At 68.8% G+C, this 55,193-nt stretch carries 54 protein-coding genes and 2 pseudogenes (1 of these 56 running past the window's edge); 23 read left to right on the forward strand and 33 right to left on the reverse strand.

Features of this window, described 5'->3' with window-relative positions; all coding sequences use genetic code 11:
• Positions 1-2: 2 nt before the first annotated feature.
• The 14 genes from MQH10_RS01020 to MQH10_RS01085 form a co-directional block, all read right to left on the reverse strand.
• Positions 3-797 carry a type IV toxin-antitoxin system AbiEi family antitoxin domain-containing protein gene (locus tag MQH10_RS01020; protein ID WP_242562211.1) on the reverse strand — a complete coding sequence of 265 codons (795 nt, stop codon included), beginning with the start codon at positions 795-797 and terminating at the stop codon, positions 3-5.
• Between the two features lie 32 nt (positions 798-829).
• The gene (locus tag MQH10_RS01025) at positions 830-1,867 is read right to left on the reverse strand and encodes a ParB/RepB/Spo0J family partition protein (protein ID WP_242562212.1); all 1,038 of its coding nucleotides are present in this window, start codon (positions 1,865-1,867) and stop codon (positions 830-832) included.
• Positions 1,868-1,955: 88 nt separating this feature from the next.
• Positions 1,956-3,158, reverse strand: a complete 1,203-nt coding sequence (locus tag MQH10_RS01030; protein WP_242562213.1) for an AAA family ATPase — start codon at positions 3,156-3,158, stop codon at positions 1,956-1,958.
• 626 nt (positions 3,159-3,784) lie between these two features.
• Positions 3,785-4,870, reverse strand: coding sequence for a replication initiation protein (locus MQH10_RS01035; RefSeq protein ID WP_242562214.1), 1,086 nt, complete (start codon positions 4,868-4,870; stop codon positions 3,785-3,787).
• A 461-nt stretch (positions 4,871-5,331) separates the two neighbouring features.
• On the reverse strand, positions 5,332-5,697 hold the full coding sequence (locus MQH10_RS01040) for a single-stranded DNA-binding protein (RefSeq protein ID WP_242562215.1): 366 nt from the start codon (positions 5,695-5,697) through the stop codon (positions 5,332-5,334).
• Between the two features lie 826 nt (positions 5,698-6,523).
• Positions 6,524-6,772 (reverse strand): hypothetical protein, encoded by a 249-nt coding sequence (locus MQH10_RS01045; RefSeq protein WP_242562216.1) that lies wholly within the window; start codon positions 6,770-6,772, stop codon positions 6,524-6,526.
• Between the two features lie 310 nt (positions 6,773-7,082).
• Positions 7,083-8,015, reverse strand: coding sequence for a DUF2493 domain-containing protein (locus MQH10_RS01050; RefSeq protein WP_242562217.1), 933 nt, complete (start codon positions 8,013-8,015; stop codon positions 7,083-7,085).
• A 132-nt stretch (positions 8,016-8,147) separates the two neighbouring features.
• Entirely contained in the window at positions 8,148-9,023 is an 876-nt protein-coding gene (locus MQH10_RS01055; RefSeq protein ID WP_242562218.1) for a deazapurine DNA modification protein DpdA family protein, read from the reverse strand.
• Positions 9,013-9,558, reverse strand: coding sequence for a hypothetical protein (locus MQH10_RS01060; protein WP_242562219.1), 546 nt, complete (start codon positions 9,556-9,558; stop codon positions 9,013-9,015). The genes MQH10_RS01055 and MQH10_RS01060 overlap by 11 nt, the downstream gene beginning before the upstream one ends.
• Positions 9,559-9,581: 23 nt before the next feature.
• Positions 9,582-10,088 carry a GcrA family cell cycle regulator gene (locus tag MQH10_RS01065; RefSeq protein ID WP_272886627.1) on the reverse strand — a complete coding sequence of 169 codons (507 nt, stop codon included), beginning with the start codon at positions 10,086-10,088 and terminating at the stop codon, positions 9,582-9,584.
• A 73-nt stretch (positions 10,089-10,161) separates the two neighbouring features.
• Positions 10,162-10,887, reverse strand: coding sequence for a RadC family protein (gene radC, locus MQH10_RS01070; protein ID WP_242562220.1), 726 nt, complete (start codon positions 10,885-10,887; stop codon positions 10,162-10,164).
• Positions 10,880-11,251, reverse strand: a complete 372-nt coding sequence (locus tag MQH10_RS01075; protein ID WP_242562221.1) for a DUF7007 domain-containing protein — start codon at positions 11,249-11,251, stop codon at positions 10,880-10,882. The genes radC and MQH10_RS01075 overlap by 8 nt, the downstream gene beginning before the upstream one ends.
• A gap of 70 nt (positions 11,252-11,321) precedes the next feature.
• On the reverse strand, positions 11,322-12,284 hold the full coding sequence (locus MQH10_RS01080; protein ID WP_242562222.1) for a phosphoadenosine phosphosulfate reductase domain-containing protein: 963 nt from the start codon (positions 12,282-12,284) through the stop codon (positions 11,322-11,324).
• Positions 12,281-13,195: a hypothetical protein gene (locus MQH10_RS01085; protein WP_242562223.1), complete on the reverse strand. Its 915-nt coding sequence runs from the start codon at positions 13,193-13,195 to the stop codon at positions 12,281-12,283. Before MQH10_RS01085 ends, MQH10_RS01080 begins: the two co-directional genes overlap by 4 nt.
• A gap of 511 nt (positions 13,196-13,706) precedes the next feature.
• On the opposite strand from MQH10_RS01085, the gene MQH10_RS01090 reads away from it, so the two are divergent.
• The gene (locus MQH10_RS01090; RefSeq protein WP_242562224.1) at positions 13,707-14,072 is read left to right on the forward strand and encodes a single-stranded DNA-binding protein; all 366 of its coding nucleotides are present in this window, start codon (positions 13,707-13,709) and stop codon (positions 14,070-14,072) included.
• Positions 14,073-14,135: 63 nt separating this feature from the next.
• Here MQH10_RS01090 and MQH10_RS01095 read toward each other — a convergent pair whose 3' ends face one another.
• Positions 14,136-18,386 (reverse strand): bifunctional class I SAM-dependent methyltransferase/DEAD/DEAH box helicase, encoded by a 4,251-nt coding sequence (locus MQH10_RS01095; protein ID WP_242562225.1) that lies wholly within the window; start codon positions 18,384-18,386, stop codon positions 14,136-14,138.
• A 182-nt stretch (positions 18,387-18,568) separates the two neighbouring features.
• On the opposite strand from MQH10_RS01095, the gene MQH10_RS01100 reads away from it, so the two are divergent.
• From MQH10_RS01100 to MQH10_RS01115, 4 genes are all read left to right on the forward strand, one after another.
• Positions 18,569-18,877, forward strand: coding sequence for a type II toxin-antitoxin system TacA family antitoxin (locus MQH10_RS01100; protein ID WP_242562226.1), 309 nt, complete (start codon positions 18,569-18,571; stop codon positions 18,875-18,877).
• Positions 18,874-19,419, forward strand: a complete 546-nt coding sequence (locus MQH10_RS01105) for a GNAT family N-acetyltransferase (RefSeq protein ID WP_242562227.1) — start codon at positions 18,874-18,876, stop codon at positions 19,417-19,419. Before MQH10_RS01100 ends, MQH10_RS01105 begins: the two co-directional genes overlap by 4 nt.
• A gap of 11 nt (positions 19,420-19,430) precedes the next feature.
• Positions 19,431-19,745 (forward strand): DUF7673 family protein, encoded by a 315-nt coding sequence (locus tag MQH10_RS01110; protein ID WP_242562228.1) that lies wholly within the window; start codon positions 19,431-19,433, stop codon positions 19,743-19,745.
• A 134-nt stretch (positions 19,746-19,879) separates the two neighbouring features.
• A complete protein-coding gene (locus MQH10_RS01115; RefSeq protein ID WP_242562229.1) occupies positions 19,880-20,101 on the forward strand; it encodes a hypothetical protein in 222 nt (73 codons plus the stop codon).
• Positions 20,102-20,231: 130 nt separating this feature from the next.
• On the opposite strand, the gene MQH10_RS01120 is transcribed toward MQH10_RS01115, so the two are convergent.
• Together MQH10_RS01120 and MQH10_RS01125 are read right to left on the reverse strand one after the other, a co-directional pair.
• Entirely contained in the window at positions 20,232-22,241 is a 2,010-nt protein-coding gene (locus MQH10_RS01120) for a ParB/RepB/Spo0J family partition protein (RefSeq protein WP_242562230.1), read from the reverse strand.
• A gap of 30 nt (positions 22,242-22,271) precedes the next feature.
• Positions 22,272-23,234 (reverse strand): DUF7146 domain-containing protein, encoded by a 963-nt coding sequence (locus MQH10_RS01125; RefSeq protein ID WP_242562231.1) that lies wholly within the window; start codon positions 23,232-23,234, stop codon positions 22,272-22,274.
• 371 nt (positions 23,235-23,605) lie between these two features.
• On the opposite strand from MQH10_RS01125, the gene MQH10_RS01130 reads away from it, so the two are divergent.
• On the forward strand, positions 23,606-23,968 hold the full coding sequence (locus MQH10_RS01130) for a hypothetical protein (RefSeq protein WP_242562232.1): 363 nt from the start codon (positions 23,606-23,608) through the stop codon (positions 23,966-23,968).
• Here the strand turns inward: MQH10_RS01130 and arsH are convergent.
• The gene (gene arsH / locus MQH10_RS01135; protein WP_242562233.1) at positions 23,946-24,722 is read right to left on the reverse strand and encodes an arsenical resistance protein ArsH; all 777 of its coding nucleotides are present in this window, start codon (positions 24,720-24,722) and stop codon (positions 23,946-23,948) included. The two genes, MQH10_RS01130 and arsH, sit on opposite strands and share 23 nt — an antisense overlap.
• A gap of 60 nt (positions 24,723-24,782) precedes the next feature.
• Between arsH and MQH10_RS01140 the strand changes: the two genes are divergently transcribed.
• From MQH10_RS01140 to arsC, 5 genes are read left to right on the forward strand one after another with little or no spacing between them, the layout of a single operon-like run.
• Positions 24,783-25,142, forward strand: a complete 360-nt coding sequence (locus MQH10_RS01140) for an ArsR/SmtB family transcription factor (protein WP_242562234.1) — start codon at positions 24,783-24,785, stop codon at positions 25,140-25,142.
• 15 nt (positions 25,143-25,157) lie between these two features.
• Positions 25,158-25,691, forward strand: a complete 534-nt coding sequence (locus MQH10_RS01145; protein WP_242562235.1) for an arsenate reductase ArsC — start codon at positions 25,158-25,160, stop codon at positions 25,689-25,691.
• Positions 25,688-26,128, forward strand: a complete 441-nt coding sequence (gene arsN2 / locus MQH10_RS01150; RefSeq protein ID WP_242562236.1) for an arsenic resistance N-acetyltransferase ArsN2 — start codon at positions 25,688-25,690, stop codon at positions 26,126-26,128. Before MQH10_RS01145 ends, arsN2 begins: the two co-directional genes overlap by 4 nt.
• Positions 26,086-26,811: an MIP/aquaporin family protein gene (locus MQH10_RS01155; protein ID WP_242562237.1), complete on the forward strand. Its 726-nt coding sequence runs from the start codon at positions 26,086-26,088 to the stop codon at positions 26,809-26,811. The genes arsN2 and MQH10_RS01155 overlap by 43 nt, the downstream gene beginning before the upstream one ends.
• Complete coding sequence (gene arsC / locus MQH10_RS01160; RefSeq protein ID WP_242562238.1) at positions 26,808-27,215, forward strand: arsenate reductase (glutaredoxin); 408 nt, start codon at positions 26,808-26,810, stop codon at positions 27,213-27,215. The genes MQH10_RS01155 and arsC overlap by 4 nt, the downstream gene beginning before the upstream one ends.
• A 60-nt stretch (positions 27,216-27,275) precedes the next feature.
• On the opposite strand, the gene MQH10_RS01165 is transcribed toward arsC, so the two are convergent.
• Together MQH10_RS01165 and MQH10_RS01170 are read right to left on the reverse strand one after the other, a co-directional pair.
• Entirely contained in the window at positions 27,276-28,670 is a 1,395-nt protein-coding gene (locus MQH10_RS01165) for a DnaA N-terminal domain-containing protein (protein ID WP_242562239.1), read from the reverse strand.
• 460 nt (positions 28,671-29,130) lie between these two features.
• Positions 29,131-29,376, reverse strand: coding sequence for a DUF2274 domain-containing protein (locus MQH10_RS01170; RefSeq protein WP_242562240.1), 246 nt, complete (start codon positions 29,374-29,376; stop codon positions 29,131-29,133).
• Between MQH10_RS01170 and MQH10_RS01175 the strand changes: the two genes are divergently transcribed.
• Positions 29,375-29,737 carry a hypothetical protein gene (locus MQH10_RS01175; RefSeq protein WP_242562241.1) on the forward strand — a complete coding sequence of 121 codons (363 nt, stop codon included), beginning with the start codon at positions 29,375-29,377 and terminating at the stop codon, positions 29,735-29,737. The two genes, MQH10_RS01170 and MQH10_RS01175, sit on opposite strands and share 2 nt — an antisense overlap.
• Here MQH10_RS01175 and MQH10_RS01180 read toward each other — a convergent pair.
• The 10 genes from MQH10_RS01180 to MQH10_RS01225 form a co-directional block, all read right to left on the reverse strand.
• Positions 29,728-30,963 carry a TraB/TrbI/VirB10 family type IV secretion system protein gene (locus tag MQH10_RS01180; protein WP_242562242.1) on the reverse strand — a complete coding sequence of 412 codons (1,236 nt, stop codon included), beginning with the start codon at positions 30,961-30,963 and terminating at the stop codon, positions 29,728-29,730. The genes MQH10_RS01175 and MQH10_RS01180 overlap by 10 nt on opposite strands.
• Positions 30,960-31,955 carry a P-type conjugative transfer protein TrbG gene (gene trbG, locus MQH10_RS01185; RefSeq protein WP_242562243.1) on the reverse strand — a complete coding sequence of 332 codons (996 nt, stop codon included), beginning with the start codon at positions 31,953-31,955 and terminating at the stop codon, positions 30,960-30,962. The genes MQH10_RS01180 and trbG overlap by 4 nt, the downstream gene beginning before the upstream one ends.
• Positions 31,952-32,635 carry a conjugal transfer protein TrbF gene (gene trbF, locus MQH10_RS01190; protein ID WP_242562244.1) on the reverse strand — a complete coding sequence of 228 codons (684 nt, stop codon included), beginning with the start codon at positions 32,633-32,635 and terminating at the stop codon, positions 31,952-31,954. Before trbF ends, trbG begins: the two co-directional genes overlap by 4 nt.
• Positions 32,636-32,655: 20 nt before the next feature.
• Positions 32,656-33,969 carry a P-type conjugative transfer protein TrbL gene (gene trbL, locus MQH10_RS01195; RefSeq protein ID WP_242562245.1) on the reverse strand — a complete coding sequence of 438 codons (1,314 nt, stop codon included), beginning with the start codon at positions 33,967-33,969 and terminating at the stop codon, positions 32,656-32,658.
• A 240-nt stretch (positions 33,970-34,209) separates the two neighbouring features.
• On the reverse strand, positions 34,210-34,929 hold the full coding sequence (locus tag MQH10_RS01200) for a TrbJ/VirB5 family protein (RefSeq protein WP_242562246.1): 720 nt from the start codon (positions 34,927-34,929) through the stop codon (positions 34,210-34,212).
• The gene (locus tag MQH10_RS01205; RefSeq protein WP_242562247.1) at positions 34,922-35,260 is read right to left on the reverse strand and encodes a hypothetical protein; all 339 of its coding nucleotides are present in this window, start codon (positions 35,258-35,260) and stop codon (positions 34,922-34,924) included. The genes MQH10_RS01200 and MQH10_RS01205 overlap by 8 nt, the downstream gene beginning before the upstream one ends.
• A complete protein-coding gene (gene trbE, locus MQH10_RS01210; RefSeq protein WP_242562248.1) occupies positions 35,260-37,734 on the reverse strand; it encodes a conjugal transfer protein TrbE in 2,475 nt (824 codons plus the stop codon). The genes MQH10_RS01205 and trbE overlap by 1 nt, the downstream gene beginning before the upstream one ends.
• 52 nt (positions 37,735-37,786) lie before the next feature.
• On the reverse strand, positions 37,787-38,053 hold the full coding sequence (locus MQH10_RS01215) for a VirB3 family type IV secretion system protein (protein ID WP_242562249.1): 267 nt from the start codon (positions 38,051-38,053) through the stop codon (positions 37,787-37,789).
• Position 38,054: 1 nt separating this feature from the next.
• Positions 38,055-38,366, reverse strand: coding sequence for a TrbC/VirB2 family type IV secretion system protein (locus MQH10_RS01220; protein WP_242562250.1), 312 nt, complete (start codon positions 38,364-38,366; stop codon positions 38,055-38,057).
• A 504-nt stretch (positions 38,367-38,870) separates the two neighbouring features.
• On the reverse strand, positions 38,871-39,317 hold the full coding sequence (locus MQH10_RS01225) for a MerR family transcriptional regulator (protein WP_242562251.1): 447 nt from the start codon (positions 39,315-39,317) through the stop codon (positions 38,871-38,873).
• 264 nt (positions 39,318-39,581) lie between these two features.
• On the opposite strand from MQH10_RS01225, the gene MQH10_RS01230 reads away from it, so the two are divergent.
• The 6 genes and pseudogenes from MQH10_RS01230 to MQH10_RS01255 form a co-directional block, all read left to right on the forward strand.
• Complete coding sequence (locus MQH10_RS01230) at positions 39,582-40,100, forward strand: cation efflux transmembrane domain-containing protein (RefSeq protein WP_242562252.1); 519 nt, start codon at positions 39,582-39,584, stop codon at positions 40,098-40,100.
• A 554-nt stretch (positions 40,101-40,654) separates the two neighbouring features.
• Complete coding sequence (locus MQH10_RS01235; protein ID WP_242562253.1) at positions 40,655-41,911, forward strand: TolC family protein; 1,257 nt, start codon at positions 40,655-40,657, stop codon at positions 41,909-41,911.
• Positions 41,911-43,077, forward strand: a complete 1,167-nt coding sequence (locus tag MQH10_RS01240; protein ID WP_242562254.1) for an efflux RND transporter periplasmic adaptor subunit — start codon at positions 41,911-41,913, stop codon at positions 43,075-43,077. Before MQH10_RS01235 ends, MQH10_RS01240 begins: the two co-directional genes overlap by 1 nt.
• A 31-nt stretch (positions 43,078-43,108) precedes the next feature.
• Positions 43,109-46,354, forward strand: coding sequence for an efflux RND transporter permease subunit (locus MQH10_RS01245; protein WP_242562255.1), 3,246 nt, complete (start codon positions 43,109-43,111; stop codon positions 46,352-46,354).
• A 307-nt stretch (positions 46,355-46,661) separates the two neighbouring features.
• The gene (locus MQH10_RS01250) at positions 46,662-47,129 is read left to right on the forward strand and encodes a hypothetical protein (RefSeq protein ID WP_242562256.1); all 468 of its coding nucleotides are present in this window, start codon (positions 46,662-46,664) and stop codon (positions 47,127-47,129) included.
• A 126-nt stretch (positions 47,130-47,255) separates the two neighbouring features.
• Positions 47,256-47,507, forward strand: a pseudogene (locus MQH10_RS01255) (DUF190 domain-containing protein); the annotation flags it as partial.
• A gap of 37 nt (positions 47,508-47,544) precedes the next feature.
• Here the strand turns inward: MQH10_RS01255 and MQH10_RS01260 are convergent.
• Positions 47,545-48,759 carry a hypothetical protein gene (locus tag MQH10_RS01260; RefSeq protein ID WP_242562257.1) on the reverse strand — a complete coding sequence of 405 codons (1,215 nt, stop codon included), beginning with the start codon at positions 48,757-48,759 and terminating at the stop codon, positions 47,545-47,547.
• A 22-nt stretch (positions 48,760-48,781) separates the two neighbouring features.
• On the opposite strand from MQH10_RS01260, the gene MQH10_RS01265 reads away from it, so the two are divergent.
• The 5 genes and pseudogenes from MQH10_RS01265 to MQH10_RS01285 all read left to right on the forward strand — a co-directional run bounded on the left by MQH10_RS01265 (position 48,782) and on the right by MQH10_RS01285 (position 53,810).
• On the forward strand, positions 48,782-49,375 hold the full coding sequence (locus MQH10_RS01265) for a shikimate kinase (RefSeq protein ID WP_419720745.1): 594 nt from the start codon (positions 48,782-48,784) through the stop codon (positions 49,373-49,375).
• Entirely contained in the window at positions 49,372-50,481 is a 1,110-nt protein-coding gene (aroB, locus tag MQH10_RS01270; protein ID WP_242562259.1) for a 3-dehydroquinate synthase, read from the forward strand. Before MQH10_RS01265 ends, aroB begins: the two co-directional genes overlap by 4 nt.
• Positions 50,481-51,766: pseudogene (locus MQH10_RS01275) on the forward strand (HlyC/CorC family transporter). The gene aroB and the pseudogene MQH10_RS01275 overlap by 1 nt, the downstream one beginning before the upstream one ends.
• Before the next feature lie 104 nt (positions 51,767-51,870).
• On the forward strand, positions 51,871-53,430 hold the full coding sequence (locus MQH10_RS01280) for a sensor histidine kinase (protein ID WP_242562260.1): 1,560 nt from the start codon (positions 51,871-51,873) through the stop codon (positions 53,428-53,430).
• Positions 53,427-53,810 (forward strand): response regulator, encoded by a 384-nt coding sequence (locus MQH10_RS01285; protein WP_272886629.1) that lies wholly within the window; start codon positions 53,427-53,429, stop codon positions 53,808-53,810. The genes MQH10_RS01280 and MQH10_RS01285 overlap by 4 nt, the downstream gene beginning before the upstream one ends.
• Here MQH10_RS01285 and MQH10_RS01290 read toward each other — a convergent pair.
• Complete coding sequence (locus MQH10_RS01290; protein ID WP_242562261.1) at positions 53,807-53,998, reverse strand: Thivi_2564 family membrane protein; 192 nt, start codon at positions 53,996-53,998, stop codon at positions 53,807-53,809. The genes MQH10_RS01285 and MQH10_RS01290 overlap by 4 nt on opposite strands.
• A 127-nt stretch (positions 53,999-54,125) precedes the next feature.
• A protein-coding gene (locus tag MQH10_RS01295) for a molybdopterin cofactor-binding domain-containing protein (protein WP_242562262.1) crosses the window boundary here: on the reverse strand, positions 54,126-55,193 show its end. The gene runs 2,142 nt beyond the window's last position; only the last 1,068 of its 3,210 coding nucleotides appear in the window; the start codon falls outside the window, past its right edge; its stop codon occupies positions 54,126-54,128.

Below are 55,193 nucleotides of genomic sequence, written 5' to 3' on the forward strand. Positions count from 1 at the left end.
CGTCACGCCAAGCCTTCAAAGGCCGGGTCGAGCACGGTTCCGGGCAGGATCACCCGCCACCTAGGCGCCAGCCGGCCGGCGCCAGAGACGGCGCCCAAGGCGTAGCGGTTCTGTTTGGGCGCCAGGGCTTGCAGTCGGTCCAAGGCGTCAGCGGAGACACCGAGCTGGTCGCGGCGGCGCTCCAGCCACCAGCCCGCCGCGCCGGCCGCCGTGGCGTTGCGCAAGGCCGCGAGGCGGTTGATGAGTCGATCGAAGTCGAGCCGGCCAATCAGGTCGAGCGAGCTGATCAGTTCGTCGGTATCGCCGGCGAGATCCGGCCGGTCGAACAGGTCCGCGACGGTGCATTCGAGGGTGGTCACCGGCACCGACTGGCCAAGGCGATCGACCCTGGTCAGGTCGGCCTCGCCATAGGGCGCCGGCGCCTTGATGAACCGGCAGGTGAACCCTTCGGCGGCCAGCACCGCGGGCTGCCCCGGCGCCACGACCTGTAGGTCGAAGCTCTCCGAATAGGCATAGCCCTGGAGCTCGAGCGCGGAGTGATAGGCGATGACGCCGCCCGGCCGCAGCCGGGAGGCCGCGAGGAAGCGGTCGACCGACCAGGTCTCGGCGTTGGCGTGCTTGGGGACGGAGGCGAACACGCCGCGGGCGATGCGGCGGATGTTGCCGGCCTTCAGGTGTTGGGCCAGCATGCTGCTCACCACCTTGTCGCTCGGCGCCCGGCCAACCGCGCGCGCGTAGTCGGCGCGGTCGAAGACCGGGGCGTCGCTGAAGAACGGGGCTGATCGCTGCCGAGGCATGGAAGCTTCTAGTTCTCCAAATGTGAAGAAAGCTATATATAACCTGTAACCTTCTTGCGATAACCGGAACTAGGCTGGTTCCGCGCCGGCGGTGTTGAGCCAGACCCGGGCGAGCAAATCCGTGAGTGCGCGTTCGGCGTCCGCCCGGCTCCCCCCCGCCTGCAGGAGGAGGGTGACGTTGACCTCCTTCTTGCCCTTGGGCTCGACGCGAAACAGCGGCTGACCGGTCGGCGACGAGACGACCTCGGCCGACGTCTGGCCTGACTTCTTGGGGGATCCTGACCTCTTGGGGGGGTCGGCCGCCGCCGCCAGGCGACGGATGACGTCCTGGGGCTTGAGGGGGGTCCCTCCCCTCTTCCTTTGGCGATGGCGATGGCTTCCGCCAACACCCGCCGCTCGCGGTCGTCGGGCTTGAGCAGCGGCTTCAGCTGCGTGACGTGCTTGATCTTCAGCTCGTGCGGGTCGTCGAACGCCGCCACCAGGTCCTCGGGCAACCGGGCGAGGTCGAGGTAGCGGCTGAGCCACGCCTCTGACTTGTTGATGCGTCCGGCCATGTCCTTCTGGCGACCGCTGTAGTGACGATCGAGGGCCCTCAGATAGTCCTTCGCCCGCTCCATATCGCTGAGGTCTTCGCGGGCCCGGTTCTCCAGATCGGAGATGCGGAACGCTTCCTCGTCGGTGAGCTCGCGCACCTCCACGAGGAAGCGGAACTCCGTGTAGTTGTGGGCGCGAAGCCAGGTCACGGTCCAGTGCCGGCGGGCGCCGCAGATGACTTCGAAATCGATGTCAGGAACACCGCGGACGCGGCGGACGATCGCCGGGACTTCCTGGCGGCCCTGGGCCTTGAAGCTCTCGATCAGGTCGGCGCAGCGCGTCTCGTCCAGCTTGGCGTAGTCGCGATTGTGCTCGCTCCACAGCCGGCAGCGGGCCGGGTCTACCTGCTCGACGGCCCGGCCCACAACCGCGCCGGAAGCCAGCTCTGCCATCCGGTTTTCGCGGCCGGCTAGAACGCCGATGGCCATGCGGGTCGGCGCCTCCGGCTGGGGCGCGGTCTCGTCGAGCGCGTCCATCAATCCGGCGGTGAAGGAGCGGTTTTTGGAGCTCATCGGCCCCCCCTTTCTGTCGGAATTGCACCGGTGCAATTTGCGTCTTGGCGGCTCATGCGTGGCCCTCCTTGCGGAGCCGCTCGACGTGGCTCGGCCAAGTCTGCCGGACGTCGAGGAGGATCTCTTCGTTGACCCCGTTGAGGTAGGTCAGGCAGCGGTCGCGCACCGCCTTGCTGGTCATCGGGCCGTTGACCTCATAGACGGTCATCAGGCGCGCCGTGACGTTGTCGATCTCGGCGGAATCCTTCATGGGCGTGCGGATCATCGCCAAGCCGAAGACCTGCCGCATGAGCGCCAGAAGCTCCTTCTGCATCGACTTGTTCTCGTCGACCTTGGAGGCGACGATGCGGACGAAGTTGAGGTCGGGCGCGAGGTCGCGCGACGCCAGCTGGGTTAGCGTCTCGTCGAGCATGGCCAGAAATGCTGCGGTCGAGGAGAAGTCCATCACCGTCGGCGGCACCGGGATCACGAGCGCGTTAGCGGCCCGCAGAACCGACAGCGAGATCGCCCCCAGCGCGGGCGGCGGATCGAGAATGATCATGTCGAACTGGTCGGCGATCGACGCGATGCCCTGGGCGAGCCGGTCGAGCAGCCGGCCGCCGCCACGGGCCATCCGCGCCGCCAGCTCATACTCGGATTGGAACAGGCGCAGGTTGGCGGGAATGAGTTTCAGCCCGTCGAAGTGGGTGTCGAGCAGGGCGTAGTCCAGCGAGCGCATGTCGTCTTCGCGCAGGTACGGATAGAGCGTCTGGTCCTCGGTCAGGTCGAGGTCCGGCACATAGCCGAACAGGGTCGTACTGGAGGCCTGACTGTCGCAGTCGATCAGCGCGACACGGTAGCCCCGGATGGCCAGATACTGGGCGAGGTGGACCGACAGGGTGGACTTGCCGACCCCGCCCTTGAAGTTCTGCACGGCAATGACCGCGCAGGGATCCTCCGGCTTGCGCCAGGGGCGCGTGCCGAACACGCCGCGCATGTCGTTCACCTGGGCCAGGGTGTAGCCCACCCGGCGATTGGTCTCGGTCCGGGGCGGCTCGGGAAGCCGGCCGTCCTTCTCCGCGTCGCGGATCGCCGCCGGCGTGCGCCCGACCAGCTCGGCGGCTTCGCTGATCGAGAAGATCGGCTCGCGGCGCTCGCCCGAGCGCGCGGCCCGCGCGCTGTCGCGCAAATTCTCCACGACGGCCGAGGCGCGCCGCGCCAGTTGCGAGATGGGCCCGGCGAGGGAGAGGGCGGGCGCTTCGGCGACGTTCGACATGGGACCTCACAGCCTCTCGGCAGGTTTCGAAAAACCGACCCCGCTCGCCCAAAAAGCGAAAGTGGAGCCGCCTGGACGCTATAAGCGCATTGTTAAGAGCGCATTAACGCTACGCGACCAACCTAAATCCCGATTCCAGATTTTCGCCCAGACCCAACCTGACCAATTGGGGGCTTTCTTGCCTCCGCAATAGGGGGCCGAGCGCAAATTGCACCGGTGCAATTGCTCCCGTTCCATCAAGGCCCGGGCGCCGGGAGATCGCTGGGCGAGATCGGGACGGGTCCGGCGCCGGGACATTTGCTCATCCTGACCGGGTGGGGGCCCGCCCGAACCTGCCGCCGCCTAGCGCCAGGCCCCTCCCCTCTCCGATCCTAGCCGTCCATCGCCTCAGCGCACCTGATCCCAAGAGCCGAAATTGCACCGGTGCAATTTGGCCGACCGACGGCCGCCCGCCACCCTTCGACGGCGGGTTGGGTCGCCAAGTGCGGGGAGCCCGCGCGGGACTATGGCGACGTCTAGCTGTGTGTCATTCCCGCCCGCTGGCCGCCGATCGCTAGCGCGGAGGGTCGGCGCTTCGATGGATTGGACGGCCCAGGGCGCGAAATTGCTCCGGTGCAATTCCACCTTTAGGGCCGGCCGCGTCGGGCCGCAAAGGCCTGGCAGAAGCCGGTCCAGGACTTCACCAACTTGGCGCCCGTGAGGTTCGTCAGGCGGGCGTCCATCTGCTCGCGATAGGCGTCGGCGATCAGGTCGCGGGCCCAGCCGCCGCCATGGACGCGCGCGATCTCGCCGAAGGGCTCGGCGCCGTACTGCAGGGTCCCGGAAGGAAACCGCAGGGCAGTGTCGTTCGCCTTGGGGTGGGCGGCGGACCGCGGAGCCGGAGCGGGCAGGGCAGGGGGCGCCGCCATCGGCTTTGCGGCGCTCTCGCGTAGCGCGACGGGCCTGACGCCATCGCCGTTGTCGTCGTCCGCCGCCACGAGCTGGGCGGGCGCGCTCTTGGGATGGAAGGTGAATTCGATCTCGACGATCGTGCGACCGCGACGGATCTCGCGCCAGTCGACGGTGAAATGGGCCAGGTGATCGATCTCGGCCTTGGCCTTCTCGAGCACCTTGCGACGGAGCTGGGCGAAGTCCTTGTAGAGCTCGGGCGCGATCCCGAACGCCGCGCGGATGGCGGTCATGTCGCCGCGCCAGACGGACTGGCGCCGGTACAGCCGAAGCGCGCCCATCTCGTAGAGCCGCAGCGCATAGCTGGAACGGAAGCCTAGCACGGCCTGGCGGTTCAGCACCGCGTAGGTCTCGGACTCGCGGATCAGGCGACGGGCGTCCGGCGTGAACTCCCATTCGATCCAGCCGGCCTCCGAGCCCTCCTCGTCGACCTCCTCGCGCGACGACTGGATCAACGAGAAGCGCTTGGTGGCTTTGCGGCCCCGCCACGACAAGTCGTCGGCGGCGAACAGGGTGCGGTGCAGCTCCTCCAGCATGTCGGAGATCCGCTCGTTGCCCTTGTGGCCGCGTCGGATGTCGGCCTTGCGCATCCGGTGCGCCACAGGCTCCCAGGCGTCGCCACCCGCGGTCAGGATCATCAGGGCCAACAGGCGCGCGGCCGTCAGACTGAGCGACTGGCCCTTGACGAAGCGGACCTCGACCAGGTTGCCGGGCTTGGCGAACTCGTCGCCATCACGCGCCTGCAGGGCGTGGGCCACGCGCATGGCGCGGCCAGGCGTCTCCTCAACGCCGTCCTCACGATCCGCAATGTGCGCCGCATCGACCAGCCGGCGACTCCGTGCTCCAAATCTAGGCCAGCATTCCTGACCTCGAATCAATTCGCAAGTCAGGATACAACAGCCCTGGGGGGCGCCTCCCCCAAGCGGTCAGGATGACCCCGCCGGGTCAGGTCAAAGCCCCCACCCAGTCAGGATCAATCCCCCATCGGGTCAGGAAGACGCCCCCGAACGGTCAGGAACATTGGCGTAACCGGTTGTTTCTTCATCGCTTCTGCCGCCCTGAATTAGAATCCTTGGAATCTAGAAATCCCGCTGCTGGACGCAGCGGGCGTTTTTCAAAATCAAACATGAAGAAGGCAGACAGAAAGCCAGCGGCCGATGCGGCCGCTGGCGTCCTTATCGGCGAAGCCGAAGCCCCGCCCGGCGAACCGGGCGGGGCAGGGCGGTCAGCCCTCCTCGGCGGGGTTGGAGTCGGGCCGGTCGAGGGACTTCAGCTCGTGGCCCGGCGCGGCGATCACCACCTTCGAGAAGTAGCGGTCGACGCCATCCTTGTCGGTGTACTGGTCGTGGCGGATTTCGCCCTGGACGAACACCTTCGCGCCCTTGGGGAGTGGCTTGGAGGCGAGCCAGTTGACCGTGGCCTGGTTCCAGATCTCGACCGTATGCCAGGTCGTGTAATCCTTCTTCTCGTTGCCCTTCTTGGTGTAGCGGCTGGTGGCGATCCGCAGGATGGCGACCTTCTTGCCGCCTTGGGTGGTGCGCACTTCGGCTTCGGCGCCGGTGAAACCGATCAGTTGGACTTGGTTCAGCATCGTCTTTCTCCGTCTTCCGCCCGGAGGGGCCCGGGCGGCTCGCGGTCCCTGCCGCGATCACGCGACCTCGAAGGACGGGGACAAGGGAGGGGATGAAGCCCGACGGGCCTGGAAACCGGCCTGCACGCAGCGCAGCGAAGGAAGGCCGGAGGGTCCGGGCCCGCCGCCTCGCTGGCGAGGTCGGCTTCAACCCCGAGCGACCCGGCCTAGGTTTGCGTGATTGATCGCGCGGGACCGTCTGCCGCCGCGCCGCCCCCGTTGGAGGATGGAAGTGGATGCTGCTCCAGACCGACCCCCACGGGCGCCAGCCGCACGCACCGCCACCCCGAGCAGGCCAGGTTTCGCCACCGCGTTCGCCGCTGTTCGACACCCGGGCCCGAGTGCCGCCACGACCCCGCATACGGACGCCTGGACCTTGCCACATCCGGCTCGGCCCGCCGCCGTCCGGCGCCTGCTTGTTCCCCCCGGGGCGATCCCGCCGCAACCGCCATTTCCGACGCCGGCGACCCGCTTTTCTAGAAGGGCTCGAACGCCGCCTGGAACCGCTGATCCCTTCGTCGGCTGACCCCGCCCCAGGAGGATCGTAGCCACCCCCTCCGCCCGGTTCGACGGGCGGGGCTTGGTGTCAGCTGGGCGGCCGTCACCGGCGCCGCCTACGCCGCTGATTCGCTTCCGTCGCGGCCCGGATAGGGCCGGCGGCGGAACGAATCACCAACTCCAAGACATAGGGGCGCGTGGACGGCCGCCCTCTAGCCCTGCGATTCCGTTCGGCGCCTGTTCACGCCGAAAGCCGGGGCGCGGGGTAGGGGCCCCGCGCCCATACGCCTCAGTGAAGGGTGGGATCCATCGCGATGATCTGCGCGAAATGGGAGATCGCGCCGTCGTCGAGCTCGAACCGGGTGTTGGTCCGCTCTTCCTGCTGGTCGAGCTCTTCGAGCACCGAGAAGACGTCCCAGCACTCCGCCACCACGTACCAGCTGCCGACATCGTAGAATTGGTGCGCGTGCTCCAGAACCGCCTGCGCCATCGCCATGTTCGCCATCGTCTTCGTCCTCGCTTCGACCGGCGGGCTCATCCCGCGATCGTGCGACCGGCGGGGACGGGGAGACGGACGGGCCCAGGGCCGGGGGCGGTGGATACCGGTCTGCACGGAGCGAAGCGGAGGAAGACCGGAGGCTCCGCCGACCCCGCCTCGCGTGCGAGGTCGCCTTGGACCCGGCCGGACCCGGACCAGGTTCGCCTCGAGATCGCGGTCAGCCCGCGCGGTCTGCAAGGGCAGGGGAGGGGGCTCCACCTTGTCGATCCCAGCCGGCTTCCCCTCGCGGCCCCTCCAAGATCAGCAAAAACGGGAGTAGCGGCGGCCTCGCGGCCGCCGCATCGGGCCGTCAGGCCCGGGCCTTCACCGGATGGTGCCGGATACCCTTCTCCGCCGCCTTCTGCGCCAGGTTCAAGGCCGGTCCAAAGGGCTGCAAGCTGCCGCCGCGGCTCGGATTGATCGAGTTGGCCAGGGTCAGGACGCAGACCGGATCCAGGTCCAGCATCTCGTCATTGGCCCGGAACGGCGCCGCCCGACCGTTGCGGTCGAAATCGGCTTTCGCGAGGACCAGGGTCACGCCCTTCTGCTTGGCCCACTTGATCGCCAGCTTCTCGCCGCCCTTGGCGCCGGAGGTCGCCAGAGCCATGTCCGGCCATTGGGCCAGCGCCCAGTTCAGCGCGTCGAAGATCCGCCCAGCATCGTCCGCCGTGTCGGCCTGAGGGGCCGCCCGGAACGCCACGATCGTCGCGCCCGGGAACGCCGCGCTATGCTTGCGCGCCTTGCTCGCCCGGATCGCGTCGCGCGCTTCGATCTGCGCCGCCGTGGTGCGGGACGCCTTCACCGAGCCCTTCCAGGGGCTCCAGACGTCACCCGTCGAGGTCGTGTAGCTGGCGGCGGCCGCGTCGCGGATGATCTCCAGGGCGAGGACCGCCACGTCCGCGGTGCGGGCTTTCAGGGTCGCTTCCTGGATTTCGACGTCGAGGATCTCCGATCCGTCAAAGTCCCGGATCAGGCCGTTGAGGGTGTCGCGGGCCTTGTCGGCGTCGCGCTCGATGCGCTGGGCGGCGGAGTGGAAGGCTCCGATCAGGGCCTCGGCGATCAGGGTCTGGAAGTCCTCCAGGGCGGAATCGCCGACGAGGTCGAGCACTTCGTTCATCAGGCCGTGGCCGAGCTGGAGCAGGGCGTGTTCGGGCGGGTGGGTCCGGGCGTCTTCGAGAAGGAGAGTCTGGGCTTCGTAGTGCGTCAGCCGCTCTGAGGTGGGGGGCAAAGGCGAGAATGGCATGGGGTGATCCCTTGAGTGGGGGTTGGAGGGTCGAGCCCGTCGGCTCGTGACCGCCCCGCGCCGACAGGCGGCGGCCCCCACAAGGGCTTTGAGCGCAGCGTCCCTTGTGGGGGACGACGGATGGTGGCGAGGTCACTGGAGCCAAAGGGCCGTCCCGAGACCCCGCTTGGGCGTCACCCCCTCTCGCTCGACCGCCCGCCGCCACCCGGCGCGCGCGGCCAGGAGCTCGACCGCTTCGGGGCGGCCGCCGACCGCCAGGGCGAAGCGCCCGGCTTCGTCCCACGCATTCTGATCGCGACCTTCGAACCGCGCCGCATAGGACCAGGCCATGCTGTCGGCCGTGGCCAACCGGGACCGCACCGCCGGCTCCAAGAGCGAGGTCCGCTTGCAGCCGAACCCGTGCAGCCGCAGGTCGGGCCGATCGAGGAGGATGGCGTCGAGGATGACGGCGATCACCTCCGGATCGCCCTGACGCTTGCAGAGCGAGCCCACCCCCACCCAGGCGCCGCGGCCGATCCGATCACCGTAGCCCTCGAGGTGTCGTCGATAGTCGTCTGGCGTCCGCCCCTGCAGCACGGGAAGAAGATGGACGCCGGCGGTTCCGGCCGCCCGGATGGCGTCGAACCGTTCGATGGTAAGCGCCTGATGGCGTCGGATCGTCAGGCCCGTCGCCCGCAGGGCGACCGGCTCGCACATGTAGTCTTGGGTCGAGGCCGCGATCAGCCCTGTCCCAGCGAAGCGTCGGATCATCGCCGCGTAGTCGTCCGGGGTCTGCTCGAACCCGCCCCTCAGCGCGACCTGGGTGAAAGCGCCCGAGTCCAGGAACCAGGGTTCATCACACCCGAGAAACGGCGCATCGCCGTGTCGGTCCCGCAGCACATTGGCCGAAACGCACACGCGAAATCCCCGCAGGGTCAGCGGCCAGGCCAGTCGCGGATGGTGGACACCGACATAGAAGCGGAAATCCGCATCGGCCGTGAGGCACCGGGAAGGGTCGTCAGGCCGCATGGCCACCTCCCGCCAGGTCACGCCGTCGCCGCTCGGCGCGCAGCGCCTCCACCAGCCTCAGGTCCCGGTGATGTTGGATCAGGTGCTCCAGCCGGGCGTCGGGAAGCCGGCGAGGGTCCAGCCGCGGCCTTTTGGGCCTGGCCTCAAGCCGCCCCATCGCCAGCTGCCGCTGCCGGTTGACCGCCTCGGTGATCAACACGCCGAGCTCGGCTCGCGACCACACGCGGTCCAGGCCGTGGAGGTCGTGGCCCCCCGGACAGCGGGCCGTCCGCAATCGGCGGACTAGATCGGCGATCGCAGCCCCATCCTCGCAGGCGCGGACGCGTCCGGACGTGAGCGTGCGGGCGGTCCGGTTGAAGCGCTCATAGAGGCGGCGGCTGGGCCGCATGAGGCGCGCCTGGCGGTCGATTTCAGCCAGCCAGGCGGCGAGGTCGCTGAACGGCGCGACCCTCATCGCGCCGTCCTTGAAGCGCTGCGCCGGCGCCGGGACGTCGGCGTCCGTCCGCGCGTAGCGCAGGAGAGGGGAGGGCGTCATGGCCTTGCTCCGTGGCAGGAGGATCAGAGCAGGCCGGCCAGAGCGCGCCTGACGATCGGATCACGATCGGCGCGCCAGGCTGTCCCAGGCCGCACGCCCGTCTGTTCATGCCCGGCGCAATAGCGGCCGTCGGCGTGGCGGCCGCAGAAGCTGAAATCGGGGCTCTTGGGATCGCCGATCGGCCACTTGCAGGCGTGGGCGCCCAGGAGGGCCATGTCCCCGATCAGCCCCGCGCCCTCGGGCGCCGGCGCGTAATCCTGGGCGGGCAGCCGGGCGGGCGGCTTGCGAACGGCAGGGCCCGCCATGGCGACCCGGCGCGGCCGCTTGGGCCGAGGCGTCGCGGGTCTCGGCGCGCGGGACGGCGCGGAGGCCGCCGCCCGCCCGCTCAGCCCCAGGCGATGGACCTTGCCGATGACGGCGTTGCGGGTGACGCCGCCCAGCTGCTTGGCGATCTGCGACGCCGACAGGCCGTCGAGCCAGAGCTGGGAGAGGGTGGTGACGCGGGTCTCGGACCAGCCGGATTCAGACATCGGAATTCCTCCAGATGCGCTCCCATCGAGCGCACCCGGACCCGCCCTTCCTCCCCCTCCCGCACTTCGGCCGTTACATCAGCCCCAGGGCCCGCAGGCTGGCCACCTGGTCACCCGCGACCACGAGATGGTCGTGGACGCCGATCTGCAGCGCGCGGGCCGCCGCCACCACCTGCTGGGTCATCTCGATGTCGGCGCGTGACGGGGTCGGGTCGCCGGAGGGGTGGTTATGGGCGAGCACGATCGCGCTGGCGGACAGCTCCAGCGCCCGGCGCACGACCTCGCGCGGATAGACCGGCGCATGGTCGACGGTGCCCTCCGCCATCCGCTCGTCGGCGATCAGCTGGTTCTTCTTGTCGAGGAACAGGACGTGGAAGACCTCGCGGGGCAAGGCGGCGAGGCGCGCGCGCAGGTAGGTCCGCACCGCCTCGCTCGAGGTCAGGACCGGGCGCCGGCGCAGGGGGTGTTCCAGCGCGCGGAGCAAGAGCGCATGCAGCAGGCCGAGTTGCTGAGCCGCTGGCCGGCCGATCACTTGCGACAGGTCGCCTTCGGCCGCGCCGAGCACCCGGCCGATGCCGCCAAAACGCGCCAACAGCGCGTCGGCGGCGGCTAGGGTGTCGGCGCCCGGCGCCAAGCAACGCTCGAGTACCAGCGCCAGGGTGTCGCCCTCGTCCAGGCTGGCGAGGCCGAAGGCGGCGAACCGTCCCTGCAGGTCCTCGCGCCCTTCGCCGGCCGTGAAGGCGCCGATCGGCGCGGCCTCTGCCACGCCGGGCGTGAACAGATCTCGCTGCTCAGCCATGGGGGCGGCCCCCGGGGTCGCCATGCACGCCGAGCAACGCCGCGTGCTGCGGGTGGTAGCGCTTCACGGTGTGGACGGCCGCGGCCCACACCTCGGCGGCCCGCGCGGCGTCGGGCTCGAAGCCGTCGAGGCCGAGGGCCAGGTAAGGGATCGCCCAGTCGCAGTCCTCCTCAAACCAGCCGGCGCCGCTGTGGGCGGTCGCCTGGAGCTGTTCGGGGATCCGGGACAGCGCGGTCAGCGAGACGCGGATGCCGCCGTGCGACGCGGTCGAGACCGCGACGGCGTCCGGTCCCAAGGGGGTCAGGTGTTGGATCGGTCCCCAGGGCGAGGAGGATCCCACGATCGGTGGGAAGGGGTACAACATGGCCAGATCCAGCGCCGGCCCAGGACCCATTCCTCGGCCGGCTCGCCCGGCGCGTCCCTTCCTCCCGCTTTCACGTCGGGCCCGCCGCTTCGCCAAACGCCCCGGCGGGCAAGGACCAGTTGGGCTCGATAACCGGAAGGGTCCACTCGCGCCCCGCCGCCATTGCCGCCAGCTCGAGCTGCGCTAGAGCGGCGGGGTAGGGGAGCGCGCGATCGGCGAGCGCCACGACGCTGGCGCGATGTTGGATGGTGCGTCCGGTTCGAGCCTCTCGGTCGGCGATCACGGCGAACGCCGCCGGGTAGAGGGCGCGGATTGTCGCCCACTGCGCCGGGGAGCCGAAGATGCAGCAGCGGCAGCTAAGCCTAGACCAGCCCAGGCTGTAGGCCGGGTGCGGTCGAAGCGCCGCCGCCCCGATGCGCGCCCACACGCTCGCCTCGTTCCAGGCGAGCAGCGGGCGCCAATGGTCAACCGTGCGCCGGCCGCAGCTTGTGCGATGCCGTTCGAAGGGGCGGTATCGCGCGCGAGCCGGGCTCTCCTCGGCCCGCTCGCCGGTCACCACCAGCGTGCAGCCGGTCTCGAAGCGCGCCTGGCCCCGGATCGCGGCGGCCAGCACGTCGATCTTGAGGGCCGGGCTGCACCAGCGCACCGAAAGGTCCGCCGAGACCTGTGGAAATCGGCCGCGAACCCCGGCGGGCCCGGCGCCGCCGGCGCGACCGAGCCGCCCGTCCGGCGTGTCGAACAATACCGGCGCCGTCGGCGTGCCGTCGCGGTCCATCTCCCGGCGGAACCCGCCCTCCCGCCACGACCGATAGAGGGGTAGCCCAAGGTGCGCCGCCACGGCGGCGACGTAGGCGGGCGTAATCGGCCAGTCCATATAGGTGTCGCTGGGTCCGTCGACCTCGTGATGGTGGAGCTCGATGCGCTCGATCCGCACGCCGAGATCGAGCAGGTGGAGAAGGGCGGCCAGGCTATCCTTGCCGCCGCTGAAGGCGACCACCACCCGGTCGTACCCCCCGGGATCGAGCGGGCTCATGGCGCGTCCCCCAGGCCGTCATAGAGCCCCGGCGCCCCGTCCAGCCGGTCGACACGACCGGCAAAGGCGTCGAATACGGTCATCCATCGGCCCATCTCGGGCCGAGCCATTTGGGCTTGAGCGACCGCGTCCTGCCAGCGCAAGAGGGCGCGCGGCGCCGTCTCGACGATCCCGTCGATTTCCGCCACGTCCAGCAGCCGTTCCTGACGAATGAAGGCGGTCATGGATCCAGGGCGAGGCTCGGCCCCCCGCGCGCCTTTCACCGCCTTGCGCCAGAGTCCCTCGACGTTGCGCAGCCGGGGTTGCGCGCGGGCCTCGATCAGGACGATCTGCCGGAGCTGAAGGACCGGCAGCGTCCGCACCTCCTGCGGCCGCGCCGCCGTGCAGAAGAAGCAGGCGCTCTTGGGCGGGACCGGCAAGCCGGCGCGGCGGATGCGGCGGATGCTGTCCGGGCGGGTCCAGCCCCACTCCCTCAGGGGATAACGATGCTCGTAGAGGGGATCGTCGATGGCGGCCGCGACCCGATAGCGGCGATCGTCGGCCGCTCCGGCGTCGAAGCCGATCAGCTTGACCACTTTGCGGCCCGCAGCCCAGGCCTCGCGCGCAGGCGGCCACGCCTGGGCCCAGGCGTGTTGCGGCGCTGCCTTCCATTTTTGCGAGCACGTGCCACGACCGAACGCGATTCCAGGCAGGGTGCCGTTGGTGAGGAGATTCTCGGTCAACGTCCGGTAGGGCGGCCAGTTCTTGAAGGTTTTCGGCGTGTACCGGACCACCTCGGAAGGCACGCCGCGGGCGGCGAGCCAGGCGCGGAAGATCGGCACGAAGTCCATCGTCTCGGTCTTCTCGGCGCCCACGTCGGCGAACAGGACCTGGTCGACGGGTTCACCCCGTTCGATCAGCTCGACCAGCATGGCGGTGGAATCGACGCCTGCGCCCCAAGCGGCCAGGACAGGTGAGCGAGCGGTTGGATTTGGCACTGCGGCCTCCGGATCGCGCCGGCCCTGGAACCATTCCCGGCCGGCTCGCCCGGCGCGCCCTTCCTCCCCCTTTCCCCACAGAGCGCCGGATTTGACCCGGCAGGTCTCCGAGCCGGCGGGTCCGGTTCGCCCTCGCCGGCGCGTTCGCCGCCGACGGCAGGGACGTTGCGCATCGTCGCGCCTTCCGAACCCCAAAACGGCGGCGGCGCGCGGTCCCCCGCGATCAATCTCGCAACCCTGGGCCGGGCCCGCGCAGGGGTGAAGCCGACCTCGCCAGCGAGGCGGCCGGGCCGGACCCTCCAGTCTTCGCGAAAGGCGCTGCAGACCGGTTTCCAGCCCGCCCGGACGTCACCCCTTGCGCTGATCCCCGGCCTGGACGGGGGCGTGATCGCGGCAGGGACCGCGGGCCGCCCGGGCCCTTCCGGACGGAAGAAGGAGAACGACGATGCTGAACGAAGCCCAACTCATCGGTTTCACCGGCGCCGAGCCGGAAATCCGCACCACGACCTCGGGCAAGCAAGTCGCCACGCTGCGGGTCTGCACCAGCCGCTACAGCAAGGCCAAGGGCGAGCGGAAGGACTACCCCACCTGGCACCAGGTGGAGATCTGGACCCCGGCGACCGTGAACTGGCTGGCCACCAAGGGCCTGCCGACCGGGGCCAAGGTCTTGGTCCAGGGCGAGATCCGCCACGACCGCTACACCGACAAGGATGGCGTCGAGCGGTTCTTCTCCAAGGTCGTCGTGACCGCACCCGGCCAGACCCTGACGGCGCTGGACCGCCCCGAGCCCACGCTTGCGGACCCCGCCTGACGAGAAAGCCCCGCCCGGCAGAACCGGGCGGGGCGCTTCGTTTCAGGCCGCTCGAGGCCCGGCCTACGCCGCCTTCGGCAGCACCGTCTGCACCGGCCACTTGGCCAGGACCGTCGTCAGTACATCCGGTTGGTCGACGGGCACGAACACCCGCGGCGTGTAGGAGATGATCTCGACGAAGCAGCCCAGCGCCGTGAACGCCGAGCGCTGCGAGGCCGCCCCGACCACCTCGATCCGGTAGCGATCCATCACTTTGGCCCGCCGCAGCCACAGCCCGCCCGCCAGCGAGAGCGAGGCGCCCTCCTCCAGAACGAGCGGCGCGGTCGCCGCGCCATCGGCGAAGGCGCTGGCGGTATCGGTGAGCCCCAGCGCCACCTTCAGCTGCGGGACCTGTCCCGGATCAAGCACCCGGCCCAGCCAGCGCCGGCCGTCCGGCGCCTTCAGGCGGCGGACCGAGGTCGCCTTGTCCGGCAGGCTCGACCAGATCGGCAGCAACAGCCCCGAGACCAGCACCAGGTCGCGGGCCACCCACGGGTCCGCCTGGGCGATCTCGGCGTCCCACGCCGCGCGCCAGGCCGCCTCGCCGGCGTCCTCCCACGCCGATTCCTCGAACCCCTTCAGGGAGGCGATCGAGCGCTTCTCCGGGCGGATCAGGCGCACGGCGGGGATCAGCCGGTCGTCGTCATTGGTCGTGGTCAAGCCCTGGACCACGAGGGCGGCGCGGCCGGACTTGCTGTTGACGGCGAAGATCACCCCGTCCCGCTCGAGCCCCGCCAGGGCCTCCTCGGCCGAAGTCAGCTGGCGCGCGGTGCGGACCTGGAAGCGGGTCAGCCGGGTCTCCGCGCCGGTGACCGCGTCGGTGCGGATCACCTCCTCGTCCGAGATCACCACATCGTCGGCGACGATGTCTTCCATGCCCCGGTCCAGGGCGCCGGACGCCTGGGCCCGTTCCAGGATCGAGGTGAGGATCGCGTCGAAGGCGGCGAACAGGCTGTTCTGGTCGGCGATCCGCAAGGCGAGCAGCCGGTTCAGGAAGGTGTTCATCGGCGGCATGTCGTCGGACTTCCTGAGGTTGCCCTCATGGTCGAGCAGCCGCAGGCCGGTCTTGGCCTCGAAGGTTTCCCGGTCCATCGCCTCGACGTTGCCGAAGTGCAGGCCGATGTAGAAGGCCTGCAGCGCCCGGTGCGCCCAGGGGCTTTCGAGGTTGTCCTCGGCGCGGAAGAGGCCGTTGCCGGCCGTCCGCCGCTCGCCGCGGGTCAAGGCGCCCAGGCTGTCCAGCCGCCGCGCGATCGTCGACGTGAACCGCTTCTCGCCGTGGATGTCCGTGGTCACCGGCCGGAACAGCGGCGCCACGGCCTGGTTGGTCCGGTGCGAGCGGCCCAGGCCCTGGATCGCCGCGTCGGCCCGCCATCCGGGCTCGACCAGATAGTGGACCCGGCGCTGCTGGTTCGCCGCCCCGAGGTCTGCGTGGTAGCTGCGGCCCGTGCCGCCGGCGTCGGAGAACACCAGCATCCGCTTCTTGCCGGCCATGAAGGCGTCGGTCTCGGCCTTGGCCGCAGAGGCGCTGCGCCGTTCCACCACGCGGCGGCCGTCGCGCCGCACGACCCGGCGGCTGCGGCCGGTGATCTCGGCCACGATCTCGGTGCCGAGCGCGTCGAGGACCGCATCCAGCACGCCCGGGACCGCCGGCAGGCAGGCCAGGTGCGTGACCAGCTCGTCGCGTAGGCGCAGGGCCTCCTGGCTGACGACGGGCACGCCGTCGACCATCACCGGGACCATGGTGACCGCGCCCTCTTCATCCTCGATGGCGTCCATCGCCATCACCGGAAAGGCGCCCATCAGATAGTCGAGCACCTGGTCCTTCGGCGTCAGGTCGACGGCGAGGTTGTTCCACTCCTCGGCCGGGATCTCCGCCAGGCGGCGTTCCATCACCGCCTCGTTGGTCGAGACAATCTGCACGACCGAGCAACGGCCCGCCGCAAGGTCCTGCCGGATCGAGGCCACGAGGGAGGGGGACTTCAGGCCGGACAGCAGGTGACCGAAGAAGCGCTGCTTGCAGCCTTCGAACGCCGACATGGCGGCCGAGGCGGCCAGGCCGGACCTGGCCTTGCCGTCCTCGGTCACGCCGACCGCCTCCAACGCGGCGCGCAGGTTCTGGTGAATCAACTGGTAGGCGTCGGCCCAGGCGTCCCAGATGGCGATATCCTCCTCCGAGAGCGGATGACGCAGCGCCTCATATTCGACGCCATCGAACGACAGCGAGCGGGCGATGTAGAGGCCCATGGCCTTCAGCTCGCGCGCGATCAGCTCCATCACCGCCACGCCGCCGGTCTCGACCGCATCCATGAAGGCGTCGCGGGTGGGGAAGGGCGCTTCCGGCCCACCCCAGAGGCCCAGGCGCGCGGCATAGGCCAGGTTCTCCGGCGTGGTCGCCCCGGTCGCCGAAACGTAGAGGATCCGCGCATTGGGCAGGCGGTTCTGCAGGGCCAGCCCGGCCACGCCCTGCTGCGAGGCCTTCTTCGTCCCACGCGCGCCCTTGCCGCCGCCGGCGGCGTTGGCCATGGCGTGGGCCTCATCGAAGACGATCACCCCGTCGAAGTCCGCGCCCAGCCAGTCAACGATCTGATCCAGGCGCGAGCGCCGATCGCCCCGCGCCGGCTGGCGCAGGGTGGCGTAGGTCGAGAACAGAATGCCCCGGTCCATGCGGATGGCGTCGGCCTGTTTCCAGGCCGATTGCGGGGTGATGTCGCCGTTGGCCCCGCCGATGGCGCTCCAGTCGCGCCGGGCGTCTTCGAGCAGGGCGTCGTTCTTCGACAGCCAGACCGCGCGCGAGCGGCCCTGGGCCAGGTTGTCGGCGATGACGCCGGCGATCTCCCGGCCCTTCCCACAGCCGGTGCCGTCGCCGAGGAAGAAGCCTTTGCGGAACTGGACCGCACCGGGAAGATCGTCCTTGACCAAGATCACCTGGTGCGGGGCGTCGCCGAGGATCCACGAGCCCGGCAGGACCTGGGCGTGGGCCTCGCCGGCATAGATCACCGTCTCCATCTGGGCGTCCGACACCAGGGCGTCGTCGGTGATGCGCACCGGCAGGATCGGGCGATAGGTCGGCGCCGGGGGCGCCACCGAGGCCATCGGCCCGGATTCCACGAGCGGGGAGGGGTGCGGGCGCGAGGCGGCGAAGCGGATGCGGCCCAGCGCATAGGCCTGGTAGAGGCCGACGTCGTGCCCTTCGCCCGACCAGGCGCAGGCCTCATAGGCGAGGGGCGCCGACGCGGCGAGGAAGGCCAGCCGGTTCGACGGCGCGGCCAAGGCACGGGCGCGAGGCGCCAGGACGGAGACCTGGGAGACCGTGCGTAACTGGCGCGGTTGCGCGGTCGCTCGGGCCTCGATGGACGCGGCCGCCTGGGCGGCGTCGGCCAAGGTGTCGGCCACGACGACAGCCGGGATCTCACCGCCGGGCGCGCCACGGTCAATCACCAGCAGACCCGTCTCGACCGAGGTGCCATGCTTGGCGTAGGCGCGGGCCGGGAAGGCCAGCCGCAGGCGGATAGGACCCCGGGCGGCCAGGGCGCGCAGCGCCGTCGCGTCCTCGAACAGGCGCGCCGGGACGATCGCCGACAACCGGCCGCCATCGGCCAGGCAGTCCAGGGCCGCGTGCAGGTGCGCCTCCAGGTGCTGGAACGGCGGGTTGGCGAGCACAGCGTGGAAGCCGCCAGACCCGGGCAGGGTGTCGCGCAGGTGGCGGGCGTCCTGCTGGCTGCGGGCCGCGAGCGGGAAGAGGCCGTCCAGCAGCCCCGCGCGGCCGGCGGCCAGCTCATTAAGAGTCAGGGCGCCGCCGCAAGCCTCGGCCAGGATAGCCAGGAGGCCGCTGCCGGCCGAGGGCTCCAGCACCTGGTCGCCCGGACGGACCTGGGCGGCGAGCACCGCCAGGGCGCCGAGCTGGGGCGGGGTGGAGAACTGGTCCAGCGCCACCTGCTCCTCGCTGCGGCGCGTGTGGGTCAGGCTGAGCTCGGCGAGGTTGGTCAGGAGGGCGACGATTTCGGCCGGCGCGTCCTCCAGGCGGCCGACCTGCGGCGCCAGACGGCGGATCTGCAGCACCAGGGCCGCCTCGATGGCGTCGTAGGCGTCGCGCCAGAGCCAGGCGCCCTCGGCGTCCGAGGCGCCGAAGGCCATGGTCATGACGTTGGCCACCAGCTTGCGGTCCAGCGGACGGGATCGATTGAGCTGGGGGGTCAGGGCGCGGGCGGCGGCCAAAAGGTTGGCGGCCTTGTGGTCGCCGACATCGGCGGCGAACAGGGGAAGCAGGGCGTTCATGGGCAGGGATCCAGGTCACCCGCCGCGGAGGGCTCCTCCCTCCAGACCCGACGGGCTCGCCCGTCCGCCCCCTTCCTCTCCCTCCAACGGCGGGGTCAGGCCGTTCAGCCCGCCTTCAGGCCCGCCGAGACCTTGACGTGTACGTCCTTAAGACGTACATATTTCATGCAGGAGCAACACCCATGTCCGCCTTCCAGGACCGCATCAAGGCGGTCGACGAACCGAGCACCGAGCGGATGAACTTCCGCATCAAGCCGAGGATCAAACAGGTCATCCAGCGGGCTGCCGCGCTCTCGGGGGTGGACGATTCCGTCTTCACGATGAACGCCGCCTACCGATCGGCGCTCGAGACGATCGCCGCGCACGAGCGCACCGTGCTGCAGCCGGTCGATCACGCCGCCTTCTTCGCCGCCCTGGACCAACCGCCGGCGCCGACAGCGAAGTTGAAGGCGGCCGTCGCCCGGCACCGGACGACCGTCGAGTCCCGGTGAGGCCCGCCGCGCGGACCTCAACCCGGATCGAGCCCTTTGATCCCGACCGTCACGACCGCGCGGCCTTCGCCAGCGGCGTCGACCAGGTCGACAACTTCCTGAAGAAGACCGCGAACAAGCTGGCTCGCGCCGACAACCTTCGCCTCTACGCGATGACCGACCCGTCAGGGGCGCTGATCGGCTTCTACGCCCTCAACGCCCATGCGATCGACTATGCGGAGCTGCCGACGAAGTACGCGCGGACCCGCCCTGGGCATGGCGCCATCCCCGCCGCGTACATCTCAATGATCGGCGTTGACGCCCGTCACCAAGGTCACGGCTACGGCGGCGACCTGCTCGTCGATGCGCTCAGCCGCATCGCCCAGGCGGCCGACGCCATCGGGATCGCCGTGGTGATCCTGGACGTGCTCGACGACGGCGACGCCGAACAGGTCACCCGCCGCAAGCTGCTCTATGAGAGCTATGGATTCCAGCCTCTGCCGTCTCGGCCGCTACGGCTGTTCCTGCCTTTGGCGACTGTTCGTCAGCTCCTGGGGGCGTGAAGGAGAACGACATGGGCAACGTGACTCCAATGATGCCGTCGGCCGTTTGGGCGGCGCTGGAGCGCCTTCTGGAGGTGGCCCGGGCGGACACGCACCAGGCCCGCTACGTTGCTAATTTCCTCCTGGCCTGGTGGAACGCCGGCGATCTCGGCGGATTCGACCTGACCGAGGCCTGGGGATTGGACGAGGCCTTGCGCGAGGACCTGGTGACGCTGTTCGGCTTCGTCGCCCGTAACAAGGTCTATCCCAGCGCCTTCAGCTTCCGATCTGAATTCGAGGACCTGGTTCGCCAGTGGCGACCCCAGGTGCTTTCCGAAGAGATTTGACGAACGCCGGCGGTCCAGACCCACCTATGGGGAGCGGGTAGGGTTACCTATCGCCGTCGCGGCCGCGCTGGCGCCAGTATGGAGCCGAAGCTTGTCACGTCCCGAGGCGGCGAGCCCCACGGTCAGAGGCCCCCATGGTTGAGACAGACAACAGCGACCTGGTCCACGCGACAGGACTGGCGATCGCTCTGATCGGCATGCTGCTGGAGGGACGCGAGGTCCTGCCGAAAGGCGAGTTCAATCGCCATTTGGGGAACCTGGCGCGTGTGACGGCCGAGGTCGAGCCCACACAAGGGGACATCTTGGAGAGGTGGGCGGAGATCTCGGCGAAGATCGGTCGCGCGGCGGCCCATTAGCCGGCGACGCCGACACGGGGGTCAGGACCCTCGAAGATCCGTTCTGCTCTGATCAGGCGTGAACCGGCGAGGGCTCATAACGATAGCCCGGCGCGTGGCCGGGCTATCGCCGCTGTTGCAGGGCGGGCGATCAGGCCGCGATCTGAACCGCCGGCTCATTCTGCATCGGAGCCTCCACGGGCCCGTCCGCCTCGGTCTCGCCCTCGCTCGCCTCGACCTCGATGGCCCGATCCCAGGCCAGGGCGGCCGGGGCCCACTGCCGCTCGGCGGCCGCCTCGCCGACGAAGGCGACCAGGTCGTCCTTCTTCAGCGTCTTGGCCCGGTCGTCCTCGGCCTCCATCTCGTCCAGCAGCGATAGGAGCTGCTTCTTGGAGTGAACGGCGAGATAGCCGGCGTCCGGGGTCCAGTGGGCGGAGATGTCGGCGCCGCAGAGCGCGGCGATCTCGGCCGCCTCGGCCCGGGCCCCGTGGCGGATCATCGAGGTGCGGGCCTCGCGCAGGTTCAGGGAGATGGCGGTCAGCTCAGCGAGCAGGGCCATCTTCTCCCCGTGCGCCAGGGTCTCGACCCAGGTGATCGGCCGCAAGCCCGAGGCCTTGTAGGCCGCCCGTTTGGCGTCGAGGCGGTCCTTCACCTCGCCGTCCAAAGCCGCGATCGGCGGGGTCGAGCCGCGGCTGTAACGCACGCCCGAGATCTGCAGCGCCGAGGCGTCGAGGCCGCCGGACGAGTGCAGGGCCAGTTGCTTGAACAGCTGCGCCACCAGCACCGTCAACGCCGCGCCGGGATCGTCGGCCAGATCGCGGATCAGGCCGCGCGTGGCGACGTCGGTGCGGGTCTCGTGGAAGACGTGGCTCGAGCCGTCGACCTCGACATCGGCCTTCGGCACCTCGACGTCGGCCACGGCGCGGCCATAGCGGCCGCCGACCTCGGCGCCCTCGTCGTCGTCTTCCTCGTCCTCGATCTCTTCCGGCAACTCGCTCGCCGGCAGCGGGACCGAGTAGAAGCTCGCCGCGAAGCCGTAGTCCGACCCGGCCGGCGACAGGATCACCGCGCCGATCTTGCAGCGGCTGAGCGGCGCCCCGGCGACGGCGGCCATGGCGCTGACCAGGGGGCCGAAGGCGCTGGGCGCATCGTCCGCCTGCGGATCGACGTCCTGCAGGTCGGACGACAGCTGCGTGACCCGGTAGTTGGCGTCGTTCAGCGCCGTGGTCTGCGCCTCGGTCAAGTCCGGACGGTAGACATAGGGGAGGCGGGAAAAGCCCGCGGGCGCGCCGAAGTCGCCGTCGTCACCGAGATAGACCGCCAGGCCCTCCGCCTGCAGATGCGCCACGATGGGCTGAACGCGCTCGCGCCAGGCCGCGGACAGGATCTCCGGATCGAGCAGGGCGTCGGGGAGTTCGGCGAACAGGTCCGAGCTGACCCGGCCGCCGGCGGCGACGTAACGATCCATGCCCACGAGGGTGAAGCGCGGGTCGTCGACCGTGACGCGGCCGCGGGTCACTAGGCCCTTCAGCTGGTAGTCCTGGAAATAGCCGTCGAGCGCGGTCTGGGCGATTTCGGCCTGCTGCTTCTTGTCGCCGATGCGCGCGAACAGGCGGACCTGCTTCAAGGTCAGCTTGCCGGCGCGCAAGGCCTTCAGCACGTTGGGATGGACGGCCGCCAAGGCCTCCAACCGCTTGATCTCCAGCTCGGCGTAGCCCAGGGCCGCGGCGATGGCCCCGGTGTCCAGCTTGGTCTTGCGCAGCTTGCCGATGGCGGTGATCACGTCGGCGATGTGAACCGGAGCGTGCTCGGTCGCCGGCAGCATCACGCCGGCCACTTGTTGGGCCTTGGTCTCGGCCAGCAGGCAGTCGACCTCATAGTCGTCGGTGACCTCGCCGCGCTCGGCCAGCAGCAGCAGGCCGAAGCGCCGGCGACGGCCGTCCAGCGCCATGTAGCGCTGCTCGCCCTTCCGGCCGGGCCGCACGATCGGCGGGATCACCACGCCGGCGGCCAGGATGGTGTCGGCGAGCTGGGGCACGCCGTCGTCGGCGGGCTCCTTGAAGCGGAGGTTCTCCGGCGCAAGGCCAAGGTCGCCGAGGCGGACCTTGATCGAAGTCATTGGGGTCGGCGTCGCGGCCGGGACGGTCTGGGTGTCGGTCATCGGGGTCAGGCTCCAGCGCCTGGGCGAGGGTCATCCTGCCCCTGGGCGCACCCGCCCCATCCCTTCCTCCCTCCTTTGGCCCCTCAGGTCCCGGACAGGATCGAAGAGCCCCGCGGCTTCGGCCTCGTTCCAATCCCCAAATCCTACCGGCGGCAGGGCGACCCGGGCCTTCAGGCCGGCGGCCGCCAGGCCCGCCCGCAACTGCTCGGCAGACGCCTCGCCATCAAGGCCGCGATCGGCGGCGATCAACACCTCGCGCACGCCCTCAGGCGGGCGCCAGCGGCGTAGGTTGCGGGTCGACATCAGCGCCCAGGCCGGCAGGCCAAAGCGCGCGCTGGCCGAGAGCGTCGTGAACAGGCCCTCGCCGACCAGCAACTGCGGCGCGGCCGGATCGAGCCGGACCGCGCAGCTGGCCGGCGACGGCCCCACGGTCTTGCGGCTCAGGCGCAGGTCGATCGCGCGACGGGCGTTCGGGGCCAGATAGGTGACCTCGACGGCGGTGAACGCGCCGTCCTTGTCGCTGATCGCCGCCAGCAGGGCCGGCCGATGATGCCGGCTCTCGGCATAGGCCGAGACGGGCGTCTGGCCACCGTGGCGCAGCACCTCCGGGCCGGGCAGGAGGCGGCTGATCCCCCGCTGGGCGCAATGACGCGCCGACAAGGTGCCGGCCAGCGGCCGGCCCGCCTCCCAGATCCGCAAGGCGGCCTGGCGCCGTTCGAGCCCGGTCGCGCCTGCGGCGGCCGCCTGAGCCCGCCGCGACTGGGAGAGGCTGGTCGGCGCATTGTGCGCGTCGACCAGGCCCTCGCCGCGCAGGTAGTCGAGGATCTCCTTCCAGTCGCCGCCGCCGAAGGTGTGGACGATCACCCGGCCTTCCCGCAGCAGCAGCGAGACCGAGCGGTCGGCGGCGCTGTGGCCCGGCGCGGGAATGTTGGCCCGCATGCCGCGATCATAGAGATCGCCGCCCAGGGCCTGGACGATGGGTTTCAAGGACATGGCCAACCTCCTTTGTCCCTCAAGGGTCGCGCCGAGGCGCCCTTTCTCCCTCCTTCGGCCGCACCGCCAGGTCGGTCCCGCCATGCCAACAGGGGGCGTTGCGGGGGACCGCCCCCGCTGGAGGGGGTAGGCGCTCAAGGCTCGCCTTTGCGACTCAGGGGGAGGGCGCTCCCCCGCCCGCGCGCACGTCAAACCCACACGCGGATGTTGGCCCACTGCACAGGTCTCAACGAAGACGTTCAAAATTACGACGCCTGCCCGGCAAAACCGGGCGGGCTTTGCGTCCAGGGGCCAACCGCCTCGCGACAGAACCGTGCCTTTATGACAGGTTAAGCACGATTCAAGGGGAGCAGGCTTTGCCGCAGCAGATGATGGCTGAACGGGACACGGAGACGGACGCGCGCAGCGAGGAGGCCTGGGTCGTCGCGACCAACCCCGACTTTCCGATCCGCGCCCGCAACGTCAATTGGTTCCTGGAGCGCGGCGGCGCGATCAAGGAGGTCCGGCTCACCGAATCGGAAGCCGGCGAATGGAGCGTCTGGCTGCGCCTGGCCGGCCGCTCGGGCGAGCACCGCCTGGCCATGTTCAAATCGGACGAGCCCCGCACCTACCGTGACGTCGCCCGCGCCATCGCCATGTGCCGCGACGACTTCGGCTATTTCGGCCCCATCACGCTGTCGACGGACCGTCAGCCCCAGGGAATCCCTGATTTCAAGGGACCAACCGCGAGCTGACGTCGACCAAGGGCCCGCCTGTCACCTGGGCGCCCTCATGCGCCATCGCCGCCGCGGCGAGTTCGGCCTCGGCCGCGACGCGGCCATCGGCCTTCCGCTCGCTATAGCGGTCGACGAGGTAGTCGGCCCGGTCGCGGGTCAGGAGCGTGAACTTCATAAGCTCCTCCATCACGTCGACCACTCGGTCGTAGTAGGCGGACGGCTTCATCCGGCCATCCTCCTCGAACTCCAGGTAGGCCTTCGCGACCGAGGACTGGTTGGGGATGGTGATCATCCGCATCCAGCGGCCGAGCAGGCGCAGCGTATTGACCGCGTTGAACGACTGCGAGCCGCCGCTCACCTGCATCACCGCTAAGGTGCGCCCCTGTGTCGGCCGGACGCTCCCTATCGCCAGGGGGATCCAGTCGATCTGCGCCTTCATCACCGCGCTGATCGCCCCATGGCGTTCGGGGCTGCACCAGACCTGGCCCTCGGACCAAAGCGACAAGGCGCGGAGCTCCTGGACCTTCGGGTGATCTGGCGCGGTAGCGTCCGGCAGCGGCAGGTCGCGGGGGTCGAAGACCCGTGTCTCGGCGCCCAGACGCTGCAGGATGCGCGCCGCCTCCTCCACCAGAAGCCGGCTGAAGGAGCGTTCCCGCAAGGATCCATAGAGAAGCAGGATGCGCGGCGGGTGTGCGGCGCGGCGTTCCGGTTCGAGCCGCGGCAGCTCCGGCGGCGCGAGAAATTGCGGCTGCAGGGCGGGTAGGTCGATCATGGGTACTCGGCTTTCAAACGGCGTCTTTTGTCTGTCGTATATTTCGTCCAGGTTTGAAATATGGAATTGAAAACCGCGATCTCCAGTCTGTCGGCCCTGGCCCATGAAGGTCGCCTGGCCACCTTCCGCATGCTGGTCCAGGCCGGTCCCGACGGACTCGCGGCCGGCGAGATCGCTCGGCGGCTGGAGGCGGCGCCCAACAGCCTATCGGCCAATCTGAAGGTGCTTAGCCACGCCGGCCTGATCTGCTCGCGCCGGGAGGGGCGCTCGATCATCTACAGCGCCGAGTACGACCAGATGAGCCGTCTGCTCGGCTACCTCATGGAGGACTGCTGCAATGGCGCGCCGGAAATCTGCGCCCCCTTGGCCGACGTGCTGGCGCGCACCGCCTGTTGCGTACCCGCCTCCGTCAACGCCTGATCTCGGAGTCTGCCGATGAGCCCGTCGAAACCCTACAATGTGCTCTTCCTGTGCACCGGCAACTCATGCCGTTCGATCATGGCCGAGGCCATCATGAACCGGGTCGGGGCCGGCAAGTTCAGGGCCTACTCGGCCGGGTCCATGCCCACGGGTAAGGTCAATGCCCACGCGCTCGCCTTGCTGAAGAAGTTCAATCACGACACCAGCGGCTTTCGCTCCAAGCCCTGGGACGAGTTCTCCCGGACCACCAATCCCGAGGCGCCGGAGCTCGATTTCGTATTCACGGTCTGCGACAACGCCGCCGGCGAGGTCTGTCCGATCTGGCCCGGCCAGCCGATGAGCGCCCATTGGGGTCTGCCCGATCCGGCCCTCGCGACCGGCAACGCTGCGGAGATCGGATTGGCCTTCGCCGACACCCACCGGATGCTCAACAACCGCATCGGCATCTTCATCAACCTGCCGATGGCGTCGCTTGACCGGCTGTCGCTGCAAAAGCGCCTGGACGAGATCGGCAAGGCCCAGAACGCACCCGCGTCAACGGCCTCGTGACCCTGGCGCCCCTCGAGCCGGCGAGCGCGGCCTTCGAAGCGTTCGAGCAGGCGCTCACCTCCGCCGGCCTTCCGACATCGGATCTCCTGGCCGAAGGCGGCCGTTACTATGTGCTACGTTGCCCCGACGGCCACGATGTCGCCTACGCCGGGCTGACGCCCCTTGGCGACGAGGCGCTCCTGAGGTCCGTCGTCGTGCCCGCCGCCAGCCGTGGCCGAGGCTTCGGCGCTGACGTCGTCGCGCGCCTCGGCGGCCTGGCGTCAACATATCATGTCCGCCGACTCTGGCTCCTGACGACAGATGCGGAGGCTTTCTTCGCGGGCCTTGGCTTTGTCGCCGTCGATCGCGGGCAAGCGCCGGCGCCCGTCACGGCGACCCGTCAGGTCTCCGACCTATGTCCTCAATCCGCGGTGTTGATGTGCCGGACCCTAGCCTAGAGCCGCCCCTCGAACCTTTCAGCCTCACCCGCCGCCTCGTCGCCGAAGCGCTGGGGTCGGCGCTGCTGCTGGCCATCGTCGTCGGATCCGGAATCATGGGCGAACGCCTGGCCGGCGGGAACACCGCCATCGCGCTGCTGGGCAACACCCTGGCCACCGGCGCGGGCCTGGTGGTTCTCATCACCATCTTCGGGCCGCTGTCCGGCGCCCACTTCAATCCGGCGGTGACCCTGGTGTTCGCCGCCCGCAGGGAGCTCCCCTGGGCCGTGGCCGCCGCCTACATCGCCGTGCAGGGGCTCGGCGCCGTCCTTGGCGTTTGGGCGGCGCACCTGATGTTTGACGAGCCGATCCTGCAGATTTCGACCAAGCTGCGCGCTGGGCCGGCCCAGGGCTTCTCCGAAGGTGTCGCCACCTTTGGCCTGATCACCACCATTCTGGGGTCGATCCGCTTTCGGCCGGACGCCACGCCGCTGATGGTCGGGCTCTACATCACCGCGGCCTATTGGTTCACCGCCTCGACGTCCTTCGCCAACCCGGCGGTCACCCTCGCGCGTAGCCTGTCCAACACCTTCGCCGGGATCGCCCCCGCCGGCGTGCCCCTCTTCATCGTCAGCCAGATGATCGGCGCCGCCATGGCGGCGACGCTCTTTGGCTGGCTCTTCGGCAAACGGTGCCCGCCATGACCGATTTCCCGATCACCATCTTTCACAATCCCGCTTGCGGCACCTCACGCAACACGATCGGGATCGTCGAAGCCGCCGGCTACGCGCCGACGGTCGTCGAGTATCTGAAGACGGGCTGGACCAGGCCACAGCTGGAGACCTTGATCAACCAGATGGGCGTCACCCCGCGCGACCTGCTGCGCGAGAAGGGCACGCCCGCCGCAGAGCTGGGCCTGCTCGAGCTGGGCGTCAGCGACGAATCGGTCCTTGAAGCAATGCTGGCGCACCCGATCCTGGTCAATCGGCCTATCGTCGTGACGCCCCTGGGCGCGGTCCTGTCGCGCCCGTCGGAAAAGGTCCTCGAGGTCATGGATCGCAAACCCGCCCGCTTCGTCAAAGAAGACGGTGAGGTCATCAAGCTCTGACCGCGGCCGGAGCGGCCGCCGCCAAGCCGAGCGCCATCACGAACAGAACCAGCCGCCGGATCATCGCCGGTCCTTGCGCAGGGTAACGATGACCCGGTCGACGAAGACCTCGGCGACCTCGGCCGCGTGTAGGATCGCATCGACATAGTCGCGCTTGATCCGATCAGCGGCGATTTGGCTGAGGGTCGACAGGGTCAGCACCCCGTCATCGATCCCATGGAAGCCGACGCGGCTGAACCAGCTGCCGTAGGCGCCCTCGCGGACCAGACGGCGCAGGGGCTCATCGATTTTCCGCCAAACGGGGTCATCAGCGCCGGGCGCCGCCATCAAGGGCAGCGGCGGCTCGGGCGGCGGAATATCGCCCTTGGCCTTGAGCACCCGAGCGAAGTTGAGCCGCAGGTCCGGCGCGCCCCGTGGCTCGTAGGAGGCCATCCGGCCGAAATACTTGCACGGGCTGCGAACGTCCGGGTCCTCGATCGCGATCGCCAGCATGGCGAGCGCGCGCACGCCATGCCGCTTCAGGGCCCAGGCAAAGGTCTGGTCGTTGTTGCGCTCGCGTTCGGGCAAGAGATCGTCGACGGCCGCCGCCACGCGCGCGAGGTCGGCAGGCGTCACGCTGGCTGGGTCGGCGACCGCGGCAGGCCCCACCAGCGCGGCGATGCGGGGAGAGACCTGGAAGGCGGCCCTGAGCTCCTGGCGGACCATTTCCGCAGGCGCGGACCCCTCCGAGAAGGCGCTGGAGAAACCGCTTGCTCCCTCCGGAGAGCAAATGGCGCTGTCCTGCCGGGTGCGCTGCGGTTTGCCCGAGGATTTTTGAGCCTCTCCGTGTTCGGCGGCCGCAGGTCGCCGCTGATCAGGATGGTGTCGCGCTGAAGGCGCGTCCTTTCCTCGTACAGAAGAACTGGCGTTCTGATGGGACTGTTCTAGGTGGGTGAATCTTGGCGCCCGGGCGGTATTTCTATCGCTGAACACGACCGGTTCGGAATAGGCGGCCCTGCGGGCCTGAGCGGCCTCGCGGACGGCGAGATCCGCCGCCTCCAGTTCATCCAGCCGCGCCACGAGGGGAGCGAGGTCATAGGCCTCCACGCCGGCTGGCCGATTGGCGCGGGTGTAGTCGCGCACCATGAAGCCGGCGGCCTCGAGGGCGCGCCTGTGGGCCCGGGCGTTGCTCTCGGTGCAGCCCAGATAGTCGGCGATCAGGCTCGTGCCCGGCCACACCGTGGCGACATCCTGCTCCAATCGGTCCTGGTTGAGGTGCTCGACATAGAGCAGCAGGGTCATCCGCTGCTGCACGGTGAGCGTGGGCGTGCCCTTCAGCACCGCCGCGGCGATCCGCGCGACGGAGACGCCGGGCTGCCAGCGCCAGGCGCGAGCCTGTGCGCAGACCGCATCAAAGTTGGGGGCGCGCTTGGCGAAGCCTGGTCGCCAGTCGTCGCCCGATAGAGCCGTTCGCATGCCGTCCCTTCCCTCTGGGACGAGGCCGATTCACGGGCGCGAAACCGGCAGGCAAAAGACCATAGGTCTCCTGTTCGGGGCCTTGACGACGCAAAAAGCGCGCCCTAGGCTGGTCCCGATCAATCAAGCCGCTTCCACACGGCGCCTGCGATTTCCGAGAGCCTCCCGCGCCAACGGGGGGCTCTCGCCGTTTAGGGGTCTCGTCTAGGTCAAGATGAAGTCCTCTGAGGCGACCGACGCGCGCGGAAGGTCCGCCACGCGACTCAGTCGGCGATAGCGTTCAGTGAGTCTGACGATTCCTAAAGGCTTGGAATTGCACCCTTTTGCCCAAAAAGGGCCGATTCGGTCGGTTGACGCCGATCGGGAAACGAGTCCGCCGAGGTGCGACTCAGCCCGCTAGGGATTGTGGTTAGGCGTGTCCGGCCACGCCACCCGTAGTGAAAACCCGGACGAGGCGCCGCTACGACGGGGCAGGCTGCGCCTTGCGCCACGCCTGGAAACCTTTGTCCCCGTCGATGAAGGCCGCGAGGATGTGGGGCACCAGCTGCTCGAGCTCGAGGGTCTGGTCGTTGGCCTGGGCGAACGCCCGCTGGTAGTCAGCCAAATCCACGGCGAGCTTGCCTTTCAGCTTCAAACGCAGATCGGTCGTCTTCTCCTCGAGATCGATCTTGCCCAGGGCGAGGGCGGTCTTGGCGGGGCGCGTCATGGGCGTCTCCTTGAGTGGCCTGGAGGAACCGGTCGATCGCTGTGAAGGCGAAGTCGGTGAGCTTGAGGTTGAGGGCGCCGGCCTGCCGCCGGATCCGCCCGCAGAGCGGTTTGGACAGCCGGACGGAGACCCGGTCCTTGGCGCCACGGACGGCGGGGAAGGTCACCGCCTCGCCGCCATCGAGGGCCTCGACCAGCTCGCGGAAGGCGCGCTCGTAGATCAGCCGCACACAGCCGCGCGGGTTCTTGCGGGTATTCAGGCGCTCGGCGGCGTCGAGCATGTCCTGGTGGAGGCCTTCCGGCAGGAAGAGGCCGAGTTTTTCTGCGGATGGGGTCATCGCAACACTCACGCTTACGGATAAGGGGCGAGGATCATGTCCTTGCTGACGAGCACGCGGACGGGCCAGCCGGCCCGGACGCGCAGGGTCGGCTGGCGATTGAGGTCGCGGCCGGTGATCTGCTGGCCAACCTGCTGGGCGGAATTGGACACGCCGCTGGCGGCCGAGTTGATGACCAGGGCGCCGGAGCTGCGATTGCCGGCGTCCTGGGCGGCGGCGGCGCCCACGCTGAACAGCGTCGAGAGGAGCACGCCGCGCGCTAGCTGGCCGAAATGGCCATCGGTCTTGTCCTGAAGGCCGGCCGCCCCTGACAGGTCCGCGCCCGCCATCGACCCGATGTTGATCGAGCGGCCATCGGGCATGATGATCCGGTTCCAGGCGACCAGGGCCCGGTTCTGGCCGTAGGCGATCTGGCTGTCGTACTGACCGATCAACCGCGAGCCCTGCGGGATCAGCACCGTGCGCCCGGTCCGATGGTCGTAGACCGGCTCGGTGACCTGGGCGATCACCTGTCCGGGAAGGTCGGAATTGATCGCCGTCACCAGGGCGGCCGAGATGATGCTGCCCGCCTTCACTTCCCAAGGGCTGAGCGCGGGCTGCAACGGATTGGTCAGGTAGTCGTCCGTCCGGGCGTTAGCCGCGAACTGGCGCTTGGCCGCCTGGCCGTTCGCGGGCTGCACCTCCGCGGCCGCCGGCTCCCCTGCGCCCCCTGCGCCCCCGGCGGACGCGGCGATCGGGCGCGCGAGCGCGGCAAGATCGCCCGCCGGCGCCGCGGCCGACGGCGGTCCCCCAAAGAACGGGCCTGAGGACCGCGCGGCGAGGGCCTGCTCTCGGGCCGCCTGGACGGCAGGATCAACCTGGCCCGGCGGCGGGGGCGGCTGCGAGGTTCCGGCAGGCAGGGCTCCGGGCGCGCCTTCAGGCGGGGGCAGGGCGGCCGTCCCGGGCAGGGCTTGAGCCTGCAGCGCCGGGTCGGCGTAGCCGGCCGCGTACTTGGTGGAGATCGCCGGCGTCTGGACCTGGCCGGTGTCGGCGGCGTCAGAAATGGCGTCGGGCCGCGCCTGCGGTGCGTGCGCGCCGCCGAAGCCAAGATAGAATCCTAACGCCACGATCCCAGCGAGCCCCGTCGCGCCGGCGATCAGGTACTTGCGGTTCCAGCGCGTCACCGGTGTGCGCGGGGCGGCCAGAACGCTCTCCGGCGCGGCCTTGCGCGGGTGCGAGGTCAGCGGTGGATCGGGCGGGAGGTGGCTCACGAACCACCCCCTTCGCCGGTGCGGGTAATGCGCACAACGGTCTGCTTGCGCTCGCCAAGCCGCAGCTCGGCGACGTCGATCAGCCGGTCCACCACATAGTAGCCGCCGAGGTAGCGGTAGTTGACGAGCTGGGCCTGTTTGTCGGGGCCGATCAGGAAGAGCGGCGGGGCCTCGGTCGTGGCCATGTCGCGCGGAAACTGGATGTAGGTCTTCAGGCCGTCGTCAAAGACGCGGACCGGCTGCCAGCGTGGCGCACGGAAGCCGTTCGCCTTGATGCGGTAGCCAAAGTGCAGCGAGTCGACAGCCAAGCCCGATGCGGCGATGCCTCGGCTCTCTGCGGCTTGGGCGGCCTGAGCCTCGCGGGCTTCCTCCTGCGGATAGTTCCAGGCGATGACGCTGGTGTAGGTATCGCCCTCGTGACTGACGGCCTCCAGCAGATAGGTCCGCTGGTCGGTCGTCAGGATGATGTTGGTGCGCAACGACCCGCGGATCGGCTTGACCATCACGATGACCTGCTGGGTCGCGCCGGATCCCTGAACGGTCTCCCCGAGCACCCAACGGACGGTGTCGCCCGCCGCCTTCGAAACGAGCTTTTCCCCAGGGCGGAGCGTGATCGCGGTCAGGAATCGCGGGCTGGTGTTGACCGTGTAGAGCCGTCCCGGTTCGAAGTCGTAATAGAGCGCGGCGTTCACATAGGCGCCGGCCCGCGGGTAGTCGCGCGCGCTGCTGTTGGCCGATTGGACGGTCGTCAGGGCCGTCGGCCGCGGATAGGTGCGGGGCGGCGGCCGACGTTTCGGGGCCGGCCGAGTGGTCGGCGCCGGCGCCGCCTGGGCCAGGGTGACCGGCGCTGGAGCCACGGGCCGGGAAAGCGCTGTCGGCCCCGGGCGGGGTGCGACGGTCTGGGCCGCCAACGGGCCCGCCGACACCGCCAGCAAGACGAGCACGCCGGCCGCCGCGCCTGCGGAAAGCCGTCTGGAGGACAGGGCGCTCATAGCTCACGGCTCCATTGAAACTCGGTGATGTAGATCCCCAGCGGGTTGGCCCTCAGCTCGGCCTCGTTCTTCGGCGCCACGACCTTGGTCGTGAACAGGCCCGTCCAGGCCTCGGTCACGCCGGAGGTCCCGGCGTTGAACTGCGTCTCGCGCCACTGGACTTGGTAGGTGCGCGGGCTGCGCGGCAGGACCGACACGATCTCCACGTTGACCGCCTGGGTGCCGGCATTGGCGAAGGGGTCATTGGCCTTGGCGAAGGCGTTCAGCTGTCCGATCGCCGGACCGGACACGAAGTGATAGGCCCCCGTCCAATTGTCGCGGATGACGATCGGGTCGATGCTCTTCGAGCGCGTCCGCCGCACCCAGTCCGCCAGGAAGTAGCCGATCTCGGCCGTCGTCGGCTCATAGGTGCGGCCGGCCAGCTCGATGCGACCGGGCCGCGCGTAGCGGTCGATCGGCACGACATAGGTAGCGATGTTGGTGTTGTTGGCCTCGTAGATGAAACCGCCCAGGGCGAGCGCGGCGAGACCAAGCCCGCCAAACGCCGCCATGCGCCAGTTCTTGGCCTGCACCACGGCCGAGCCGATCCGCATGTCCCACTCTCGGGAGGCGCGCAGGTATGGGCTCTCCACCGGCGCGGAGCTGCCGTAGCGATCATTGGGTCGTTTGAAGGGGTTCATCGGCACACTCTCGACGGGGGTCACTCTTCAGGGTCGTCATCGCGGCGGGTCGGGGTGGCGCTGAGGCCCGGGCCGCTGGCTTCGCCTCCAGCGGTCGCCGCTGCAGCGCTGTCCCGAGCCGCTCCCGCCAGACCACCCCCACGCCGGGCCTGGGCCCTAGAAACGACGGAAGATCCAGACGACGGCGCATCCGGCGGCGGGGGAGGAGGCGCCTCGCCTTCATTGGGATTCCGGGACGAAAACAGGCGGCTCCCGGCGGCGCGCCCTTCGGCCACCATGGTCGACACCGGAGCCCTGGCGAAGTCGGCGGCCATGCCGCCGCCGCCCGATCCGCCGCCACCGCCGGCCGGGCCCGCGCTTCCTGAACCGAGTCCGCCAGACGCGGCCCTTGCGGCGGCGACCTTCTCGCCACCGGCCGCCCATCCACCCGCAACAGCACCGCCGATCGCCCGGCCAGCGAGGGCGACGCCCGCGGCGCCTGCCGCCACGCCTGCGGCGCCCATCAGTGCGCCGCCGGCGTTGAGTTGCGGTCCTCCCGAGATCAATGCCCCCGCGATCGACGGGATCTTGAGGGCAAGCATCATGAGGAAGACAGCCGATAGAAGCAGGCCACATTCCTCGGAAATCGTTGGCTCGAGCGACAATGTGAATTGCTGGAAAATGTTGATCCCGATGCCGAGGATCACAGCCAGCGCCATGAACTTCAGGCCAACGGAGACGACGTATCCGATCGCACGCTCCGCGAGGAAGGATGTTTGGCTGAGCACGCCAAACGGCACCGTGACGAAGGCGATCAGCGTGACGAGGTGGAATTCAATGATGGTGATAGCGATCTCGATCGCCAGAACTATGAAGGCGAGAAGAATCCCAATGGCAGCCACAGCGGCGACGATGATGACGTCGATGTTTTGAAGTGCGCCGAAGCCGCCGTTCTGCTTGGCGAGCTCACCAATGTAAGCCATCAGCTTGACGACGATTTGCATCCCCGCATCGACCGCCGTGGTTGGCGCGTTCATGAAGTCATCGACGGAGCCGCCGCCGCTCGCGCGGAGTCCGAGCTGACCGAAGCCATTGACGACCGTCAGGCTAAGCGTGTGCCAGCTGCCTACGAGCCACGCGAAGAAGCCAACCAACAAGACTTTGCGGACCAGACTGGCCAAGACGTTCTGGGTCTCGTCGATGGCCCACAGGATCGCGGTGAGTGCGATGCTGATCACGACCAGCGTCCCCAACACCGTTTGAACTTCGCCGGAGATGACGCCGAAGCCCGTGTCGATCTGAGTAGTGAAGCGGCGGATGAAGTCGTCCAACGCCGCTGGGCTGGCGGTCGCCATTCTCAGTCTCGCTGTCTACGGCTCAGAAGGATTTCTGGCCTTTGAAGGAGCCCTTCACAGGCTTGTAGTAGAGGGGTGAGCAGGGGTTGCTCGGGTCCTTGATGCTGGGATCAGGACACTTCGGGGCCGCCTTGGCTGCCGGGGCATCGGCTGGCGGTTCGGTAGGAACTGGGGAAGGACCACAGCCGGAAAGCAGGGCCAGGATGGAGAGGGAGGAAATCGCCAGGAGTGTCCGCATGGCTAAAAGCTTTGCTGCCCAGAGAAGGACCCGCGCACCGGCGTGTAGGCGTTGTGTCGTTGTGACTCCGCCCGGGCGGCGACCGCACCCGCCTGCTGCTGCGCCAGGATTGTCTCCTGCGTCCGCGCCTGAGCGATCAGGATCGTCTGCAGCCCTTGGAGCTGACTGCTGAGCGCCGCGAGCAGCTGATTGGTCGCCTGGATCGCCGCGGTTTGCCCGGCCGCGCCCTGAGAGGCGGACACCGCACTGTTCACGGCGCCGGCCGTTGTCCCCTGGGATCTCACCAGCTGGTTCTGAACCGCCATCGAGTCCTGAAGGGTCAGCCGGCTATTGGCCTCCCAGCCCGCCAGCCGCTGCTGGATCTGAGCGAAGCTCTGGCCAGACAGGCTGGTCGGGTAGAACTGCTGGAACTGTCCGGCGATGTTCTGGCTGTTGTAGCCGATCGCCTGGGCCTGCTGCATGAGCTGGGTCGCCTGGGCGTTGATCTGGGCCAGCGGCTGGGTGACATCCGTCCCCAGCTTCTGGAGCATCGCCATCTGGTTGGTGACCTGCGCCTGCAACTGCTGGATCTGCGCTAGCCCCTGCCGAACCTGCTGGACCGCCTGGGCCACGGCGCGCGGATCGAAGACGATCTGCTGAGCGGCCGCGGGCGGCGGCGGCAGTGGCCCTAGTCCCAGCGACACCGCGACGATCGCCGCCGCGGCCATGAGCTGGTTACGCATCTGGAGTGTCCTTCTGGTGCGAGGGAAGGGGAGCGGGGAAGAGGTCGTCGCCAGTCGCCTGGACGAACAGGGGTTCAGACACCGCCCGGAAGGCGACAGCCGCGCCGAACAGGACAAAGCCGGCCAGCATGACGAAGAAGTTGTGGTGGTAGGTCGTGCCGAAGACCGCGAGGAAGCCAGGCGCTGCCAAGGCCAAGAAGAGGATTCGACGTCGACGGCGGGTGGAGGTCCACGCGCCCGGCAGGTGGCGGTCGAGCCAAGCCAGGCGCGCGAAGTCGCGTGCGCTCATGGCGGTGCGAGGTATTGCGAAGGAGAGCTCATGCGCGCCCATCACGCCACTCTCGGAAAGGCCGCGCGCCGCTGGTCGCCGAGGTAGAGAGCTACGTGAGCCTGGTCCTTGGCGCCGAAAAACCGCTCTGGGAATTCCCGGCGATCATGGTCGGCGAGAAGCTGGCTGATGAGCTGCTGATCGCCAGGCGAAGACGAGCCCACGGCGGCCAGGGAGAGCGCGCCCAAGCCCAGCTCGAAGAGCCGGTTCCCGGACGTGGACTGATAGTAGTATTCGCGCTTGGGCGTGGCGTTGGCGATGATCCGCACCTGCTGCGGGTTCAAGCCGAAATCCTGATAGAGCGCGGCGATCTGCGGCGTCTGGGCGTCGGGATTGGGCAGGAAGATGCGGGTCGGGCAGCTCTCGATCAGCGCCGGCGCGATGGACGAACGGGCCACGTCCGCCAGGCTCTGGGTGGCGAACACCACGGCGACATTAAACTTCCGCAGGGTCTTGAGCCATTCGCGGATCTTGGCCGCGAAGGCGCCCTGGTCGAGGAACAGCCAGGCCTCGTCGAGCACCAGCAGGGTCGGCCGGCCATCGAAGCGCCGCTCGAGACTGCGGAAGATGTAGGTGAGCACCGGCGCCAGCGCCGACTTGCTGGCCATGAGCTCGGCCATCTCGAAGGTCTGCCAGACGGCGGGCTTTAGGGCGTTCTGGCTGGCGTCTAGCAGATGGCCGTAGGGGCCGCTCAGCGTGTAGGGCGTGAGCGCGGCCTTGACCGCCTGATCCTGGATTGTTGCGGCCAGGAGGGTGAGCGTGCGCTGGTCGCGCGGCCCTTCGGCGAGATTGCGCAGGCCGCTCCAGATTTCGTCCTTGACCGGCGGGGTGATCGGCACGCCTTCGGCGGCGACGATATCCTGAACCCATTCCTGCGCCCAGGCGCGATCGTCGGGCGCGTCGATCTGCGCCAGCGGCTGGAAGGCCAGCTCGCTCTGGTCACCGCCCAGGACATAGAACTGCCCCCCGACCAACAGGGTCGAGGCCCGCGAGCTCGCGCCCTTGTCGAAGTAGAAGACCTGGGCCTCGGGATAACGCAGCCACTGCATGGCCAGGGTGTTGAGAAGCACGGATTTGCCGGCCCCGGTCGGCCCGACAATCATCGTGTGGCCGACATCGCCCTGGTGCAGGTCAAAGCGGAAGGGGGTGGTGCCGGCCGTGCGGGTGACCAACAGGGCGGGCTGAAGCCCTGGATGGCCGCGCTTCTGACATTCCGCCGACAGGTGGGCGTTGATCGTCGGACCGGGCCAAATGGCCGACATCGGCATCATGTCGCAGAGGTTCAGCGACGACACCAAGGGCCGCCGAAGATCGGCGTAGGCCTGGCCGGGGAGGCTGCCGATCCACGCCTCGACGGCGTTGACGTCTTCGACCTTGCAGACAAAGCCCGCCCGGTTGATAGCGCCCTCGACTTCGCGGACCCGATTGGCGAGACGGTCGGGGTCGGCGCCCATCAGGGTGACCGTCGGCGTGAAGTAGCCAATGGAGGCGTAGTCGCCGCCGAGGATCGCCAGGGCCGCATCGGCGTCGACCGACTTGGCCGCCGCGTCCGGGTCCTCTAGGAGCGAGGGCTCACGGGTGATGGCTTCCTTCAGGAGCGCGAGCACGCCCTTGCGCTTGGCGAACCAGCGCTTGCGCACCGTGGTCACCGCCTTGCGGGCGTCTTCCTTGTCGAGCGGCAGGTAGCGGCAGACCCAGCGATAGCTGATGCCCAGCTCATTCAGCCGATCGAGGAGGCCGGGGGACGAGGTGGTCGGATAGGCCCTGACCGAAATGGTGCGCAGGTACTGCCCGCCGAGCCGGGGGAGCAAGCCGCCCTGGAAGTCGTCGTCGGTCAGGAAGGCGTCGAGATAGGCCGGGGTCTCGGGCGAAGCGACCGGGTGACGCTTGGTGGAGATGCAGCTGTGCAGGTAGGTCAGGGTCTCGTCGTCGGTCAGCTCGCCGACCTCGGGCATGATCGCGGTCAGGATGTCGGCGATCTGATGGACGGTGCTCAGGAAGTCGCTCAGCGCGGCGCGATACATGCCTTCGGCCCCGCGCCCCGACGGGGCGTTTTCCAGTAGGAGACTTTCGGCCGTCGAGATCGCTTCCTCTGGCGGCAGATAGGTGAAGGTCAGGAAATAGCGGCTCTCGAAATGACGCTCTTGCGCCTCGAAGCCCTCGCGTCGCTCCTCGTCGACCAGGTCCGAGACGGGGTCAGGAAACTGGCTCGCGGGGTAAGTCTGCGACGGCGCCCGTAGGGCTTCAATGTGCAGGCACCAGCGTGAGCCCAGCCGTCGAAGCGCGTTGTTCAACTGGGCGCGGGTGGCGACCAAGCCGGCATCCGTGGCGCTGGCCAGGTCCGGCCCCCGGAAAGCCAGGGTCTTCTGGAAGCTGCCGTCCTTGTTGAGCACCAAGCCGGGCCCGATCAGCGCGACCCAGGGGAGATGGTCGAACAGGCGGTCAGCCTTGGGCCGGTACTCACGCAGATACAGCACGGCGGACCTCTATGAGACCGGATTAGGGGAGGGATGAAGCCGCGCGCGCATGTCAGGCGTCCAGGTAGGGCTTCTGGCGGATGTGTCGGCCGAGCGCGTCGAAGAAGTAGGGATCGCGCTTGTTCAGCCAGTAGCAGGCGCCATGGATGGCCAGGCCGACGGGGATGCCGATCAGCGGAACCTGCAGGCCCAGCGCCAGGACGGCGGTCAGCGTCCCATTAAGCACCGCGATCAGCCGGGGCACGCCCGCGATCGTCACCGGCTCCGACAAGGAGCTGTGAAACGCGATCTCGAAGCCTTCGACGTCGGACCGGGCCATCTCAGAACGCCGCCCCGGCGGTCATGTTGAAGAAGGTCGAGATGAAGGTCGTGGCGGTGAAGGCGATCGCCAGACCAAAGACGATGCCGATCCCCTTGCGCAGAGCCGAGCCGCCCTCTGCGAAAGCGAAGCCGAGCCCCGTTAGGACGATGGCGATGATGCCGACGGCCTTGGCGACCGGCCCCGAGAGGGACTGCATGATGGTGTCGAGCGGGCCCTCCCACGGCATGGCGGTGCCGGCGCCGGCGGCCCAGGCGGGGCTAACGGCAAGGAGGACAGCTGCGCCGGCGCCGAGGACCAAGGCGGTCGACACACGCCCTCGAACGAGGCTTGAACCGGCGTTTTTCATCGCAGCTGACCCTTGATTGCGTCCGCCCGCCTTTGCCGGGCGTCACAACCGTGAGTCGCGGAATAGACGCGGTCAAGGGCGATATTGAATAAAAAGGTGCGATTAGTGCCTTTTCTCTGGTCAAGCTACACACCAGATAGGCGAGCTTGCAGTCACGCTTCATCGGCCTGCGGTAGGCAGGCGAGCAAACGTAATCCCCCGGAAAAGCACACACGGTTTCGGCTGGAGAAACGGCAACTTTGGGGCGAATGCCCGAGTTGTGTGGGCTTTCGATTCGCGGCCAGACGTGGTCCACCCGATGGCCGCCTAAGACGCTTCGGCGCAATTGCGCATCCAACTGCGCGACGTACGTAGGTTTGACGCGGGGTTCCGTCGAATACCGGGGACGAGCCGGCGCCAGACACATTGCAGCTCACAAGGCTTGCGGCGTCACGACCCTTGGGCTGAGGTGGGGACGGACGGTTCGGTTCAAACGGATACCTGACTCGCCAGGGGCTTATGATCAGCCGAACAGAGTCCGTGATCGCTCAACGATTCAATAACACGGCAGCTCGCCGCCGGCCCGCTACAGCCGGCCGCGGTCATGCGGACAAGCTCTTCACGCAGCGCGCCGAGCTGGGCGATCTTTGCGTCCACGGCGGCCAACTGCTCCTGGGCGATGGCATTGGCGCTATCGCATACCCGTTCGGGATGATCCGACAGTTCGAGCAGATCGCGGATCGCCTCCACCGCGAAGCCAAGCTGCCGCGCATGTTTGATGAACCCCAGCCGCCGCACATCCCCCTCGTCGTAGATCCGGCGGTCGCTGTGGGTTCTCAGGGGTTCCGGCAGCAGGCCGATGCTTTCGTAGAAGCGGATCGTTGTGACCTTGACGTCGGTCAGCTTGGCAAGACGTCCGATGGGGAGAGGCGACATGAGGTTTCCTTCTTCCCGCGCAAAATAGGGCCTTGATCCTCCACCGACTAGAGGATGCAGACTCATGATCATGTCGAGCTGTTCACCCTCTGCCGAGACGAAGACGTCTTCGGGCTGCGGCTGTGGGGAAGCGGTCGCCTTTGATGGCGCCTCCACCGCCTACAAGCGCGTCCTCGGGATCGTGATCGCGATCAACCTGCTCGGCTTTGCGGTCGTGGGGATCGGCAGCTGGATGGCGAACTCCGCATCGCTGGCGGCAACACATTGGATTTCGCGGCGGACGCCGCGACCTACGCGCTCAGCCTTTGGGCGATCGGCCGAAGCGTCGCGGTCCGTAGCAACGCGGCGCTGATCAAGGGCGCCAGTCTCGGCGCGATGGCGATCGGCATTCTCGCCTTCGCGATCTGGCGCGCTATCGCGGCCGCCGAACCAGATGGCGGTGCGATCTCGGGGTTGGGCCTCTTCGGCGCGGCGGCAAATCTTGTCGCTGCCGCCTTGCTGGCGCGGTATCGCGATGGCGACGCCAATGTCCGCTCCGTCTGGCTGTGTACTCGCAATGATTTGATCCAGTGCCTTGCTGTCGCCGCCACGGGTGTTGCCGTGGCCATGACCCATTCGCGTTGGCCTGACTTGATCGTTGGGGGTCTTCTCGCAGCGGTATTTTTGAGGTCATCTTGGCAAATCATCAGCCAAGCCCAGCGTGAGCGCCGCACCGCCCAAGCCGCCGCCGCCGCTCCGCGTGAATATATAACACATTCCATCCAACCCCGCGGGCGAGTATAGAGCCCGCGATGATTGGGACGGCGATCCGGAAGTCTTTCGGCCTGATTGCCCGCGCCGCACGCTCACGTGCGGCGCGCGGCCGCGTCTCCTCGCGCCGCAATTCGGCCGGTTACCGCCGCGCAGCCCCTGGACTTGGCATCCTCCGCGCCGCCTCGCGCGGGCTAATCGCTTTCTTCCTCGTCGCCTTCGTACTCAGTTCTGTCGTCTGCAATCCGGCTGCCCACCGATGGCTGGACGGTGATGTCGACCAATCTGCCAGCGTCCAGACGATGGGCGAAATCGCCAAGACGACGAGCGGCCACGAAGCTCCCGCCAAGAGTAGCTTAGGCGGCCTTTGCACAGGGCATTGCGCGTCGCACGCCGTCGCCCTTCCGGCGGTTTTCGTCGCGACCACCATGCCGTTCCTGCGACAGACAGCTTGGTCAGTGACTAACGATCAATGGGCGCAAGCTTCGGCCCCCGCGCAGCTAGAGCGACCTCCGAGAGCCTGACGCGTCCCACGCCGGCGAACGGCGTCCACCAGCGCGTCCGAAACTCAGGGGATACCTACTTTCATGTCATTCACAATGCGTGGTCGGTTGCGATATGCTGCCGCCAGCGCCGCCGTGATCGCCGCCTTGGCGGCGAGCCAACGCGCGGCCGCCGATCCAGCGCCGCCGTTCCGAGAGCTTCTGGCTCAGGCCCAGAGCAATGCGCCTCGTTTGGCCGAGGCGGCGGCAGGGGTCCGTCAGGCTGAGGGTTTAGCCCGGCAAGCTGCGGCGCGTCCGAACCCGACCGCGGGCGTCGAGATCGAGAACTTCAGTGGGACCGGCCCTTACCGAGGGACCGGGCAATCGGACACGACCTTTTCGATCGGCCAGCCGATCGAGTTGGGGGGGAAGCGGGGCGCCAGGATCGCGGCCGGCCGCGCCGGCCTTGAGGCGGCGCGGGCGCGGCTGGTCCAGGCCCGGGCCGACTACGCCTTCGCGCTTGCGGACGCCTATGCTCAGGCCGAAGCGGCCGAACGGCAGGTAGCGCTCGCCCAAGAGTCTCTAACCCTCGCTGACGAAGTGCTCCGCGTCGCCCGCGCTTTGGTCGGCGCCGGCAAGGAGGCGGAACTGCGCAGCCTGCAGGCGCAAGCCGCCGTGACCTCGGCTCGGGCCGCCCTCGACATAGCACGCGCCGAACGGGCCGGCGCGCTCTCGCGCCTGACGGCGCTCGCCGGTTCGCCGACGCCGTTTACATCCCTGACGGAGAGCCTTCTTACGATTCCGAACGCCACGACGCGCGCCGACATCAATGTGCTCACCACACCGGCCGTCGTCGCGGCGGAGGCAGAACGGGAAGCGGCCGCGCGTCGCGTCCGGGTTGAACGAACCCGCGCGGTCCCTGACGTGACGGTGTCGGCGGGCGTGCGGCGGTTTTCCGGCGACAATTCCACCGCCCTCGTGGCGGGGGTTTCGGTCCCCATCCCCGTCTTCGATCAAAACCGCGGGAACATCACGGCGGCCCAAGGCGAACTTCAGGGAGCGGAGGCGCGGCTCAATGCGGCGCGGCTCGATGCGGAGGCGGACCTCCGGACCGCGCTCTTTCAGGTCGACGCGGCGCGGACCCGCGTCGCCGCCGCTACGGAAAGCGAAACCACGGCGGTCGAGGCCTTCCGGCTAACCCGCATCGCCTATGAGGGCGGCAAGTCGCCCCTGCTGGAACTCATCAACGCGCGCCGGTCACTGGCCGAGGCGCGCGCCCAAACCATCGAGGCCCAGCTGGCGCGGCTCCGCGCCGAGGCGGGTCTGGCGCGCCTGCAAGGCCGCCCCTTCGGAGATCATTGATGCCCCGTACCTCATCCTCAACCGTCAGCCGACAGTGGCTCATGGGTGGCGCAGCCCTTGTCGCCGCCCTAGGTGTTGGATTCGCCGCCGCCAAGTTTTCCACCCCCAAGGCTCCATCGACGGCAGAAGCCAAGCCCGCCACGGCTCACGGCGCCGACACCATGACGATGGGACCGGAGCGCCTCGCCGCGTCGGGGGTCCTGGTTCAACCGGTGTCCACCAGCGGACTTGCCGCCGAGATCGTTGCGCAGGCCTCGGTCGAGGCCGAACCGGGCGGGCAGGCGGTCCTTACCGCCCGGGCGCCCGGGTCGATTTCCCGAATTCTGAAACGCCTCGGTGACCCGGTCCGGGCTGGCGAAACCATCGCCTTGGTTCAGAGTCGTGAAGCAGCCCAAATCGCCGCAGCGCGCGGCGTGGCGTCCGCCAAGGCCGACCTCGCGCGGAAGGTGTTGGCGCGCGAGCGCAGCCTCTATGAGCAGAAAGTCAGTCCGCGCCAGGATCTTGAGCAGGCGCAGGCCGAGCTCGCCTCCGCGGAGGCCGAGGCCCGTAGTGCAAGCTCGGCCGTCACCGCTGCTGACGTTTCCAGGGACGGCCGCTATGTCATGGTGGTGAGCCCGATCAATGGCCGGATCACGGCCATGGCGGCCAGCCTTGGCGCGTTTGTCCAGCCAGAGACGGAACTCTTCCGGATCGCTGACCCCGCCAAAATCCAGATCGCAGCCGCTGTGACCGCCGCCGACGCCAATCGCGTCCGTCCGGGCGATCAGGCCGTGATCGAGGCCAACACCGGCGAGACGCGCTCGGCAGTCGTGCGCTCCGTCACGCCGGGCGTGAGCGTGGAAACGCGCTCCGCCACCGTCGTCCTGGCGCTCACTGGCGGGGCTGGCGTGTTACAGCCCGGCCAGCTGGTCCGAGCCCGCATCACGTCGCGCCAGTCGGCCACCTCCGGCATCGTGGTGCCCGAAGAGGCGGTCCAGGTGGTCGAAGGTCGCGACGCGGTTTTTGTCCGCACGCCCAAGGGCTTCCGCGTTCAGCCGGTCACGGTCGGCCAGCGAAGCGCCGGTCGCGTCCAGATCGTCGAGGGACTGAAAGGCGGGGAATCCATCGCCACCCGCAACGCCTTCCTCCTAAAGGCGGAGCTCGGCAAGAGCGCCGAAGAAGAATGATCCAGACCCTCACACCCGGAGACATGCCGCAATGATCGGCCGCATCCTGTCCATGGCGGTGAAGGGACGTTGGTACGTCGTTTTCATCACCCTCATCATTGCTGTCTTCGGCGCCTGGCAGCTCAGCAAGCTGCCGATCGACGCCGTTCCTGACATCACCAACAAGCAAGTCCAGATCAACACCATCGATCCGTCGCTCTCGCCGACGGAAATCGAAAAGCGTGTTACGTTCCCGATCGAAACCGCACTGGCTGGCATCCCGGGTCTCGACACGACGCGGTCGATCTCGCGCAACGGCTTCAGCCAGGTCTCGGCGGTCTTCAAGGAAAGCACGGACCTTTACTTCGCCCGCCAGCAGGTGGCGGAGCGGCTGACCCAGGCGCGCGACACCTTGCCCGCCGGGGTCCAGCCCCAGATCGGGCCGGTCACTACAGGTCTGGGCGAAGTCTACATGTACACCGTGGAGTTCGCGAACCCGGGCGGGAAGAGCGCCAAGATCAAAGACGGCAGCCCGGGCTGGCAAAGCGATGGCGCGTACCTGACCGTTGAGGGGGAGCGCCTGGCCGACGCCGTCGCCCAAGCGAGCTATCTTCGCACGGTGCAGGATTGGATCATCCGGCCCCAGTTGCGGACCGTGAACGGCGTCGCCGGCATCGACTCGATCGGCGGATATGAAAAGCAGTATGTCGTCGAGCCGGATCCGGCCAAGCTCGCGGCCTACGGCGTGTCCTACACCGACCTGGCCAAATCGCTTGAAGCCACCAACCTGTCCGTGGGCGCTAACTTCATCCAGCGCGCCGGCGAGGCCTATTTGGTTCGCGCAGATGCACGGGTGCGGACCCTCGATGAGATCGCCAATGCAGTGATCGCGACGCGCGGCTCGGTGCCGGTGACGGTAAAGGACGTCGCCACAGTGCGGATCGGTGGCGACCTGCGAACTGGGGCGGCCACCAAGGACGGTCGAGAAACGGTCGTCGGCACCGCGCTCATGTTGATCGGCGAGAACAGCCGTACCGTCGCCAAGGCGGTTGGTGACAAGTTGGCCGACGTCAAGAAATCGCTGCCACCTGGAATCATAGTCAACACGGCTCTGGATAGGTCGGTCTTGGTCAACGCGACGATCGGCACTGTCCAACGCAATCTTACCGAAGGCGCCATCCTTGTAGCGGCGACCCTGTTCCTATTGCTCGGCAATGTCCGCGCAGCCTTCATCGCCGTGCTTATCATTCCCTTCTCGTTCCTGTTGATGGCGATCGGCATGAACAGCTTGAAGGTCCCCGGCAATCTGATGAGCCTGGGCGCGCTCGACTTCGGCCTGATCGTCGACGGCACAGTGATCATCATCGAGAACTGTCTGCTACGCTTGGCAGAGCGGCAGCATCACCAGGGCCGGCTGCTCAACCTCAACGAACGGCTGGAGACGGTGCTAAGGGCCTCCCAGGAGATGATCCGGCCGACTGTCTATGGCCAGGCGATCATCTTCCTGGTGTTCGCGCCGCTGCTGACCTTCACCGGCGTGGAGGGCAAGACTTTCTCACCCATGGCGATCACCATCATCCTGGCGCTCGCGGCCGCGTTCGTGCTGTCGCTGACCTTCGTGCCCGCCATGGTCGCACTCCTCATGCGCGGCAAAGTCTCGGAGAAGGAGGTCCGCATCCTGCAATGGCTGCGGGTGCGCTACGAGCCGCTGCTGGCGCGCTCGGTCGCTAAGCCCTGGCCGTTCATCGGCGCGGCGTTGGGAGTGTTCGTCCTGGGAGGTGTTGTGTTCACGACCCTCGGCCAGGAGTTCATCCCGACACTTGATGAGAAGAACATCGCGTTGGGGGCGCTGAAGATACCGTCGACGGCGCTTGAGCAGTCCAAGACCATGCAGGAGCAGGTCGAGAAGGCGGTCACCTCCCTGCCTGAGGTGCAGATGATGTTCTCCAAGACTGGCACGGCAGAGGTCGCCACCGATCCCATGCCCCAGAACCAATCGGACGGGTTCGTCATCCTGAAACCCAACAAGGACTGGCCAAATGGGGTCAAGACCAAGGAGGAGGTCGCTGACAGGATCCTGAAGAAGGTCGAGCCCCTGCTCGGCAACAGCTATGAGATCACCCAGCCGATCCAGATGCGGTTCAACGAGTTGATCGCGGGGGTTCGCGGCGACGTCGCTATCAAACTCTACGGCGACGATCTTGAGAAGATGAGCGCCGCCGGCGCCAAGATCGGCGCCGTCCTCCAAGGCATCCAAGGCGCCGAGGGCGTGCGGGTGGAGCAGACCGCCGGGGCGCCCACCCTCGACGTCCGGTTTGACCGTGGCGCGATCGCGCGCTTCGGTCTCACCGTCGAGGAGGTGGCTGACACGCTGGCCACCGCACTTGGAGGCCGCGAGGCCGGCAGCGTCTTCGAAGGAGACCGTCGTTTCGACATCATGGTGCGCGTGCCGATGGCCATGCGCGACGATCTCGATGCGCTGGGCGCGACGCCGGTCATGCTTCCGGCGGCCGAGGGCCGTCCCAAACAATCGGTGCCGCTACGGCAACTCGTCGAGCTTCGCTTTACCGATGGGCTCAATCAGGTCAGCCGCGAGAATGGCAAGCGACGGGTGGTCATCCAGGTTAACGTCCGGGACCGCGACATCGGCTCTTTCGTGACCGAGGCCCGGAGCAAGGTCGACGCTGTGCAGCTGCCGGCTGGCTCCTACCTCCAATGGGGCGGCCAGTACGAGAACCTGAAGGCGGCTACCAACCGTCTGTCGATCGTCGTGCCCATCTGTTTCCTGATGATCTTCCTGATCCTATTCATGGCGCTGGGAGGACTGGCGCCGGCGGTGTCGGTGTTCGCAGCGATCCCCCTCGGGCTCGCCGGAGGCGTATTTGCCCTAGCGCTGACCGGGATAACCTTTTCGATCTCAGCCGCCGTCGGCTTCATCGTGCTAGCTGGCGTCGCTGTGCTGAACGGGCTCGTGGTCATGTCGAGCATCAAACAGCGTCTCGAAGAGGGCTTGCCGGTGGCCCAAGCTATCGTGGAAGGCTCGATCGAGCGATTCCGGCCGGTGCTGATGACGGGCTTGGTCCCGGCGATCGGGTTCATCCCCATGGCCTTGGCCCACGGCACCGGCGCGGAGGTGCAGAAACCGTTGGCGATGGTGGTCATCGGCGGGCTCATCACGGCGACACTGGTGACACTCTTGGTCCTCCCGGCCATTTCGCAACTCATCCTCAGCATCGGCGGGAGAAAACGCCCGATTGAGGATGTGGGCCCGGCTCCGTTGCACCCCCAAGCGACCTGACCGGGCGCGCCGGCGTGGCCGCCCCCGCCGCGCCGGCGCCTCCTTTTCATAAGGTGATCCCTTGAGCCACTTTTCTCAGCAAGTTCGACAGCTCTGGGCGGCGCCCCTCGGGGCGGCGCCCGTCGTCGTCATTCCCGTTCTGCTGCGGGTCGAGGGGTGGAGGCGGGGTCCTACTGCCGACATGGCGGTCTTTCGGGCTGGCGCTCCTGACGGCGGGTATCGTGCTGGCGACCAGCATCGTCATCACCGTGGCCAAGGCCCCAGGAGTCGCCATGGGAAAGGCGCCGCTTGTGGGAGCAACGCTCTGATGACCCGCCGGCCAAAAGTTTTCCGGACCAATCCGCGCCAACGGGCGCTGATCGCAGCGCTATGGCTGATCGTCGCTGAGATGACCGCTTCGCAGACCATGGCGGCCTCTCCGCCGTATCGCGTCCTGATTGTTGAGCCGGCGGGAGCTGACCTTTGGCGGGCGGACGCGGCGGGCCAGTGGCTGCAGTTCTCGATCGATCGTAAGGCCGGTGGCGTCCTGGAGATCGCCTTCATCAGCAAGGGCGGCGAGGCGATGTCCGTCCCGCCGACACAAAGCGTGATCCTGACGTCCCCGCGCGGCGACCGGCTTAGGTTCACGGCCGGCGGGTCTGGTTGGCGGTCCCCCTCGGCCGCCGGCCCTCCGGTCGATGGCGCGACGCTGACAATCATCGAGGCCGACCATCGGCATGATTTTCGGCTGAACGTCCACGACGCGCCGGCTCCGACGCAGGCGGTGCGGCCGTGACACCGCTCGCTCAAAATCTGCCTTGCACGTCATCCGCCACGAGATGCGCTGCCGCTCGACCCGATCGTTCGCTGCACGGGGCAAACCCGTCCAGCCGACGCACCTGATCGCTTAAAGGAAACCGCCATGCAGACGCCCGGACACGCCGTTCTTCTTCGCATCTACACCGACGAGCAAGCCCTCCTCGGTGATCGCATTCTCATTGACGTCATCGTCGCCCGGGCGAGGGACGCGCGACTCGCCGGCGCGACCGTTCTCCGCGGCCTCAAGGGCTTTGGCGAGTCGATCCGCATGCACCAGCACCGGACCTTCGGTCTGAACGACAACCTGCCCGTCGTCATCGAGATCGTCGACGAGGAGGACCGGCTGCGCGCCTTCGTGACCACCCTCGAGGATCTGACCGATATCGGGCTGGTCACCTTCGAGAAGGTCGAGGTTCTCCGGTACGGCGGGCACCACCCTGGTCGAGGGCGAAGAGGCGGGCGGCCGGGGCCTTGGCCTCCACGGCGGGGAAGCCGGCCAGCTGGCCGAAGGCGGTGTCGCTGAGCGGGGCGCCGAGGCCGGCCAGGATCACGGCGGCGGACTGGGCCTTGGCGCGGGCCTTGCCGCCCTCGGCGACGCCGCGTTCGACCAGGCGGTCCAGCGCCGGACCCTCGCCCTTGCCGGAGGCGGCCGCGATCAGGCCGTCGAGCAGGGCCAGGTCGAAGGCGCCGGCCGCGGCGGTGTCGGCGTCGGTCAGGCTGGCGCGCATGGTCTGGGCGGCGGCGAGGTCGCCCTGGGCCAGGACCGCCATGGCGGCGCGGACGGGGCCGGGCCCGCCCTCCATCGGCCAGCGCGGCGCGGCGTTGGCCTGGGGATTGAGCGCCGCGGCGACGGCGGGAGACGGGGCGCCGGCGGACAGGTCGAGGCCGAGGTCGCGGGACAGGGCGACATCGAGGCCGTTGCGCAGAGCCGGGGCGCCAGGATCGCCGCCGCCGTTCAGCTTCACCGTCATCAGCCGGCCATAGACCGGGTCCTTGGCGACGCCCTGGGCGAGGTCGAAGGTCAGCTGGGCGGCGCCCGCATCGCCCTTGCGCAGCTGGCAATAGGCACGCAGCCGCACCCAGTAGATCTCGTCGCGGCCGACGGCGAGCGCGTCGCCCAGCGCGCAGGCGCGGTCGGGGTCATTGGTCAGCAGGGCGGCCTCGGCGGCGGCCTGGGCCAGAGCCGGGCGCTGGTCGAGGCCGGAGGTCTTGGAGAGGATTTCGGCCGCGTCCTTGATTCCGCCCTGGGCGATCAGGGCGCTGACCCTCTGGCCCGCCAGGACCGGATCCTGGCCGGCGCTTCCGGGACCGGGCGCGCCGGTCGCCAGGACGCGGCGGGCCAGCGCCTGGGCGGCGGGGGACAGGGGCTTGGCCGCCAGCAGGGGTAGGACCGCGCGCAGAGTGTCGGGCGATGCCGACTTCCACAGGTCGGCCGGCAGGCCCGTGTCGTGGCCGCCGGCCGAGAAATAGTCCGGCGCGGCCAGGGACGAGACGGCGACCGGCGCCGGGATCGGCGCGCTCTCGGGCGCCTGGGCGAGCGCCGGGGCGGCGCAGGCTGTGGCGATCAGGGCGGTCAAAAGGCGGGTGCGGAGGCGTCGAGGGGTCATGTCGTCATCCTATCGGGCGCACATGGTTGGCGCGAGGCCGCAGGCTCGTGTAAGCCTTGTCGTGTTCATGGACCGTTACAAACCGCTGCGCGCCCGCACCATCACCCTCGTCGGACTGATGGGGGTCGGAAAATCGAGCGTCGGCCGCAGGCTGGCCAACGCTTTGGACATGCCCTTTCGCGACGCCGACAATGAGGTCGAGGCCGCCGCCGGCCGTTCGATTCCCGAGATCTTCGCCGACATGGGCGAGGCCGCCTTCCGAGAGGGCGAGCGTCGGGTGATCGCGCGCCTGCTGGACGAGCCGCCGCATGTGCTGGCCACCGGCGGCGGGGCCTTCATGAATCCAGAGACCCGGGCCCTAATTAAGGCGCGCTCGATCTCGGTCTGGCTGAAGTGCGACCTCGAGGTGCTGGTGCGCCGGGTCGGGCGCAAGGACAGCCGCCCGCTGCTGGCCGGCAAGGACCCGATGACGGTCCTGAAGGAGCTCGCCGAGGTCCGATACCCCATCTACGCCGAAGCCGACGTCACCGTGGAGACGGGCGACACCGCCCACCACGTCGCCGTCGACCAGGTGATCCGCGCGATCAGCGCCTATCTGGAGAAACAAGCCTCGTGACCAGAACTGTCCCCGTCGACCTGGGCGATCGCGCCTATGAGGTCGTGATCGGCCGGGGGCTGCTGGATTCCGCCGGCGCCCGCATAGCCCCCTTCCTGAAGAACGCCCGGGTGGCGGTGGTCTCGGACTCGCACGTCTGGGCCCTGCATGGGCGCCGCCTGACCGACTCGCTGGAGGCGGCGGGGATCCGCTGCCCGACCGTGATCGTGCCGCCGGGCGAGCAGACCAAGAGCTTCGAGGGCCTGGCCGATGTCTGCGACCGGCTGCTGGCGCTGGAGCTGGACCGCGGCGACATGATCGTCGCCTTCGGCGGCGGGGTGGTCGGCGACCTCGCGGGCTTCGCGGCGGCGATCTACAAGCGCGGCATCGACTTCGTGCAGATCCCCACGACCCTGCTGGCCCAGGTGGATTCCTCGGTCGGCGGCAAGACCGCCATCGACACCCCGCGCGGCAAGAACCTGATCGGGGCGTTCCACCAGCCCCGGCTGGTGCTGGCCGATCTCGACGTGCTCGCCACCCTGCCCCAGCGCGAGATGCGGGCCGGCTACGCCGAGGTGATCAAGTACGGCCTGCTCGGCGACTTCGCCTTCTTCGAATGGCTGGAGGCCCATGCCGGCCAGGTGCTGTCGCGGGAGGCCGAGGCCCTGACCCACGCCGTCGCCCGCTGCGTCGAGATGAAGGCCGAGATCGTCATCGCCGACGAGAAGGAGGCGGGCCGCCGCGCCCTGCTCAATCTCGGCCACACCTTCGGCCACGCGCTGGAATCCGAGACCGGCTACGGCGAGGCCCTGCTGCACGGCGAGGCCGTGGCGGCGGGATCGGCGCTCGCCTTCCGCTTTTCCGCGGCCCAGGGGCTGTGCGACGCCCAGGACGCCCAGCGGGCGGTGGCGGCGATCGCCGCCGCCGGCCTGCCGACCACCATGGGCGAGGTGGCCGCGACGCCCTTCGACGCCGAGACCCTGGTCCGCCACATGGGCCAGGACAAGAAGGCCGAGGGCGGCAAGCTGACCTTCATCCTGGCCCGCGCTCTGGGCGACGCCTTCGTCGCCAAGAACGTGGACGCCCGGGCCGTGACCGAATTCCTCCAGACGGAAGGCGCACTCTGATGGGCGCGATCCTGGCGCTCGCGCCGATCGTCTTCGGCCTCCTGGCCATATCGGCGATGTTCTCGGCCGCCGAAACCTCCCTGACTGGCGCGAGCCGGGCCCGCATGCACCAGCTGGAGCGCGACGGCGACCGCGCCGCCAAGCGGGTCAACCGGCTGACCTCCGACCAGGAGACCATGATCGGGGCGGTGCTGCTCGGGAACAACCTGATCAACATCCTGGCCTCGGCGCTCACCACCGAGGTGCTGACGGCGGCGATCCCCGGCCCCTGGGGCGTGGCGGCGGCGACGGCGATCATGACCGTGCTGGTCCTGGTGTTCGCCGAGGTGCTGCCCAAGACGCTCGCCATCCTGCGCTCGGACGACGTGGCGCGGTTCCTGTCGGGGCCGACCCTGCTGGTCGTCCGCCTGTTCGGGCCGGTGATCTACGCCATCCAGTTCATCGTGCGCCGGACGCTGCGGGTGTTCGGGGTGAAGCTGGACATGGAGGTGGACGTCCTGGCCGCCCACGAGGAGATCCGGGGCGCCGTGGAGTACCACCACTCCGAGGGCCTGGTGGAGGAGCGCGACCGGCGCATGCTGGGCGGGGTGCTCGACCTGTCGGACATGGACGTGTCCCAGGTGATGGTCCACCGGATGTCGATCGACATGCTGGACGCCGACCTGCCGCCGCGCGAGTTCGTGGCCGCGGCCCTGGACAGCGACCACACGCGGATGCCGCTCTATCGCGGCGATCCGGAGAACATCATCGGGGTGTTCCACGCCAAGGACCTGCTGCACGCGCTCGCCGAGGCCGACGGTTCGGTGGACGGGTTGGACATCGAGAAGATCATCCGCGAGCCCTGGTTCATTCCCGAGACCACCAACCTCAAGGACCAGCTGAACGCCTTCCTGAAGCGCCAGACCCATTTCGCCCTGGTGGTGGACGAGTACGGCGCCTGCAGGGCCTGGTGACCCTGGAGGACATCCTCGAGGAGATCGTCGGCGAGATCGAGGACGAGCACGACACCTCCCTGCCCGGCGTGCGCAAGCAGGCTGACGGCTCGGTGAGCGTCGACGGCTCGGTGGCGATCCGCGACCTGAACCGGGCCATGGACTGGGACCTGCCGGACGACCAGGCGGTGACGGTGGCCGGCCTGGTGATCCACGAGGCCCAGGCGATCCCGAAGATCGGCCAGACCTTCATCTTCCACCGCCACCGGTTCCAGGTGGTGAAGCGGGTGCGAAACCAGATCACCGCGTTGCGGATCTCCGCCCCGCTGGAGCGTCCCGGCGCCGAGGACTGAATTCAGGGCCCTGCGCGCGGGGCGGGAACGCGACCCCGACTCGTGCGTTCATGCAGGCTGAAATCACGCCTTGGGGGGTGCGGATCATGCCGGCTGGAGATGCGATGGGAGCGGACGCTTCCATCGGACATCATCTTGCGACCGCGCTCGCTGAGGAGGTGCGACGGGCCGACTGCCTGAACCGCATCGCCACCGCCATCGCGGTCGGGAACGACCTGGACAGCGTGGTCCAGGCCGTGGTGGACGGCGGCGTCGAGCTCACCGAGGCCGCGTTCGGGGCCTTCTTCTACAATGTCGAGGACGCCGCCGGGGAGCGCTACACCCTCTACGCCCTGTCCGGCGCCCCGCGGGAGGCCTTCTCCCGCTATCCCATGCCCCGCAAGACCGCGATCTTCGCGCCGACCTTCGATGGCGTGGGCGTGGTGCGGTCCGACGACATCTCCAAGGATCCCCGCTACGGCCTGAGCGGCCCCTATCACGGCATGCCGCCGGAGCATCTGCCGGTGCGCAGCTATCTGGCCGCCCCGGTGATCGGCCGCGACGGCGAGGTGCTGGGCGGCCTGTTCTTCGGCCATCCCGAGACCGGCCGGTTCACCGCCCGGGTGCAGGACCTGCTGGTCGGCGTCGCCGCCCAGGCGGCGGTGGCGATCGAGACCATGCGCCTGAAGGAGACGGCGCGCCGCGAGCTGGCCAGCCTGCAGTTCGCCCTGAAGGCCGGGCGGATGGGCTCCTGGGAGCTGGACGTGGAGACCGGGGTCTATACGGCCTCCGACATCTGCAAGCACAACTACGGCCGGGCGGCGGACGCGACCTTCGGGTTCCAGGATCTGATCGACGCCATCCACCCCGAGGACCGGCCGCAGATGCGCGCCGCCATCGACGCCGCCATCGCCCATGGGTCGGCCTATGACGTCGAGTACCGGGTGATCCTGCCGGACGGCGAGCTGCGCTGGATCCAGGTGCGCGGGCGGGCCGCCCAGACGGCGCAGGACGGCGGCGCGCGGCGCCTGGCCGGGGTCTCGCTGGACATCACCGAGCGCAAGCGCGCCGAGCAGCGCCAGCAGCTGCTGCTCAACGAGCTGAACCACCGGGTGAAGAACACCTTGGCGACCGTACAGGCGATCGCCCGCCAGACCCTGCGCGGCTGTCCCAACCCCGAGGATTTCAGCGAGGCCTTCGAGGCCCGGCTGCTGGCGCTGTCCCAGACTCATAACCTGCTGACCGAGCAGAACTGGCGCTCGGCCAGCCTGATGGCCATCCTGGCCGCCGAACTGCGCCCGCACGGCGGCGCCCGCGACAGCCGCTTCGTGCTGGACGGCGACGGGGACATGCAGCTCAATCCGAAAGCGGCGGTGGCTCTGGGCATGGCCATGCACGAATTGGCGACCAATGCGGTGAAGTATGGCGCCTTGTCGGGTCCCGAGGGGCGCGTGACCCTGAGGTCGCGCCGCGTCGGCGAGGGCGAGGACCGCAAGCTGGTGCTGGAATGGATCGAGAGCGGCGGCCCGCCGGTGGCCCCGCCGAGCCGGCGCGGGCTGGGCGCCCGACTGCTGGAAGACGGACTGGCGGGCGAGCTTTCGAGCGTGGTGCGCCTGGACTACCGACCGGAGGGGGTGGCCTGCCGGATGGAATTGCCAATGCGAGTGGTGGAGACTGCCGAATGACCCCGATCCCCGAACTGGCCGGGCTTCGCGTCCTCGTGGTCGAGGACGAGATGATGGTCTCCATGCTGATCGAGGACATGCTGACCGACTTGGGCTGCCACGTGGTCGGGCCGGCCGCACGGCTGGAGGAGGCCCTGTCCCTGGCCGAGCACGCCGAACTCGACTGCGCGGTGCTGGACGTCAATCTGGGCGGGCAGTCGACCTTTCCGGTCGCCGACCTGCTGCGGGCCAAGGGCGCGCCGTTCGCCTTCGCCACCGGCTATGGCGACGCCGGCCTGCGCGAGGTGGACCGCGACTCCCTCGTGCTGCAGAAGCCGTTCCGTGAAGTCGACCTCGCCAAGGTGCTGCGCAGCCTGGCGAAGTCGATCTCCGGCGTTTAGCGGCCGATGTGGATTCCGCCCAGCGAGCCCAGGATCCCGAAGGCCTGAAGCAGCCAGAGCACGACGCCGATCACGACGACGACGTTGAGGATCTGCTTAATCTTGCCGTCCATCGGGATGTAGTTGTTGACCAGCCAGAGCAGGACCCCGACCACGACAAGGACGATCAGCAGGTTGATAAGCGACATGGGACGTCTCCGGGCTTGATAGCGCGGCCACACGCCCCGCCCGGATAATACCCTCAGCCAAGCTTATGGTTCCGGAGGGGCCTGGGCTCCTCCGTCATCGCGACCGGCGCAAACGCGGTCCGCGGCCCTACAGACCCTGGGCGATCAGGCCGGCCTGGACCTTGTCCGGGGTCATGGGATAGTCGCGCAGGCGCACGCCGCAGGCGTTGTAGATGGCGTTGGCGATGGCCGCGCCGGCGCCCGAGATGCCCAGTTCGCCCACCCCCTTGATGCCCATGGGATTGGCCTTGTCGTCGACCTCGTCCAGGAACACGGCGTCGAGGTCGACGATGTCGGCATGGACCGGGACCAGATAGCCGCCGACGTCCTGGTTGATCAGGGAGCCGTAGCGCGGATCGACCGCATTGGTTTCCGTGAGCGCCGTGCCGACGCCCCAGATCATGCCGCCGGTGATCTGGCTCTTGGCGGTCTTGGCGTTGAGGATGCGGCCGGCGGCGAAGACCCCGAACATGCGGCGCATGCGGACCTCGCCGGTGTCCATGTCGACCCCGACCTCGGCGAAGTGGGCGCCGTAGGTGTGCAGGGAGACGTCGCGACGGTCGGCCGGAGGATTGATCGAACCCTCGGCATAGACCCCCTCGGGCGCGGCGCGGGCGACCAGGGTCGACAGGTCCTCCGACTGGTTGCCGAAGCGGATCTTGCCGTCGTCGAAGGTGACCAGGGTCGGGTCCGCGCCGTAGAGCGGCGAACCGGGGTCGCCGGTGGCGAGACCGGCCAGGGCCACCCGCAGCTTCATGCCGGCGTCCAGCGCCGCCGAACCGGCGGTGGAGGCGCCGAACTGGCCGCCCGAGCCGGGGGCCGGCGGGAGGTTGGAATCGCCGATCTCGACCCGCACCTGGCTCATCGGCACGCCGAGGGTCTCGGCGGTGATCTGGGCCAGGATGGTGTAGGTGCCGGTGCCGATGTCGGTCATGCCCTGCAGCAGGGTGACCGTCCCGTCGGCGGTGATCCGGGCGCCGGCCTTGGCGGGCAGCAGATAGTCGGCGCGGATGGCCGCGGCCATGCCCATGCCGACCCACCAGCGGCCGTCACGGACCTGGCGCGGCTTGGACTGGCGTCGGTCCCAGCCGAAGCGCTGGGCGCCCTCGGTCATGCAGCGGGCGAGCTGACGGATGGAGAACGGCTTGCCGGTCTC

The sequence above is a fragment of the Phenylobacterium aquaticum genome, from assembly GCF_022695515.1.
In the GTDB taxonomy this organism is placed as follows: domain Bacteria; phylum Pseudomonadota; class Alphaproteobacteria; order Caulobacterales; family Caulobacteraceae; genus Phenylobacterium; species Phenylobacterium aquaticum.

Coding starts and splice junctions, on each gene's coding strand:
- MQH10_RS01020 (WP_242562211.1), bottom strand. CDS start 797: ATGCCTCGGCAGCGATCAGCCCCGTTCTTCAGCGACGCCCCGGTCTTC.
- MQH10_RS01025 (WP_242562212.1), bottom strand. CDS start 1,867: ATGGACGCGCTCGACGAGACCGCGCCCCAGCCGGAGGCGCCGACCCGC.
- MQH10_RS01030 (WP_242562213.1), bottom strand. CDS start 3,158: ATGTCGAACGTCGCCGAAGCGCCCGCCCTCTCCCTCGCCGGGCCCATC.
- MQH10_RS01035 (WP_242562214.1), bottom strand. CDS start 4,870: ATGCGCGTGGCCCACGCCCTGCAGGCGCGTGATGGCGACGAGTTCGCC.
- MQH10_RS01040 (WP_242562215.1), bottom strand. CDS start 5,697: ATGCTGAACCAAGTCCAACTGATCGGTTTCACCGGCGCCGAAGCCGAA.
- MQH10_RS01045 (WP_242562216.1), bottom strand. CDS start 6,772: ATGAGCCCGCCGGTCGAAGCGAGGACGAAGACGATGGCGAACATGGCG.
- MQH10_RS01050 (WP_242562217.1), bottom strand. CDS start 8,015: ATGCCATTCTCGCCTTTGCCCCCCACCTCAGAGCGGCTGACGCACTAC.
- MQH10_RS01055 (WP_242562218.1), bottom strand. CDS start 9,023: ATGCGGCCTGACGACCCTTCCCGGTGCCTCACGGCCGATGCGGATTTC.
- MQH10_RS01060 (WP_242562219.1), bottom strand. CDS start 9,558: ATGACGCCCTCCCCTCTCCTGCGCTACGCGCGGACGGACGCCGACGTC.
- MQH10_RS01065 (WP_272886627.1), bottom strand. CDS start 10,088: ATGTCTGAATCCGGCTGGTCCGAGACCCGCGTCACCACCCTCTCCCAG.
- radC (WP_242562220.1), bottom strand. CDS start 10,887: ATGGCTGAGCAGCGAGATCTGTTCACGCCCGGCGTGGCAGAGGCCGCG.
- MQH10_RS01075 (WP_242562221.1), bottom strand. CDS start 11,251: ATGTTGTACCCCTTCCCACCGATCGTGGGATCCTCCTCGCCCTGGGGA.
- MQH10_RS01080 (WP_242562222.1), bottom strand. CDS start 12,284: ATGAGCCCGCTCGATCCCGGGGGGTACGACCGGGTGGTGGTCGCCTTC.
- MQH10_RS01085 (WP_242562223.1), bottom strand. CDS start 13,195: ATGCTGGTCGAGCTGATCGAACGGGGTGAACCCGTCGACCAGGTCCTG.
- MQH10_RS01090 (WP_242562224.1), top strand. CDS start 13,707: ATGCTGAACGAAGCCCAACTCATCGGTTTCACCGGCGCCGAGCCGGAA.
- MQH10_RS01095 (WP_242562225.1), bottom strand. CDS start 18,386: ATGAACGCCCTGCTTCCCCTGTTCGCCGCCGATGTCGGCGACCACAAG.
- MQH10_RS01100 (WP_242562226.1), top strand. CDS start 18,569: ATGTCCGCCTTCCAGGACCGCATCAAGGCGGTCGACGAACCGAGCACC.
- MQH10_RS01110 (WP_242562228.1), top strand. CDS start 19,431: ATGGGCAACGTGACTCCAATGATGCCGTCGGCCGTTTGGGCGGCGCTG.
- MQH10_RS01115 (WP_242562229.1), top strand. CDS start 19,880: ATGGTTGAGACAGACAACAGCGACCTGGTCCACGCGACAGGACTGGCG.
- MQH10_RS01120 (WP_242562230.1), bottom strand. CDS start 22,241: ATGACCGACACCCAGACCGTCCCGGCCGCGACGCCGACCCCAATGACT.
- MQH10_RS01125 (WP_242562231.1), bottom strand. CDS start 23,234: ATGTCCTTGAAACCCATCGTCCAGGCCCTGGGCGGCGATCTCTATGAT.
- MQH10_RS01130 (WP_242562232.1), top strand. CDS start 23,606: ATGGCTGAACGGGACACGGAGACGGACGCGCGCAGCGAGGAGGCCTGG.
- arsH (WP_242562233.1), bottom strand. CDS start 24,722: ATGATCGACCTACCCGCCCTGCAGCCGCAATTTCTCGCGCCGCCGGAG.
- MQH10_RS01140 (WP_242562234.1), top strand. CDS start 24,783: ATGGAATTGAAAACCGCGATCTCCAGTCTGTCGGCCCTGGCCCATGAA.
- MQH10_RS01145 (WP_242562235.1), top strand. CDS start 25,158: ATGAGCCCGTCGAAACCCTACAATGTGCTCTTCCTGTGCACCGGCAAC.
- MQH10_RS01155 (WP_242562237.1), top strand. CDS start 26,086: ATGTCCTCAATCCGCGGTGTTGATGTGCCGGACCCTAGCCTAGAGCCG.
- arsC (WP_242562238.1), top strand. CDS start 26,808: ATGACCGATTTCCCGATCACCATCTTTCACAATCCCGCTTGCGGCACC.
- MQH10_RS01165 (WP_242562239.1), bottom strand. CDS start 28,670: ATGCGAACGGCTCTATCGGGCGACGACTGGCGACCAGGCTTCGCCAAG.
- MQH10_RS01175 (WP_242562241.1), top strand. CDS start 29,375: ATGGGCGTCTCCTTGAGTGGCCTGGAGGAACCGGTCGATCGCTGTGAA.
- MQH10_RS01170 (WP_242562240.1), bottom strand. CDS start 29,376: ATGACGCGCCCCGCCAAGACCGCCCTCGCCCTGGGCAAGATCGATCTC.
- trbG (WP_242562243.1), bottom strand. CDS start 31,955: ATGAGCGCCCTGTCCTCCAGACGGCTTTCCGCAGGCGCGGCGGCCGGC.
- trbF (WP_242562244.1), bottom strand. CDS start 32,635: ATGAACCCCTTCAAACGACCCAATGATCGCTACGGCAGCTCCGCGCCG.
- trbL (WP_242562245.1), bottom strand. CDS start 33,969: ATGGCGACCGCCAGCCCAGCGGCGTTGGACGACTTCATCCGCCGCTTC.
- MQH10_RS01200 (WP_242562246.1), bottom strand. CDS start 34,929: ATGCGTAACCAGCTCATGGCCGCGGCGGCGATCGTCGCGGTGTCGCTG.
- MQH10_RS01205 (WP_242562247.1), bottom strand. CDS start 35,260: ATGGGCGCGCATGAGCTCTCCTTCGCAATACCTCGCACCGCCATGAGC.
- MQH10_RS01215 (WP_242562249.1), bottom strand. CDS start 38,053: ATGGCCCGGTCCGACGTCGAAGGCTTCGAGATCGCGTTTCACAGCTCC.
- MQH10_RS01225 (WP_242562251.1), bottom strand. CDS start 39,317: ATGTCGCCTCTCCCCATCGGACGTCTTGCCAAGCTGACCGACGTCAAG.
- MQH10_RS01235 (WP_242562253.1), top strand. CDS start 40,655: ATGTCATTCACAATGCGTGGTCGGTTGCGATATGCTGCCGCCAGCGCC.
- MQH10_RS01240 (WP_242562254.1), top strand. CDS start 41,911: ATGCCCCGTACCTCATCCTCAACCGTCAGCCGACAGTGGCTCATGGGT.
- MQH10_RS01245 (WP_242562255.1), top strand. CDS start 43,109: ATGATCGGCCGCATCCTGTCCATGGCGGTGAAGGGACGTTGGTACGTC.
- MQH10_RS01250 (WP_242562256.1), top strand. CDS start 46,662: ATGACCCGCCGGCCAAAAGTTTTCCGGACCAATCCGCGCCAACGGGCG.
- MQH10_RS01260 (WP_242562257.1), bottom strand. CDS start 48,759: ATGACCCCTCGACGCCTCCGCACCCGCCTTTTGACCGCCCTGATCGCC.
- MQH10_RS01265 (WP_419720745.1), top strand. CDS start 48,782: ATGGTTGGCGCGAGGCCGCAGGCTCGTGTAAGCCTTGTCGTGTTCATG.
- MQH10_RS01280 (WP_242562260.1), top strand. CDS start 51,871: ATGGGAGCGGACGCTTCCATCGGACATCATCTTGCGACCGCGCTCGCT.
- MQH10_RS01285 (WP_272886629.1), top strand. CDS start 53,427: ATGACCCCGATCCCCGAACTGGCCGGGCTTCGCGTCCTCGTGGTCGAG.
- MQH10_RS01290 (WP_242562261.1), bottom strand. CDS start 53,998: ATGTCGCTTATCAACCTGCTGATCGTCCTTGTCGTGGTCGGGGTCCTG.